Origin of the sequence: Pseudomonas sp. 10(2024) (genome assembly GCF_045164175.1) — a bacterium.
GTDB classification, from domain to species: Bacteria; Pseudomonadota; Gammaproteobacteria; order Pseudomonadales; family Pseudomonadaceae; genus Aquipseudomonas; species Aquipseudomonas alloputida.
Map to the genome: position 1 here is coordinate 452,406 of NZ_CP174006.1, position 56,680 is coordinate 509,085.

Annotated in this window: 48 protein-coding genes, 4 tRNA genes and 3 rRNA genes (2 of these 55 only partly in view); 33 read left to right on the plus strand and 22 right to left on the minus strand. The window is 60.3% G+C overall.

Annotation, left to right across the window (positions count from 1 at the left end; all coding sequences use genetic code 11):
• The 11 genes from ACI7M0_RS01925 to ACI7M0_RS01975 form a co-directional block, all read right to left on the minus strand.
• Positions 1-780: the 5' portion of a multifunctional CCA addition/repair protein gene (locus ACI7M0_RS01925; protein ID WP_129932917.1), read on the minus strand. The gene continues 327 nt to the left of window position 1, outside the view; the window shows 780 of its 1,107 coding nt (coding positions 1-780); the start codon lies at positions 778-780; its stop codon lies beyond the left edge, outside the window.
• A 55-nt stretch (positions 781-835) separates the two neighbouring features.
• Complete coding sequence (locus ACI7M0_RS01930; RefSeq protein ID WP_129932916.1) at positions 836-2,404, minus strand: SpoVR family protein; 1,569 nt, start codon at positions 2,402-2,404, stop codon at positions 836-838.
• A complete protein-coding gene (locus ACI7M0_RS01935) occupies positions 2,401-3,672 on the minus strand; it encodes a YeaH/YhbH family protein (RefSeq protein ID WP_003255564.1) in 1,272 nt (423 codons plus the stop codon). Before ACI7M0_RS01935 ends, ACI7M0_RS01930 begins: the two co-directional genes overlap by 4 nt.
• A 155-nt stretch (positions 3,673-3,827) precedes the next feature.
• Entirely contained in the window at positions 3,828-5,750 is a 1,923-nt protein-coding gene (locus ACI7M0_RS01940) for a PrkA family serine protein kinase (RefSeq protein WP_104960674.1), read from the minus strand.
• A 282-nt stretch (positions 5,751-6,032) separates the two neighbouring features.
• Positions 6,033-6,365 carry a thiosulfate sulfurtransferase GlpE gene (gene glpE / locus ACI7M0_RS01945; RefSeq protein ID WP_010951742.1) on the minus strand — a complete coding sequence of 111 codons (333 nt, stop codon included), beginning with the start codon at positions 6,363-6,365 and terminating at the stop codon, positions 6,033-6,035.
• 14 nt (positions 6,366-6,379) lie between these two features.
• The gene (locus ACI7M0_RS01950) at positions 6,380-7,246 is read right to left on the minus strand and encodes a symmetrical bis(5'-nucleosyl)-tetraphosphatase (RefSeq protein ID WP_004576191.1); all 867 of its coding nucleotides are present in this window, start codon (positions 7,244-7,246) and stop codon (positions 6,380-6,382) included.
• Positions 7,246-7,626, minus strand: a complete 381-nt coding sequence (gene apaG, locus ACI7M0_RS01955; protein WP_003255559.1) for a Co2+/Mg2+ efflux protein ApaG — start codon at positions 7,624-7,626, stop codon at positions 7,246-7,248. The genes ACI7M0_RS01950 and apaG overlap by 1 nt, the downstream gene beginning before the upstream one ends.
• A gap of 190 nt (positions 7,627-7,816) precedes the next feature.
• Positions 7,817-8,620, minus strand: a complete 804-nt coding sequence (gene rsmA / locus ACI7M0_RS01960; RefSeq protein WP_003255558.1) for a 16S rRNA (adenine(1518)-N(6)/adenine(1519)-N(6))-dimethyltransferase RsmA — start codon at positions 8,618-8,620, stop codon at positions 7,817-7,819.
• On the minus strand, positions 8,617-9,606 hold the full coding sequence (pdxA, locus tag ACI7M0_RS01965) for a 4-hydroxythreonine-4-phosphate dehydrogenase PdxA (RefSeq protein ID WP_129933050.1): 990 nt from the start codon (positions 9,604-9,606) through the stop codon (positions 8,617-8,619). The genes rsmA and pdxA overlap by 4 nt, the downstream gene beginning before the upstream one ends.
• On the minus strand, positions 9,603-10,928 hold the full coding sequence (gene surA / locus ACI7M0_RS01970) for a peptidylprolyl isomerase SurA (protein ID WP_177413609.1): 1,326 nt from the start codon (positions 10,926-10,928) through the stop codon (positions 9,603-9,605). Before surA ends, pdxA begins: the two co-directional genes overlap by 4 nt.
• Positions 10,903-13,710: an LPS-assembly protein LptD gene (locus tag ACI7M0_RS01975; protein ID WP_129933052.1), complete on the minus strand. Its 2,808-nt coding sequence runs from the start codon at positions 13,708-13,710 to the stop codon at positions 10,903-10,905. Before ACI7M0_RS01975 ends, surA begins: the two co-directional genes overlap by 26 nt.
• Positions 13,711-13,840: 130 nt before the next feature.
• Between ACI7M0_RS01975 and ACI7M0_RS01980 the strand changes: the two genes are divergently transcribed.
• Genes ACI7M0_RS01980 through ACI7M0_RS01990 form a run of 3 tightly spaced genes read left to right on the plus strand, consistent with a single transcriptional unit; the run spans position 13,841 to position 16,297 of the window.
• On the plus strand, positions 13,841-14,860 hold the full coding sequence (locus ACI7M0_RS01980) for an aminoglycoside phosphotransferase family protein (protein ID WP_010951744.1): 1,020 nt from the start codon (positions 13,841-13,843) through the stop codon (positions 14,858-14,860).
• Complete coding sequence (murU, locus tag ACI7M0_RS01985) at positions 14,857-15,528, plus strand: N-acetylmuramate alpha-1-phosphate uridylyltransferase MurU (RefSeq protein WP_010951745.1); 672 nt, start codon at positions 14,857-14,859, stop codon at positions 15,526-15,528. Before ACI7M0_RS01980 ends, murU begins: the two co-directional genes overlap by 4 nt.
• Before the next feature lies 1 nt (position 15,529).
• Positions 15,530-16,297 carry a TerB family tellurite resistance protein gene (locus tag ACI7M0_RS01990; protein ID WP_129933073.1) on the plus strand — a complete coding sequence of 256 codons (768 nt, stop codon included), beginning with the start codon at positions 15,530-15,532 and terminating at the stop codon, positions 16,295-16,297.
• A 27-nt stretch (positions 16,298-16,324) separates the two neighbouring features.
• Here ACI7M0_RS01990 and ACI7M0_RS01995 read toward each other — a convergent pair whose 3' ends face one another.
• Positions 16,325-17,323 carry an alpha/beta hydrolase family protein gene (locus ACI7M0_RS01995; RefSeq protein WP_129933054.1) on the minus strand — a complete coding sequence of 333 codons (999 nt, stop codon included), beginning with the start codon at positions 17,321-17,323 and terminating at the stop codon, positions 16,325-16,327.
• Positions 17,324-17,418: 95 nt separating this feature from the next.
• Here ACI7M0_RS01995 and ACI7M0_RS02000 point away from each other — a divergent pair, with 95 nt between their 5' ends.
• The 9 genes from ACI7M0_RS02000 (at position 17,419) to trpE (ending at position 28,279) form a co-directional block, all read left to right on the plus strand.
• Positions 17,419-19,806: a PAS domain S-box protein gene (locus ACI7M0_RS02000; RefSeq protein ID WP_129933056.1), complete on the plus strand. Its 2,388-nt coding sequence runs from the start codon at positions 17,419-17,421 to the stop codon at positions 19,804-19,806.
• A gap of 7 nt (positions 19,807-19,813) precedes the next feature.
• The gene (locus ACI7M0_RS02005) at positions 19,814-20,446 is read left to right on the plus strand and encodes a response regulator transcription factor (protein ID WP_172830947.1); all 633 of its coding nucleotides are present in this window, start codon (positions 19,814-19,816) and stop codon (positions 20,444-20,446) included.
• A gap of 295 nt (positions 20,447-20,741) precedes the next feature.
• The gene (locus tag ACI7M0_RS02010) at positions 20,742-21,866 is read left to right on the plus strand and encodes an ABC transporter ATP-binding protein (protein WP_003255547.1); all 1,125 of its coding nucleotides are present in this window, start codon (positions 20,742-20,744) and stop codon (positions 21,864-21,866) included.
• A 40-nt stretch (positions 21,867-21,906) separates the two neighbouring features.
• Positions 21,907-22,941 carry an ABC transporter substrate-binding protein gene (locus tag ACI7M0_RS02015; protein ID WP_129933057.1) on the plus strand — a complete coding sequence of 345 codons (1,035 nt, stop codon included), beginning with the start codon at positions 21,907-21,909 and terminating at the stop codon, positions 22,939-22,941.
• A 60-nt stretch (positions 22,942-23,001) separates the two neighbouring features.
• A complete protein-coding gene (locus ACI7M0_RS02020; protein WP_129933059.1) occupies positions 23,002-24,249 on the plus strand; it encodes an ABC transporter permease in 1,248 nt (415 codons plus the stop codon).
• A 10-nt stretch (positions 24,250-24,259) separates the two neighbouring features.
• Positions 24,260-25,087 carry an ABC transporter permease gene (locus ACI7M0_RS02025; protein ID WP_014589454.1) on the plus strand — a complete coding sequence of 276 codons (828 nt, stop codon included), beginning with the start codon at positions 24,260-24,262 and terminating at the stop codon, positions 25,085-25,087.
• Positions 25,088-25,238: 151 nt separating this feature from the next.
• Entirely contained in the window at positions 25,239-25,913 is a 675-nt protein-coding gene (gene rpe, locus ACI7M0_RS02030; protein ID WP_129933061.1) for a ribulose-phosphate 3-epimerase, read from the plus strand.
• The gene (locus ACI7M0_RS02035; protein ID WP_070383380.1) at positions 25,910-26,728 is read left to right on the plus strand and encodes a phosphoglycolate phosphatase; all 819 of its coding nucleotides are present in this window, start codon (positions 25,910-25,912) and stop codon (positions 26,726-26,728) included. Before rpe ends, ACI7M0_RS02035 begins: the two co-directional genes overlap by 4 nt.
• Positions 26,729-26,797: 69 nt before the next feature.
• Positions 26,798-28,279, plus strand: coding sequence for an anthranilate synthase component I (gene trpE / locus ACI7M0_RS02040; protein ID WP_129933063.1), 1,482 nt, complete (start codon positions 26,798-26,800; stop codon positions 28,277-28,279).
• A gap of 524 nt (positions 28,280-28,803) precedes the next feature.
• Here trpE and estP read toward each other — a convergent pair.
• The gene (estP, locus tag ACI7M0_RS02045; RefSeq protein ID WP_129933065.1) at positions 28,804-30,693 is read right to left on the minus strand and encodes an esterase EstP; all 1,890 of its coding nucleotides are present in this window, start codon (positions 30,691-30,693) and stop codon (positions 28,804-28,806) included.
• Between the two features lie 367 nt (positions 30,694-31,060).
• Here estP and ACI7M0_RS02050 point away from each other — a divergent pair, with 367 nt between their 5' ends.
• The 4 genes from ACI7M0_RS02050 (at position 31,061) to ACI7M0_RS02065 (ending at position 34,395) form a co-directional block, all read left to right on the plus strand.
• Positions 31,061-31,654: an aminodeoxychorismate/anthranilate synthase component II gene (locus ACI7M0_RS02050; RefSeq protein ID WP_003255531.1), complete on the plus strand. Its 594-nt coding sequence runs from the start codon at positions 31,061-31,063 to the stop codon at positions 31,652-31,654.
• 9 nt (positions 31,655-31,663) lie between these two features.
• Entirely contained in the window at positions 31,664-32,713 is a 1,050-nt protein-coding gene (gene trpD, locus ACI7M0_RS02055; protein ID WP_010951756.1) for an anthranilate phosphoribosyltransferase, read from the plus strand.
• A complete protein-coding gene (trpC, locus tag ACI7M0_RS02060) occupies positions 32,710-33,543 on the plus strand; it encodes an indole-3-glycerol phosphate synthase TrpC (RefSeq protein ID WP_003255528.1) in 834 nt (277 codons plus the stop codon). Before trpD ends, trpC begins: the two co-directional genes overlap by 4 nt.
• 147 nt (positions 33,544-33,690) lie before the next feature.
• Entirely contained in the window at positions 33,691-34,395 is a 705-nt protein-coding gene (locus ACI7M0_RS02065) for a lipoyl protein ligase domain-containing protein (protein WP_014589460.1), read from the plus strand.
• On the opposite strand, the gene crp is transcribed toward ACI7M0_RS02065, so the two are convergent.
• A complete protein-coding gene (gene crp, locus ACI7M0_RS02070) occupies positions 34,392-35,036 on the minus strand; it encodes a cAMP-activated global transcriptional regulator CRP (protein WP_010951759.1) in 645 nt (214 codons plus the stop codon). The two genes, ACI7M0_RS02065 and crp, sit on opposite strands and share 4 nt — an antisense overlap.
• 191 nt (positions 35,037-35,227) lie before the next feature.
• On the opposite strand from crp, the gene ACI7M0_RS02075 reads away from it, so the two are divergent.
• Positions 35,228-35,650, plus strand: a complete 423-nt coding sequence (locus ACI7M0_RS02075; RefSeq protein ID WP_004376171.1) for an OsmC family protein — start codon at positions 35,228-35,230, stop codon at positions 35,648-35,650.
• Between the two features lie 76 nt (positions 35,651-35,726).
• Here ACI7M0_RS02075 and ACI7M0_RS02080 read toward each other — a convergent pair whose 3' ends face one another.
• The 6 genes from ACI7M0_RS02080 to hemJ form a co-directional block, all read right to left on the minus strand.
• Positions 35,727-36,767: a DUF2157 domain-containing protein gene (locus ACI7M0_RS02080; RefSeq protein ID WP_129933067.1), complete on the minus strand. Its 1,041-nt coding sequence runs from the start codon at positions 36,765-36,767 to the stop codon at positions 35,727-35,729.
• 10 nt (positions 36,768-36,777) lie between these two features.
• The gene (gene coq7 / locus ACI7M0_RS02085; RefSeq protein ID WP_129933069.1) at positions 36,778-37,425 is read right to left on the minus strand and encodes a 2-polyprenyl-3-methyl-6-methoxy-1,4-benzoquinone monooxygenase; all 648 of its coding nucleotides are present in this window, start codon (positions 37,423-37,425) and stop codon (positions 36,778-36,780) included.
• Between the two features lie 65 nt (positions 37,426-37,490).
• The gene (locus tag ACI7M0_RS02090) at positions 37,491-37,829 is read right to left on the minus strand and encodes a histidine triad nucleotide-binding protein (protein WP_003255518.1); all 339 of its coding nucleotides are present in this window, start codon (positions 37,827-37,829) and stop codon (positions 37,491-37,493) included.
• Positions 37,830-37,892: 63 nt separating this feature from the next.
• On the minus strand, positions 37,893-38,675 hold the full coding sequence (locus ACI7M0_RS02095) for an SDR family oxidoreductase (protein ID WP_010951762.1): 783 nt from the start codon (positions 38,673-38,675) through the stop codon (positions 37,893-37,895).
• Positions 38,676-38,742: 67 nt separating this feature from the next.
• On the minus strand, positions 38,743-39,699 hold the full coding sequence (locus tag ACI7M0_RS02100; RefSeq protein WP_010951763.1) for a nitronate monooxygenase family protein: 957 nt from the start codon (positions 39,697-39,699) through the stop codon (positions 38,743-38,745).
• A 28-nt stretch (positions 39,700-39,727) separates the two neighbouring features.
• Positions 39,728-40,153, minus strand: a complete 426-nt coding sequence (hemJ, locus tag ACI7M0_RS02105) for a protoporphyrinogen oxidase HemJ (protein ID WP_010951764.1) — start codon at positions 40,151-40,153, stop codon at positions 39,728-39,730.
• Positions 40,154-40,295: 142 nt separating this feature from the next.
• Between hemJ and argC the strand changes: the two genes are divergently transcribed.
• Positions 40,296-41,330 carry an N-acetyl-gamma-glutamyl-phosphate reductase gene (argC, locus tag ACI7M0_RS02110; protein ID WP_019472953.1) on the plus strand — a complete coding sequence of 345 codons (1,035 nt, stop codon included), beginning with the start codon at positions 40,296-40,298 and terminating at the stop codon, positions 41,328-41,330.
• Positions 41,331-41,477: 147 nt separating this feature from the next.
• The gene (gene erpA / locus ACI7M0_RS02115; protein WP_003255511.1) at positions 41,478-41,828 is read left to right on the plus strand and encodes an iron-sulfur cluster insertion protein ErpA; all 351 of its coding nucleotides are present in this window, start codon (positions 41,478-41,480) and stop codon (positions 41,826-41,828) included.
• 59 nt (positions 41,829-41,887) lie between these two features.
• Here the strand turns inward: erpA and ACI7M0_RS02120 are convergent, their stop codons facing one another.
• Positions 41,888-42,979: an anhydro-N-acetylmuramic acid kinase gene (locus ACI7M0_RS02120; protein ID WP_129933071.1), complete on the minus strand. Its 1,092-nt coding sequence runs from the start codon at positions 42,977-42,979 to the stop codon at positions 41,888-41,890.
• A gap of 3 nt (positions 42,980-42,982) precedes the next feature.
• The gene (locus ACI7M0_RS02125; RefSeq protein WP_104960686.1) at positions 42,983-44,404 is read right to left on the minus strand and encodes a peptidoglycan DD-metalloendopeptidase family protein; all 1,422 of its coding nucleotides are present in this window, start codon (positions 44,402-44,404) and stop codon (positions 42,983-42,985) included.
• A 213-nt stretch (positions 44,405-44,617) separates the two neighbouring features.
• Between ACI7M0_RS02125 and tyrS the strand changes: the two genes are divergently transcribed.
• From tyrS to nusG, 14 genes are all read left to right on the plus strand, one after another.
• Positions 44,618-45,817, plus strand: coding sequence for a tyrosine--tRNA ligase (gene tyrS / locus ACI7M0_RS02130; protein ID WP_104960687.1), 1,200 nt, complete (start codon positions 44,618-44,620; stop codon positions 45,815-45,817).
• Positions 45,818-46,808: 991 nt separating this feature from the next.
• A 16S ribosomal RNA gene (locus ACI7M0_RS02135) occupies positions 46,809-48,345 on the plus strand.
• 292 nt (positions 48,346-48,637) lie between these two features.
• A 23S ribosomal RNA gene (locus tag ACI7M0_RS02140) occupies positions 48,638-51,530 on the plus strand.
• A gap of 131 nt (positions 51,531-51,661) precedes the next feature.
• Positions 51,662-51,777: ribosomal RNA gene (rrf, locus tag ACI7M0_RS02145) — 5S ribosomal RNA — on the plus strand.
• The 16S, 23S and 5S rRNA genes sit together here, the layout of an rRNA operon.
• Positions 51,778-51,962: 185 nt before the next feature.
• Positions 51,963-52,922 carry a bifunctional biotin--[acetyl-CoA-carboxylase] ligase/biotin operon repressor BirA gene (gene birA, locus ACI7M0_RS02150; RefSeq protein ID WP_129932185.1) on the plus strand — a complete coding sequence of 320 codons (960 nt, stop codon included), beginning with the start codon at positions 51,963-51,965 and terminating at the stop codon, positions 52,920-52,922.
• On the plus strand, positions 52,912-53,661 hold the full coding sequence (locus ACI7M0_RS02155) for a pantothenate kinase (protein WP_129932186.1): 750 nt from the start codon (positions 52,912-52,914) through the stop codon (positions 53,659-53,661). The genes birA and ACI7M0_RS02155 overlap by 11 nt, the downstream gene beginning before the upstream one ends.
• 7 nt (positions 53,662-53,668) lie before the next feature.
• Positions 53,669-54,094 carry a hypothetical protein gene (locus ACI7M0_RS02160; RefSeq protein WP_014589472.1) on the plus strand — a complete coding sequence of 142 codons (426 nt, stop codon included), beginning with the start codon at positions 53,669-53,671 and terminating at the stop codon, positions 54,092-54,094.
• A gap of 153 nt (positions 54,095-54,247) precedes the next feature.
• A tRNA-Tyr gene (locus ACI7M0_RS02165) sits at positions 54,248-54,331 on the plus strand.
• Between the two features lie 24 nt (positions 54,332-54,355).
• Positions 54,356-54,429, plus strand: a tRNA-Gly gene (locus ACI7M0_RS02170).
• A gap of 29 nt (positions 54,430-54,458) precedes the next feature.
• Positions 54,459-54,534, plus strand: a tRNA-Thr gene (locus ACI7M0_RS02175).
• Between the two features lie 78 nt (positions 54,535-54,612).
• Positions 54,613-55,806 carry an elongation factor Tu gene (gene tuf / locus ACI7M0_RS02180; protein ID WP_104960689.1) on the plus strand — a complete coding sequence of 398 codons (1,194 nt, stop codon included), beginning with the start codon at positions 54,613-54,615 and terminating at the stop codon, positions 55,804-55,806.
• A gap of 54 nt (positions 55,807-55,860) precedes the next feature.
• Positions 55,861-55,936: transfer RNA gene (locus ACI7M0_RS02185), tRNA-Trp, on the plus strand.
• A gap of 44 nt (positions 55,937-55,980) precedes the next feature.
• The gene (gene secE / locus ACI7M0_RS02190) at positions 55,981-56,349 is read left to right on the plus strand and encodes a preprotein translocase subunit SecE (RefSeq protein ID WP_010951773.1); all 369 of its coding nucleotides are present in this window, start codon (positions 55,981-55,983) and stop codon (positions 56,347-56,349) included.
• A gap of 9 nt (positions 56,350-56,358) precedes the next feature.
• Positions 56,359-56,680: the 5' portion of a transcription termination/antitermination protein NusG gene (gene nusG, locus ACI7M0_RS02195; protein WP_003255501.1), read on the plus strand. 212 nt of this gene lie beyond the right edge of the window; 322 of the gene's 534 nt are visible here — the first part of the coding sequence; the start codon lies at positions 56,359-56,361; its stop codon lies off the right edge, out of view.

A 56,680-nucleotide genomic window follows, 5' to 3' on the forward strand; every position in this document is an offset into this window, starting at 1 on the left:
CTGGCACTCTCGCGGTGCCTTCAGGCGCTGGTTGACGGCTTTGATCGATGTCGGTGGCAACCCTCGCAACAGGCAGGCCCAGCGCACGTGCAGCGGTTGTTCGTGCACCGCCGCCTGCTCCAGCGCCGCCAATGTCCGGGAGCCGTCATCGAGCTCAGGCAGCAGCTCTTGCAGGGCCCCACACGCGCTCAGCACCTTGAAGAATACCTGCGGTTGCACTTCCATCAGCGCGCGCTCGATTTCCTTCCAGCTGCGCTCGGCAGTGAGTGCCTGCAGTTCGCCCGAGGCACTGATCTGGCGCATCAGCGCCAAGGTTTCATCGGCAACCCGGAACCCCAGTGGTGCGTAACGGGCAGCAAAGCGTGCAACGCGCAGCACCCGCAAAGGATCTTCGGCGAATGCCGGGGAAACATGGCGTAGCAGGCGTTGATCCAGATCGCTCTTGCCTTGGTAGGGGTCGTAGACCGTGCCCGCCTCATCCTCGGCCATCGCATTGATGGTGAGGTCGCGGCGGATCAGGTCCTCTTCCAGGGTTACGTCGGGGCTGGCGTGAAAAGTGAACCCGCCGTAGCCTCGCCCACTCTTGCGCTCGGTGCGCGCCAGGGCGTATTCCTCACCGGTTTTCGGGTGCAGGAACACCGGGAAATCGGCTCCCACCGGCCGATAGCCCTTTGCTAGCATTTCTTCGACGGTGGCGCCCACCACCAGCCAGTCGATATCGCTGACAGGGCGGCCGAGCAAACGGTCGCGCACGGCGCCGCCAACTTTGTAGATGTGCATGTGCAGCTCTCCATAACTGCCGACAGGATAACCCGTCGGCGGTCATGGGGTCGCATCAGAGGTGGTGGATAACAGCCAGGTCCATGCGGCCGTAGTCGGCGCTTTCGCTATGCTCGCCGCGCGGCGGCATGTGGTGAGTACTCATCACTTGCTCGCCTTGCACGGTCTCCAGGTGGATATCGAAGCCCCACAGGCGATGCAGGTGCTTGAGCACTTCGTCGGTCGAGTCGCCCAGCGGTTTACGGTTGTGTTGCTGGTGTCGCAGGGTCAGCGAGCGGTCTCCGCGGCGGTCGACGCTCCAGATCTGTACGTTCGGTTCACGGTTGCCCAGGTTGTACTGCGCTGCCAGCTGCTCCCGAATCACCCGGTAGCCGGCCTCATCATGGATGGCGGGCACCAGCAGGTCGTCGCGCTGGTCGTCATCGAGGATGCTGAACAGCTTGAGGTCGCGCATCACCTTGGGCGACAGGTACTGCAGGATGAAGCTCTCGTCCTTGAAGCTGCTCATGGCGAACTTGACGGTAGAAAGCCAGTCGCTGCCGGCAATTTCGGGGAACCAGTGGCGATCTTCCTCGGTGGGGTTTTCGCACATGCGGCGGATGTCGGTGTACATCGCAAAACCCAGTGCGTAGGGGTTGATGCCGCTGTAGTACGGGCTGTCGAAGCCGGGCTGGAACACCACGCTGGTGTGCGACTGCAAGAACTCCATCATGAAGCCTTCGGTAATCAGCCCTTCGTCGTACAGGTCGTTCATCAGGGTGTAGTGCCAGAAGGTTGCCCAACCTTCGTTCATGACCTGGGTCTGGCGCTGCGGGTAGAAGTACTGGGCGATCTTGCGCACGATGCGCACTACTTCACGCTGCCAGGGTTCGAGCAGCGGGGCGTTCTTCTCGATGAAATACAGGATGTTTTCCTGCGGTTCGGCGGGGAAGCGCCCCTCATCGCGGTCGTTACCCTTTTCAGCGTTTTTCGGAATTGTCCGCCAAAGGTCGTTGATCTGACGCTGAAGATGCTCTTCGCGCTCCTGTTGCCGGCGCCGCTCTTCTTCCGCAGAAATAGGGTAAGGCCGCTTGTAGCGGTCGACACCGTAGTTCATCAGGGCATGGCAGGAGTCGATCAAGTCCTCCACAGCATCGATACCGTGGCGCTCTTCGCACTGGGCAATGTACTGCTTGGCGAACACCAGATAATCGATGATCGAACTGGCGTCAGTCCAGGTGCGGAACAGGTAATTGCCTTTGAAAAAACTGTTATGGCCGTAGCACGCGTGCGCAATCACCAGTGCCTGCATGCACATGGTGTTTTCTTCCATCAGGTAGGCGATACAAGGGTCGGAGTTGATCACGATCTCGTAGGCCAGGCCCATCTGGCCGCGGCTGTAAGACTTTTCCGTACTGAGAAACTGCTTGCCGTAGGACCAGTGGTGGTAGCCCAGCGGCATGCCGACCGAGGCGTAGGCGTCCATCATCTGTTCGGCAGTGATGACCTCGATCTGGTTGGGGTAGGTGTCCAGGGCGTAACGCTCGGCCAAGCGGCTGATTTCCCGGTCATAGGTCTGGATCAGCTCGAACGTCCACTCGGACCCAGTGGAAATGGGTTGGCGTCTCTGTGCTCTGGCGGTCATGTGGCTAACCTGCGCTGGAAGAGTTCACGGAAGACCGGGTAGATGTCGCCGGCCGATACCAACTGCTGCTGGGCGAACGTGTCGGGGAAAGCATCTCCGATACGCTCGTATTCATACCACAGCGCCTGGTGTTCACGGGGGGTGATCTCAACGTAAGTGTAGTACTGCACATGCGGCATGATCTGTTTGGAGAGGATGTCGCGGCAGATGGGCGAGTCGTCGTTCCAGTTGTCGCCATCAGAAGCCTGCGCGGCATAGATGTTCCAGTCGCTGGCCGGGTAACGCTCGGCCATGATCTCCTGCATCAGCTTGAGGGCACTGGAGACGATGGTGCCGCCGGTTTCCCGCGAGTAGAAGAACTCTTCTTCATCGACTTCCCGGGCACTGGTGTGGTGGCGAATGAATACGACTTCGATGCGCTCGTAGTTACGCTTGAGGAACAGGTACAGCAGGATGAAGAAGCGCTTTGCGATGTCCTTGGTGGCCTGGGTCATCGAACCGGATACGTCCATCAGGCAGAACATCACTGCCTTCGAGCTGGGGTTGGGTTGCTTGACCAGCAGGTTGTACTTGAGGTCGAAGGTGTCGAGGAAGGGCAGGCGGTTGATACGTGCCTTCAGGCGCTCGATTTCCTGTTCGACTTCCTGGATATCGGTGAAATTGTCCGGCTCTTCGACCCGCAGGCGATCGAGTTCCTTTTGTGCTTCGCGCAGCAGGGCGCGGCTGCTGCCGGTCAGGGCGATACGCCGGGCATGGGCCGAGCGCAGGGTGCGCACGATGTTGATGCGTGACGGGTTGCCTTCGTTGGCGATGCCGGCGCGAACAGTCTTGAAGGTGTCGGCGCCAGTCAGGTGACGTTTGACCAGGTTGGGTAGCTCAAGGTCTTCGAACATGAATTCGAGAAATTCTTCCTGGGTGATCTGGAAGACGAACTCGTCCATGCCCTCGCCGGAATTGCCGGCCTTGCCGCGACCGCCGCCACCTCCACCGCCTTGCGGCCGTGGGATGTGTTCACCGGCAGTGAATTCTTTGTTGCCAGGATGCACGATGGTCTGTTTGCCCCCGCGACCATGGTGCAAGACCGGTTCGTCGATGTCGCGCCCGGGAATACTGATCTGCTCGCCATGTTCCATATCCATGATGGAACGGCGGCTCACCGCCTCTTCGACGGCCTTCTTGATATGTTCGCGGTACCGCCGCAGGAAGCGCTGGCGGTTGACCGTGCTCTTGTTCTTGCCGTTCAGGCGTCGGTCTATAACGTAGCTCATGGTCCCTCCGGTGACTGGATGCAGCTGCAACCCACAAGCTGCAAGCCACAAGCTTCAAGCTGCAAGAAAGAGCAGCCACCGCCGCTGCAAGCTGTGACGCGGGCAGCAATGCCAACGCCAGGCAGCTTGCAGCTTGCGGCTCGTAGCTTGCCGCTTTATTGCGATTTCCTGACCCGCAGGTACCATTCCGACAGCAGGCGCACCTGTTTGTCGGTATAGCCACGCTCCACCATCCGGGTGACGAAGTCGTTGTGTTTCTTCTGGTCCTCTTTGCTGGCCTTGGCGTTGAAGCTGATGACCGGCAGCAGGTCTTCGGTGTTGGAGAACATTTTCTTCTCGATCACGACCCGCAGCTTTTCATAGCTCAGCCAGCTTGGATTCTTGCCATTGTTGTTGGCGCGTGCGCGCAGTACGAAGTTGACGATCTCGTTGCGGAAGTCTTTCGGGTTGCTGATGCCAGCCGGTTTCTCGATCTTCTCCAGTTCCTCGTTGAGCGCAATGCGGTTGAGAATTTCGCCGGTTTCCGGGTCGCGGTATTCCTGATCCTGGATCCAGAAATCTGCATACAGCACGTAGCGGTCGAAGATGTTCTGGCCGTATTCGCTGTAGGACTCCAGGTAGGCGGTCTGGATTTCCTTGCCGATAAACTCGATGTAGCGCGGAGCCAGGTATTCCTTCAGGTAGCGCAGATAGCGTTCACGCACTTCAGCCGGGAATTGCTCCTGTTCGATCTGCTGTTCGAGGACATACAGCAGGTGCACCGGGTTGGCGGCAATTTCGTGTGGGTCGAAGTTGAACACCTTGGACAGGATCTTGAAGGCGAAGCGAGTCGACAGGCCGTTCATGCCTTCGTCGACACCCGCAGAGTCCCGGTATTCCTGGATCGACTTGGCCTTTGGATCGGTGTCCTTGAGGTTTTCCCCATCGTAAACGCGCATCTTGGAATAGATATTGGAGTTCTCGGGCTCTTTCAGGCGCGAAAGCACAGTGAACTGAGCCAGCATCTTGAGCGTATCTGGCGCACAGTGGGCCTTGGATAGCGAGCTGTTGATCAGCAGTTTGTCGTAGATCTTGATTTCATCGCTGACCCGCAGGCAGTACGGCACCTTGACGATATAGATCCTGTCGATGAACGCTTCGTTGTTCTTGTTGTTACGGAAGGTGTGCCACTCCGATTCGTTGGAGTGCGCCAGCAGAATACCGGTATAGGGGATCGCTCCAAGGCCTTCGGTACTGTTGTAGTTGCCTTCCTGGGTGGCGGTGAGCAAGGGGTGCAGGACCTTGATCGGCGCCTTGAACATTTCGACGAATTCCATCAGGCCCTGGTTGGCCCGGCACAGCGCGCCCGAGTAGCTATAGGCGTCGGCGTCGTTCTGTGGGTATTCCTCAAGTTTGCGGATATCGACCTTGCCGACCAGGGCCGAGATGTCCTGGTTGTTTTCATCGCCGGGTTCGGTCTTGGCAATGGCGATCTGGTTAAGAATCGACGGGTACAGCTTCACCACCTTGAACTTGGAGATGTCACCGCCAAACTCCTGCAGGCGCTTGGTGGCCCAAGGCGACATGATGGTGTTGAGGTAGCGCCGTGGGATGCCGAACTCTTCCTCGAGGATGGCCCCATCTTCGGTGGCATTGAACAAGCCCAGAGGTGACTCGAATACCGGCGAGCCCTTGATCGCGTAGAAGGGCACCTTTTCCATCAGTTGCTTGAGTTTTTCCGCCAGCGAGGACTTGCCGCCGCCTACCGGGCCCAGCAGATAGAGGATCTGTTTCTTCTCTTCCAGGCCTTGGGCGGCGTGGCGGAAGTACGACACGATCTGGTCGATGCACTCTTCCATGCCATGGAAGTCGGCAAAGGCCGGATAGCGGCGGATAACCTTGTTGGAGAAGATGCGCGACAGCCTGGAGTTGGTAGAGGTGTCGATCAGCTCTGGCTCACCGATGGCCAGCAACAGCCGTTCGGCCGCCGATGCGTAGGCACTGCGATCCTCTTTGCACAGCTCGAGGTACTCCTGCAGCGAGAGTTCTTCCTGGCGCGTAGACTCGAAACGTTGTTGGAAGTGGCTAAAAATACTCATGACGTCACCTCGCTCGATACGTGGAGACGACGCCGGATCAGTCAGCTGATGCTGGCATGCAACCGGGTTGGCCGATTGCTGTATACCCCCCAGAACACCCTGTAACGCTACCGATGACCCGCACGCCGGTGTACCGGCTCTCCCCTTTTTGGATGGCCTGAGCTTAAGCGTAGTTGGTTATCTGCAAGGTAAAGGGGCGAGAAAGGCAGAAGTTACGAACGACCGTTCGTCAGATAAGCCGCAAGCCCGCGCGGCGCACGGGCTGCAGGGGAAAATAAAAAATTATTCAGCGTTGCCCTGGGCGGTCTCGGCCGGGTAGGTCGCGCGCCACAGTTCGAAGCCGCCGTCCACGCTGTACACGTCGGAGAAACCCTGGCCTACCAGGTAGGCGGCAGCACTTTGGCTGGAATTGCCGTGATAGCAGACCACCAGGGTTGGCGCGTCGAGGTCGGCGTTGCGGATGAAATCAGCGACCGAGTGGTTATCCAGGTGCCGGGCGCCGGTGATGTGGCCGGCGGCGAAGGCCTGCGGGTCGCGAATGTCGACGACGACCGCACCTTCTTTCTTGCGAAGCTCCAAGGCCTGCTCAGGAGGGATGCGCTTGAATTCGCTCATGGGTACTACTTCCTTCAGGTGTGGTCGTTGAGTGTAGTGGGTTGTGCCGGCTGGCGCAGGGTGCCGTCGTCGGCGCAGTCGCAGCGGTGGTATTCGCCGCTGTCGACGTTGTACAGGGTCATGGCGCCGCCCCATACGCAGCCAGTGTCCAGGGCGATGACGTCGGGCTCGGTGACCTCACCCTGCAGAGCGGCCCAATGGCCAAAGATGATCTTCACGTGGCGTGAGCGGCGGTCCTTGTGCGCGTACCAGGCTTTGTAGCCTTTGGGCGCGCTACCCAGGCCTTCCTTGCTCTTGAGGTCGAGTTTGCCATCGGCCGTGCAGAAGCGCATGCGGGTGAAGTAGTTGGTGATGACCCGCAGGCGTTCGACGCCGGCGAGGTTCTTGCTCCACTTGTTCGGCTCGTTGCCATACATGCCGTCCAGGTACAGCTGCAGGCGGGTGTCGTCACGCAGCACTTCCTCGACCTCGGCGGCGAGTTCCAGGGCTTTGCCAAGGGTCCATTGTGGCGGTATGCCGGCGTGAACCAGGGCGATGCCGCGAGGCTCGTCGTAATGCAGCAGCTTTTGCTGGCGCAGCCAGTCGAACAGCTGGTCGGCGTCCGGCGCTTCGATGATCTCGCGCAGTGTGTCGCTTTTCTTGAGGCGCTCGACGTTGTGCCAGGCGGCCAGCAGGTGCAGGTCATGGTTGCCCAGCACGCAGACCAGTGAATGACGGATCGAGTACAGGAAGCGCAGGGTTTCCAGTGACTCGGGGCCGCGGTTGACCAGGTCGCCGACCAGCCACAGGCGGTCGACGGCGGGGTTGAAACTGACGCGATCGAGCAGGCATTTGAGCGGCTGCAGGCAGCCCTGCAGGTCACCGACGGCGTAGGTGGCCATCAGTGCAGCGCTCCGGGCACTGCCAGCCGGAAGGGGGCAATCTCGGCGTCGAAGCGCTTACCGTCCTCGGCGAACATCTGGTAGCTGCCCTGCATGGTGCCAACGCGGGTGCTGATGACGGCACCACTGCTGTAAGTGTGGCTCTGGCCAGGGTCGATGTTGGGTTGCTGGCCGACCACGCCGGCGCCGCGGACTTCCTCTACCTCGCCGTCACCGTTGGTGATCAGCCAGTGGCGCGACAGCAACTTGGCACTGAGCGAGCCGTTGTTCTGCACGGTAATGGTGTAGGCGAAAGCGAAGCGACTGTTTTCGGGGTCGGATTGTTCTTTCAGGTAGCGGGTCACGACGCTGACGTCGATTTGATAGCGGGGGTCGGACATGCAAGGGCCTTGGGCGAACTGACGCAATAATGCAGTCTAGGCCATTGGGAGGGGGGAGGGCCAGCGGTGATCGGGCTTGGGGGGGCTGTGCCGGCCTCTTCGCGGGTAAACCCGCTCCTACAAGGGGTCGCACAGGATTTGAGGGTTGTGCGATCCCTTGTGGCCCGCGAAGAGGCCGGTACGGGCTAAATCAGGCTTGTTGCTGATCAGCCAGTTGGTCAGCCAGGCGCACGAAGGCTGCCAGGTCAAGCTGTTCAGGGCGCAGGCTGCCATCAACGCCAGCAGCCTCGATGGCGGCGCTGTCCAGCAGGCCTTTCATGGTGTTGCGCAGGGTCTTGCGGCGCTGGTTGAACGCTTCGCGAACGACACGCTCCAGCAGCAGGTGGTCCTTGGCCGGGAACGGCAGCACTTCGTGCGGCACCAGGCGGACGATCGCCGAATCCACTTTCGGGGGTGGGTTGAAGGCACCAGGGCCGACATTGAACAGGTGCTCCACGCGGCAGTGGTACTGCACCATGATCGACAAGCGCCCCCAGTCACCGCCGCCAGGGCCGGCGGCCATGCGCTCGACCACTTCCTTTTGCAGCATGAAATGCATGTCGCGGATCAGCCCGGCGTGGCTGAGCAGGTGGAAGATCAGCGGGGTGGAGATGTTGTAGGGCAGGTTGCCAACCACCTTGAGGCTGCGCGGCGGCACGCCCAACTGGTTGAAGTCGAACTTCAGGGCGTCGCCCTGGTGCAGGCGGAAGTTGCTGCGATCGGCGAACTTGTGCTGCAGGATCGGCACCAGATCTTTGTCCAGCTCCACCACGTCCAGCTGTGCGCCACTGCCCAGCAGGCCTTCGGTCAGGGCGCCCTGGCCCGGGCCGATTTCCAGCAGGTGTTCGCCGGCCTTGGCGTTGATGGCACGCAGGATGCGGTCGATGATACCGGCGTCGTGCAGGAAGTTCTGGCCGAAGCGCTTGCGCGCCCGGTGTTGGTATTGCTCGTTCATGGTCGGTTCTCGGCCATCTGGTAGGCGGTTTCCAGTGCGACGCGCAGGCTGCCAGTGTCGACTTTGCCAGTGCCGGCCAGGTCCAGGGCGGTGCCGTGGTCAACCGACGTGCGGATGATTGGCAGGCCCAAGGTCACGTTCACTGCTGCGCCGAAGCCTTTGTACTTGAGTACGGGAAGGCCCTGGTCGTGGTACATCGCCAGCACCGCATCGCAGTGCTCCAGATATTTGGGGGTAAACAGGGTATCGGCCGGCAGCGGCCCGCGCAGGTCCATGCCTTCGGTGCGCAGGCGGGCCAGGGTCGGCTCGATGATGTCGATTTCTTCGCGGCCCAGGTGGCCGCTCTCGCCCGCATGCGGGTTGAGGCCGCACACGAGGATACGCGGGTTGGCAATGCCAAACTTGTCGCGCATGTCGGCATGCAGGATACGGGTTACACGTTCGACGCGCTCTGCAGTGATAGCGTCGGCAACATCACGCAGTGGCAGGTGCGTGGTCACCAGGGCCACGCGCAGGCCGCGGGTGGCCAGCATCATTACCACTTGTGCGGTGCGGGTCAGTTCGGCAAGGAACTCGGTATGCCCGGAAAAGGCGATACCGCTTTCGTTGATCACACCCTTGTGCACCGGGGCCGTGATCATCCCGGCGAAGTGCCCGTCCAGGCAGCCTTGCCCGGCGCGGGTCAGGGTTTCCAGCACGAACGCTGCGTTGGCCTTGTCGAGCTGGCCTGGCACCACCGGGGCCGCCAAGGGGGTATCCCAGACGTACAGGCTACCTGCGGGTGCCGGGAGGTCAGGCCATTGGCCCGGGGCTACCGGCAGCAGGCTGACGGCCAGCCCCAGCTGCGTGGCCCGCTCGGCGAGCAGGTCACGGCTGGTGATGGCGATCAGGGGGTGAGGCTGGGCGTCTGCGGCGAGCAGCAGGCACAGGTCGGGACCTATGCCGGCCGGCTCGCCGGGGGTGACGGCGAAGCGCAGGGGCTTCACTGGGCGGCCTGGTCAGCGCCAGGCAGCTTGATTTCAACGTAGGCTTCGTCGCGGATCTGGCGCAGCCAGGTTTGCAGCTCTTCGTCGTACTTGCGGTTGCGCAGTACGCTCAGGGCCTGCTGTTCGCGAGCTTGCTCGGTGCTGTCGGTGGCGCGGCGGCCCAGCACTTCCAGAACGTGCCAGCCGTACTGGGTCTTGAACGGTTTGGTCACTACGCCTTGCTGGGCATTGGCCATCTGTTCACGGAACTCCGGTACCAGGCTGTTCGGATCGACCCAGTTGAGGTCGCCGCCGTTGAGTGCCGAACCCGGGTCTTCCGAGAAGCTCTTGGCCAGTTCGCCGAAGTCTTCGCCGTTCTTGATTCGATCGTACAGGCGCTCGGCCAGTTGCTGGGTGGCAGCTTCGCTGCGGATCTCGCTTGGCTTGATCAGGATGTGGCGCACATGCACTTCGTCACGCAGCACGTTCTCGCTGCCACCGCGCTTCTCCTCGAGCTTGAGGATGATGAAGCCGTTGGGGATGCGAATAGGCTGGGTAATTTCGCCCACTGGCATGCTGCTGAGCATCTTGGCGAAGTCGGGTGGCAGCTGACCGGCTTTACGCCAGCCCATCTCGCCGCCTTCCAGGGCGTTTTCGCTGGCCGAGTTGGCAATCGCCATCTGGCCGAAGTCAGCACCCTGGCGCAGTTGCTGGTACACGTCACCGACCTTGCGCGCAGCCTTCTGGATATCGTCCGAGTTGGCGGCTTCCGGGGTCGGGATGAGGATGTTGGCCAGGCGGTACTCTTCCGACATCTGCATCTTGCCCAGGTCCGAGGCCAGGAAGTTCTTCACTTCCTGCTCGGACACCTGAATGCGTTCGGCAACGCGGCGTTGGCGCACGCGGCTGATGATCATCTCGCGCTTGACCTGCTCGCGAGCGTCGTCGAACGACAGGCCGTCACGGGCCAGCGCCGCGCGGAACTGGTCCATTGACATGCCATTGCGCTGGGCAATGGTGCCAATGGCCTGGTTCAGCTCTTCGTCGGTGATGCGGATACCAGAGCGCTCGCCGATCTGCAGCTGCAGGTTCTCGACGATCAGGCGTTCCAGGACCTGCTGTTCCAGGGCGCTGGTCGGCGGCACGCCGCCGCCGCGCTTGGCGATGGTTTGCTGGACCTCATGGACACGCTGGTCCAGCTGGCTTTGCATGACCACGTCGTTGTCGACGATAGCCACCACGCGATCAAGAGGTTGCACCGCGGCATGCACCGCGCCACTCAGCAAAGCGACGCCCAGCAACACTGGGCGCAGACGATCAATAAGCTTGGTCTTCACGTTCACGGTAACCTTGAATGCCTTGGTCGAGGAAAGACTCGACCTTGTTGCCAACTACGCCGCCGAGGCCTTTCAGGACGATCTGAAGGAAGACACCGTGGTCGCCTTTTTCGTTCTGTGGAAGGGCCTGGCTGAAATCGTCGTAGTCGATCCAGTAACGGTTGATCAGGCGCAGCTTCCAGCAGCAGTTGTCGTATTCGAAACCACCCATGGCTTCCAGGGTACGGTTGCGGTTGTAGTCATGCTGCCAGCGGGCGATTACGTTCCACTGCGGCACGATCGGCCAGATGACCGAGAAGTCGTGCTGCTGGATCTTGTAGTAATCCTTGATGTAGTTCGGATCGCCCGGGGTGCCATAGTCACCGCCGCCCACTTTCCAGGTACCCGTGGTCGAGTCGTAGGCAATGGTGTCGTTACGGTAGCGATAACCGAGGTTGACGATCTTGTTCGGGTTGTCTTCAGGCTGGTAGTGGAACATCGCGCTGCCCGAGCGGGTGCTGCGGCTGTCCGGGTCCCAGTTGAAGTCCGAATTGAAGCGCCAGTCGCGGTTGAAGTAGTAGTTGTACACCAGAGCGTATGGCGATACATCGGACTGCGCGTCCTTGCGGGTGCGGTAGTCGATGCCTGGCAGCTGGACCTTGCGGTCCTTGAAGTAGTAGGCCTGGCCGATGCTGAAGTTCTGGCGCTCGAAGCCGTTGTCTTCGATCCAGCGTGTGGTCACGCCCAGCGACAGTTTGTTTTCGTCGCCGATACGGTCAGTGCCGCTGAAGCGGTTGTCGCGGAACAGCGAATCGTAGCTGAACAGGGTTTCGCCGGTATCGAACAGCGGGATGTCCTTCTGGTCCTTGTACGGAACATAGAGGTAGAACATGCGCGGTTCGAGGGTTTGACGGTAATTGTTGCCAAACAGCGAGGTGTTGCGGTCGAAGTACAGGCCGCTGTCGACGCTGAAGATTGGCACGTCGCGGCTAACAGAGCTGTCGTAGCTTCCGTACGCGCCTGGATCGGCGGCTTGCAAGGCGATTGCATCGGCTTTGCCTTTGCTGTCCAGATCAAGATCGTACTGGGTGTAGGCGTATTTCAGTTTGGGTGTGAGGAACCCATAGCTGGCTGTCATTGGATAGCTGACTGACGGCGCGACGTTCAGGCGCGTGCCGTTGGCCCGCTCGATACCTCGAATATTTTCGTCAAGCCGACGACCATCGTCCCCCGCTGTGAGGTCCAGGTTGCCGTCCTTGTCGAACACGGTGTCGTTCTTCAAGTCACGTTCGAAGCGCGCGGCCTCGGTTTCGTAAGCGAAGTTCAACCCCCCTGGCTGATAAGGCAGTACGCCATTGAGGGTAATCTGCGGCAGTCGATCATAAGGCGTGATCTGCGAAATGGTCGCCGCCTCATAGGCATGTACGTTCAGCCGCGCGGTGTAGCTATCGCCCCGGTAGGTCAATGCACCCTGCTGATTCAGGAAGTCGCGGCTTTCCACGCCAATCTGGTCGGATTCCAGGTCCTGGAAGTAGAACGGGTCGCTGATGTCGGTGTAGTCCACCTCGGTCATCAGGCGTTCGTCCAGGCCACCCTTGTGCTGCCAGTTGACCATCCAGCGCTGATCTTTGTAATCCGTCTGATCTTTGCGGTCGTCGTTCTTGTCGTTCAGGTAGGCGCCGCCGAATTGCCCTTCGCTGGAAGGTGTCAGGTAGCGGAACTCGCCTTCCATCAGCAGGCCGCGCTTGGCCATGTAACGCGGGTACAACGTGGCGTCGTAGTTGGGCGCCAGGTTGAAGTAGTACGGCGTGACCAGCATGAAGCCGGTGTCGCTGCTGGTGCTGAACGACGGCGGCAGGAAACCGGACTGGCGACGGTCGTCAATCGGGAAGTAGATGTACGGTGTATAGAACACCGGGAAATCCTTGACCCGAAGTGTAACGTTGGTCGCAGTACCGAAACCGGTGGCCGGGTTCAGGGTGATGTTGTTGCCTTTCAGCTGCCAGGCGTTGCTGCCCGGTTCGCAGGTGGTGTACGTACCGTCCTTGAGGCGGATGATGGCGTTTTCGCCACGCTTGGCGTACAGGGCACTGCCGCGGATGTGCGACTTGTGCATCACGTATTCGGCGTTGTCGACCTGGGCTTCGCCAGTGTCGAGCTGGATCTGGGCCTCGTCGCCGACCACCAGCGAACCGTTGTCACGGATCTTGACGTTGCCCTTGAGCTCGCCACGGTTTTCGGCCTGGTAGAGGTTGGCCTCGTCGGCTTCGGCCTGCATGCTGCCCTGGCGCATCACCACGTCACCGGCGAGGGTAGCGATCTGCTGCTCCTGCTGGTACTTGGATACCTTGGCATTGATGTAGGTCGGCGACTCGTCCTTCGGCGTGGTGTCGGCCATGCCCGGGCGGGTTGGCTCGATATACGCGCCACCGCAGTACGGGCCGGTTTCAGCCAGCTGCGCGGCGGTGAGCTTTTCACGCGGAACCCAGTCCAGGTGGCTGTAGTCTTCGCTGCGCGACTTCAGACCACGGCCCTTGGCCTCGGTAACCAGCACGGGCCGGTCCGCAGTTTCGGCTTCGCCCGCCGCTTCGGTGCCGGAGCTGACGGCTGCACCTTCGTGCACCGGACGCGGCGGCAAGTTGTTGACTGGGGTTTTGGGCTTGCAGTCCCAACCACCGGCGGCGGACACTTGGCAGTCGAACTGTTCGGCTGCCACTACGTATGAGGTGGCCAGAGGTTGCAGGGCCAGCAGACCGCCGGTTACCAGCAACGGAAACTTTCTACGAAACGCGGGGGATTTCAATGCCATCTTATTAGTCCGGGCTTCCTGCGTGCCATCTGCCCGCGTGTGGGGCCGCACGCCTCTCGATGGTCTGAAAAAGATGCTGGATAATAAAGCATGACCCGCTTGACGGCTAGGGCCGTCGGAGACCCTTGCAATGCCTGAACACGATGTACGCCTGCAACAACTGACGGTCTGGCTCGATGAGCAGCTCAATGATCTTTTCCGTGACAACGCCTGGGGCGAGGTGCCTGCAGGCAGCCTGACCGCTGCCAGCAGCGACGCCAGCTTCCGCCGCTATTTCCGCTGGCAGGGTGCTGGCCACAGTTTCGTGATCATGGATGCGCCCCCCCCGCAGGAGAACTGCCGACCGTTCGTCGCCATCGACCACCTGCTGGCCAGCGCTGACGTACATGTGCCGCTGATCCACGCCCAGGACCTGGAACGCGGCTTTTTGCTGCTTGGGGATCTGGGCACTCAGACATACCTTGACATCATCAATGCCGACAACGCCGATGGCCTGTTCGCCGACGCCATCGATGCCCTTCTGAAGTTCCAGCGTTTGCCAATGGACGCGCCGCTGCCCAGCTACGACGACGCCCTGCTGCGCCGTGAAGTGGAACTGTTCCCCGAATGGTACGTGGGGCGTGAGCTGGGCCTGACCTTCACCGATGCACAGAAGGCCACCTGGCAGCGCGTCAGCCAGTTGCTGATCGACAGCGCCCTGGCGCAGCCCAAGGTGCTGGTACACCGTGACTACATGCCGCGCAACCTGATGCAGAGCACCCCCAACCCTGGTGTGCTGGACTTTCAGGATGCGGTATACGGCCCGGTCACCTACGACATTACCTGCCTGTTCAAGGACGCCTTTGTCAGCTGGCCGCAGGCGCGGGTCGAAGGTTGGCTGGGCGACTACTGGCAGCAGGCGCAGGCGGCTGGCATCCCGGTGCACGCCGAGTTCGAAGCCTTCCACCGCGCCAGTGACCTGATGGGCGTGCAGCGGCACCTGAAGGTGATCGGCATCTTCGCCCGTATCTGCCACCGCGACGGCAAGCCGCGTTACCTGGGCGACGTGCCGCGTTTCTTCGCCTATATAAATGAAGTGATCGGTCGCCGGCCCGAATTGGCGGAGCTGGGTGAGCTGATTGCCGAGTTGCAGGCCGGAGCGCGTGCATGAAGGCCATGATCCTGGCTGCGGGGAAGGGCGAGCGCATGCGCCCGCTGACCCTGCACACCCCAAAACCGTTGGTCCCGGTCGCCGGCCAGCCGCTGATCGAGTACCACCTGCGCGCCCTGGCGGCAGCGGGCGTGACCGAAGTGGTGATCAACCATGCCTGGCTTGGCCAGCAGATCGAAGACCATCTGGGCGACGGTAGCCGCTTCGGCCTGAGCATTCGCTATTCACCTGAAGGTGAACCGCTGGAAACCGGCGGCGGCATCTTCAAGGCCCTGCCTTTGTTGGGTGATGCGCCGTTCCTGCTGGTGAATGGCGATGTGTGGACCGACTACGACTTCGCGCGTTTGCAGGCTCCCCTGCAAGGCCTGGCTCACCTGGTACTGGTCGACAACCCTGGCCATCACGGCCGTGGTGACTTCCGCCTGGTGGGCGAGCAGGTCGTTGACGGCGATGACGCGCCCGGCACGCTGACCTTCAGCGGCATTTCCGTGCTGCACCCGGCGCTGTTCGAAGGTTGCCAGGCGGGTGCCTTCAAGCTGGCACCGTTGCTGCGCCAGGCGATGGCGGCCGGCAAGGTATCTGGCGAACACTACCGTGGGCACTGGGTGGATGTTGGCACGCTTGAACGCCTGGCCGAGGCTGAGTCTCTGATTGGCGAGCGCGCCTGACATGTGGTGGCCAGGCACGGTGATAGGTGTGGGTGCCGGCTTTGCCGTTGCGAGCATACCGGGTGCCTTGCTCGGTGCGTTGCTTGGGCAGGCCATTGACCGCCGGCTGCGCTTGCAAGGCTGGGAAGACATGCGCGAACGCCTGGGTGGGCGCCCCGCATTACGCGACGACGAGTTGTTGTTCGTGATGCTCGGGCGCCTGGCCAAGTGCGATGGCCGGGTAGCCGAGCAGCATATCCAGCAGGCGCGTCAGGAGATGGTGCGCCTGGACCTGGCCGAGGCAGCCCGGTTGCGCGCCATCAATGCGTTCAACCGTGGCAAGGCGGGCAAGGACCGGCTTGGCAGTCACCTGCGGCGCATCAGTCAGCAGCCCCACGCGGCGGAAGGTACCTTGCGGGCCTGTTGGCGCATGGTCTGGGCTGACGGCAAGATGGGCAACAAGGAGCGTGAGTTGCTGCTGGACTGGGGGCAGAAGCTGGGCATGAGCCGGCGCCAGGTGCAGGCCATGTCCCTGGAGTACGAGCCGCGCAAGGCCACGGGGGCAGAAAGCGTGCCCATGACCTACGCGGCAGCGTTGCGCTTGCTGGCGGTGGGCGCAGACACCGACACCGATAAGGTCAAGCAGGCGTATCGTCGGCTTGTCAGCCGGCATCATCCGGACAAGCTGGCAGGTACCGGTGCCAGCGAGGCGCAGGTGCGTGAAGCAACCGCGCGTACCCGTGAGTTGCACCAGGCCTATGCCATGATCCGCAAGCGGCGCGGCCTTTGACGCCCCGCCACAAGGATCAAGCCTGACTCAGCCCTGAGGGCTCATCCACCCCCGCACCCGGCGGAACAATTGCTCTTGTTCCGCCGCTTTGTTTGCTGGCATGGCAATCAATGACAATTGTCGGTACTGGCTATCCTTCTGCCGCTTGCTGGCCTGCAGCCGTTGCTGGGCTGCGTTGCGGTCAGCGCTGCGGGTGGCGTAGTAGATATCGGCCGTGGGTACCTTCAAGGTTGGGGCCAGGCTTTCCAGGTCCTGCTCCACCCGTGCAGGGGTCTGCGCAGCGACCATCACCAGTTTTTGTACCTGTGGTGGCTGCTTCTCGCTCAGGTAGCGCGCCGCCCAATATGCACCGCTACCATGGCCGATCAGTACGATGCTGCGGGCATTGTGTTGTTGGGCGAACGCCACGGCGGCATCCAGGCGGGCGAAGATGCGTTCGGCATCTGCCGGGTCGGCCTGCTCGCTGGCTTGTTCGGCATCGGTGCTTTCTGCTGTGTCGGCATCGGCTGCGGTGGCTTGGGCCACGTTGGCGTTGGCATCGGCCGGAACGTCCTTGACCGGTGCGCTTTCGCCTTTGTCTGGCGCAGGCGCTGCCGGTGGTGTGGCTTCGACCCGCGCTTGCGGGCTGTCTGCGAGCAGGTCGGGCAGGCTGACGCTCAGGCTGTGCCAGCCAATATCAGGGAATTTTTGCCGCAGTGGGCCGACTGCATTTGGCCAGTCGGCCGTTTCGCCTGCACCAGGGACAATGATCACCGCCCCTTGCGGATCGTTGTCGTTGGCCGGCTTCCACAGGGCCAGGAAGCTGTCGGCACCGGCCTGCAGGGTCTGCTGCTCAGCCTTGGGCAGCAGCCGTTCCAGCGCCAGTGCATCCTCCTGGCTGCGTTCCAGCAAGGGTGGGCGTGGTGCCTCGGCAGCCGGTGCCGTGGCATTTGCAGGTGGTTTTTCGGCATCGGCGGCCAGGGCGCCGAGTGGAAGGACCGAGGCCAGGCAGCACATTGCCAGCGTCGTGCGATAAAGTGTGGACATGAGTCAACCCAAGGCCAGAATGAAACCGGCAGCCTAATAGTATTTGCCCGTGACGGCCATGCTGCATGGCCGTCTTTGCCAAGTCGAGCGTATAGATGAAGCGAGTGCGTCGCCTGTTGGTTATCGGCTGCTTGTGGCTGCCCTTGATTGCCTGGGCCAAGCCCGAGGCGCTGCCAACTGTGGTGCTGGAGCCTGACCAGCAGCAGTGGCTTGACACCCACCGCAGCCTGCGTGTCGGCCTGGTGTTGCAGGCGCCCTACGCCCAGTTCGACCGGCGTCTGCAGCAACTGTATGGGGCAAATGTGGAGCTGGTGAACAGCCTGGCGCAGACGCTGCAGCTGGACCTCACCTGGCGTAACTTCACTGACCAGGCCAGTTTGGAACATGCCCTGCAGAGCGGCGAAATCGACTTCGCCCCTGGCCTTACCCAGACGCCGGCCAGCCTGCGCCTGTGGCTATTCAGCGACCCGTACATGCGCGTGCCACAGCTGGTGGTGGGGCCGCGCACCGGGGCCATGGCCGTGGAACTGGAAAAGCTTGAAGCCGAGCAACGCGTCGCGGTGCGCATGCCCAGCCCGCTGGCGGATTACCTGCGCGGCAACTACGGCAACCTCAACCTGCAGGGGGTGCCCGACGATCGTGAGGCCTTGCAACTGGTGGTAGGTGGCCAGGCCAGTTTCGCCGTGCTGGATGAAGCGCAGCTCAGCCGCCTGTCGCGCGAGAGCGAGTTCGGTGAGCTGGCGGTGGTCGGCGATATTGGCCTGCCGCAACTGTTGCGTATCGGTTCGCGGCGCGACTGGCCGATGCTGGCCGATGTACTTGAACGTGGCTTGCAGGCCGTGCCGGCCAAGGAGCTGGAACAACTGCATCAGCGCTGGTTGCAGCCGAAGTACCCGCGCCTGAGCGAGTCGCCGGGCTTCTGGCAGAACATGGCCTTGCTGTTCGGTCTGTTGCTGTTGTGTGCCTTGGCCACGCTGGTGTGGCAACGCCGTCAGCAGCGCCAGTTGGAGCGCAGCCTGCTGGCCGCGCGAGAAAGCCTTGTTGAGCGCCAGGTGCGCGAAGAGGCGTTGCGCCTGAGCCAGTTCGCCATCGATCAGAGCACCGTGGGTATCCTCTGGGTCAACTGGGACAGCCATGTGCGTTACGCCAACCATGCCGCCGAGCGCATGTTGGGCTACAGCGAAGGGGCGTTGCTGGAGCGGCCGCTGAGCGACTTCGAGCCGAGCCTGAACATGGACCGTTGGCTAGAGCTGTGGAAGGGGGCGCGGAAAGGGGCGGGGGGTGTCGGTCAATTTGAGACGCAATGCCGGCGGGCTGATCAAAGCTTGCTACCCGTGGAGCTGTCGCTGAGCTTTCTGCGCTTTCGTGATTCCGAATATCTGGTGGTCTACCTCGCCGATGTCACCGAGCGCCACCGTGCCTTGGCGGCCCTTCGCGAAAGCGAGGCGCGGCTCAAGGGCATTGCTGGCAACGTACCAGGGTTGGTATTTCGCCTGGAGCGTGACCCGGCCGAGGGCGATCTGGAGTTCCCCTATATCAGTGAGGGTAGCGAGGCTTTGGTGGGTTATGCACCCAGCGAGATCCAGCACCCGCAGATGGGCCTGCGCAACCTGGTGCACCCCGAGGACCGTGCTGATTATCACAGGGTGCAGGACCTGGCCCTGGCCAGCGACCAGGACTGGTCCTGGCAGGGGCGCATCCTCACCCGGCAGGGCGAACAGCGCTGGGCCGATATCAAGGCCAGCGCCCGGCATCTGGGCAACGGCCAGGTGGTGTGGGACGGTGTAGTCTGGGACATCACACAGGGCAAGCGGGCCGAGCTGGCGCTGGCGAAGTCCCAGGAGCAGTTGCGCGAACTCTCGGCCCACCTGGAGAGCGTGCGTGAAGAAGAGAAAGCTCGTATCGCCCGGGAAGTGCATGATGAACTGGGGCAGATGCTGACCGTGCTCAAGCTGGAAGTGTCGATGTGCGAGCTGGCCTATGCCGAGCTGGACCCCGGCCTGAATGATCGCCTGGCGAGCATGAAACGCCTGATCGCCCAGTTGTTCCAGTTGGTGCGCGATGTCGCCACTGCCTTGCGTCCGCCGATCCTCGATGCCGGCATTGCCTCGGCCATCGAATGGCAGGCGCGGCGTTTCGAGGCACGTACGCAAATCCCCTGTCTGGTGCAAGTACCCGATAATCTGCCAGCATTGAGTGATGCCAAGGCCACCGGGCTGTTTCGTATCCTCCAGGAGGCGCTGACCAATGTGATGCGTCACGCTCAGGCGCACAGCGTAGAGATTGAGCTGGTACGTGAGGGCGGACAGTTGCGCATGACGGTCAGTGATGATGGCCAAGGCTTTTGCCGCGAGCAGACCCGGCCCACCTCGTTTGGCCTGGTGGGTGTGCGCGAGCGGGTGCTGATGCTGGGGGGGAGCATGACGCTGGAAAGCGAGCCGGGCGAAGGCACCAGCCTGAGCGTGGCCATTCCGTTGGAGTAGGAGAGCAATCGTGATTCGAGTACTGGTGGCCGAAGACCACACCATTGTCCGTGAAGGCATCAAGCAGTTGATTGGCCTGGCCAAGGACATGCAAGTGGCGGGGGAGGCCGGTAATGGCGAGCAGTTGCTCGAAACCCTGCGCCACACACCGTGCGAGGTGGTACTGCTGGACATCTCGATGCCGGGTGTGAACGGCCTGGAGGCGATCCCGCGTATCCGTGCGTTGCACGATGCTCCAGCGATCCTGATGTTGTCGATGCACGATGAGGCACAGATGGCGGCGCGGGCGCTGAAGGCCGGTGCGGCGGGCTATGCCACCAAAGACAGTGACCCCGCGCTGTTGTTGACGGCGATTCGTCGGGTGGCCGGTGGCGGGCGTTATATCGACCCGTCGCTGGCCGACCGCATGGTGTTCGAAGTAGGCCTCACCGAATCCCGGCCGTTGCACACACTGCTCTCGGAGCGGGAATTTTCGGTGTTCGAGCGCCTGGCCCAAGGCGCCAACGTCAACGACATTGCCCAGCAGTTGGCGCTGTCGAGCAAGACCATCAGCACCCACAAGGCACGCCTGATGCAGAAGTTGAAAGTGAACTCGCTGGCGGAGCTGGTGAAGTACGCCATGGAGCACAAGCTGATCTGATTGCGACATACGGGTGCCCGAAACTTGCCGAAGCCTCTGTGGGAGCGGGCATGCCCGCGAACGGGCCTGGCCTGCTGATCTCTATGGCTGAGCCGGCCTCTTCGCGGGCATGCCCGCTCCCACAGGTTTCGTGGTTGGCTCGCAAGGGCATTCCAATCCCGCCATCCTTGTAGGGCGATCCCTACAACAAATCTTCCATCCGGATGATGGCATTCTCTCAGTACCCCCGATTTTCGGGCGCTTGCGTCTCTTCTACTCTTTTGCCTACGCAGTCATCCAACAAGAAGGTGCAGGCATGAGCGAGGCGAAGTCGAACGCTGCAACCGGCGAAACGCTGGTCAGCTTCCGTGGTGTGCAGAAGAGCTACGACGGCGAGTCGCTGATCGTCAAAGACCTCAACCTGGATATCCGCAAGGGCGAGTTCCTCACCCTGCTTGGCCCGTCCGGCTCGGGCAAGACCACCAGCCTGATGATGCTGGCGGGCTTCGAAACGCCCACCGCCGGTGAAATCCAGCTTGGCGGGCGCTCGATCAACAACGTGCCGCCGCACAAGCGTGATATCGGCATGGTGTTCCAGAACTACGCGCTGTTTCCGCACATGACCGTGGCCGAGAACCTGGCCTTTCCGCTGACCGTGCGCAACCTGAGCAAGACCGACATCAGCGAGCGGGTCAAACGTGTGCTGAACATGGTGCAGCTCGACGCTTTCGCCAAACGCTACCCCGGCCAGTTGTCCGGTGGCCAGCAGCAGCGGGTGGCGCTGGCCCGGGCATTGGTGTTCGAGCCTCAGCTGGTGCTGATGGACGAGCCACTTGGCGCGCTGGACAAGCAGCTGCGCGAACACATGCAGATGGAGATCAAGCACATTCACCAACGTCTTGGTGTGACCGTGGTGTACGTGACCCACGACCAGGGCGAAGCGCTGACCATGTCCGACCGCGTGGCGGTGTTCCACCAGGGCGAAATCCAGCAGATCGCCGACCCGCGCACGCTGTACGAAGAGCCCTGCAACACCTTCGTCGCCAACTTCATCGGCGAGAACAACCGCATCAGCGGCACCCTGCTGGCCAGCGATGGCAAACGTTGCCAGGTGCAGTTGCCTCGCGGCGAGCGGGTCGAGGCGCTGGCGGTGAATGTCGGCCAGGCCGGCGAGCCGGTGACCCTGTCGATACGCCCGGAGCGCGTGCGCCTGAACGGCCACAGTGAAAGCTGCGTCAACCGGTTCTCTGGCCGGGTGGCCGAATTCATTTACCTGGGCGACCACGTGCGGGTGCGTCTGGAGGTTTGCGGCAAAGGCGACTTCTTCGTGAAACAGCCGATTGCCGAGCTCGACCCGGCGTTGGCCGTGGGCGATGTAGTACCGCTGGGCTGGGAGGTGGAGCACGCCCGCGCGCTCGATCCGATTGCCGAAGCCCATTGATGGATTGCTTCACCAACCCTGTACTGTGGAGAGAATAATAATGCGCAAGCAGTTGAAACTGACCGCCCTGGCTTTGGGGCTGTTCACCGCTGGCCAGGCCATGGCCGCAGACCTCACCGTGATCTCGTTCGGCGGCGCCAACAAGGCTGCCCAGGTCAAAGCGTTCTACGAACCCTGGGAAAAAGCGGGTAATGGCAAGATTGTCGCGGGTGAGTACAACGGCGAAATGGCCAAGGTCAAGGCAATGGTCGACACCAAGAGTGTGTCGTGGAACCTGGTAGAGGTTGAGTCGCCAGAGCTGGCGCGCGGTTGCGACGAGGGCATGTTCGAAGAGCTCGACCCAGCCCTGTTCGGCAATGAGGCCGACTACGTACCTGGTGCCATTCAGCCTTGCGGTGTGGGCTTCTTCGTCTGGTCCACGGTCATGGCCTACAACGCCGACAAGCTCAAGACCGCCCCCACCAGCTGGGCCGATTTCTGGGACACCAAGCAGTTCCCGGGCAAGCGCGGCCTGCGCAAGGGCGCCAAGTACACGATGGAATTTGCACTGATGGCCGACGGTGTTGCGCCCAAGGACGTCTACAAAGTGCTGGCAACCAAGGAAGGCCAGGACCGCGCCTTCAAGAAACTCGACGAACTCAAGCCCAGCATCCAGTGGTGGGAAGCGGGTGCACAGCCACCGCAGTTCCTGGCCTCTGGCGACGTGGTCATGAGCTCTGCCTACAACGGCCGTATCGCCGCTGTGCAGAAAGAGAGCAACCTCAAGGTGGTGTGGAACGGCGGCATCTACGACTTCGATGCATGGGCAATTCCCAAAGGCGCCAAAAACGTCGAAGAGGCGAAGAAGTTCATCGCCTACAGCGTCAAGCCCGAGCAGCAGAAGATCTACTCCGAAAACATCGCCTATGGCCCGGCCAACTCCAAGGCCGTGAGCCTGCTGTCGGACGAAGTGAAGAAAGACATGCCGACCACGCCTGAGAACATTGCCAACCAGGTGCAGATCGACGTGACGTTCTGGGCCGACAACAGCGAGCAGCTGGAGCAACGCTTCAACGCCTGGGCGGCGAAGAAGTAAACGTCCAGTGTGTGGGGCCGTAAAGCGGCCCCCAATTCAGCCTGTATTGCGGAGTTCGCCATGGCCATTGCAGTGCCCCTCAACGAAGGCGCAGGTCCAAGTCTCAAGCAGCGCCTCAAACACGCCGAGCGGGTCAACCGCTGGAAGGCGCAGGCGTTGATCGCGCCGCTGGCGCTGTTTCTTCTGCTGGTGTTCCTGGTGCCGATTGCGGCGCTGCTGTACAAGAGCGTCGGCAACCCTGAAGTAGTCGCCGGCCTGCCGCGCACGGTGGAAGTCATCAGCCAGTGGGATGGCAAGAGCCTGCCAGGCGAGGACGTTTACAAGGCGCTGAGCCAGGATTTGGCCGAGTCGCGCAAGAACCAGACCCTTGGTGACCTTTCCAAACGCTTGAACATGGAACTGGCCGGTTACCGCAGCTTGTTGACCAAGACTGCCCGTGCACTGCCCTTCAAGGCTGAGCCTGCCTCTTATAAAGAGGCATTGCAGGCTGTCGACGAGCGTTGGGGCGACCCGGCTTATTGGCAGGCGATACGCCGCAATACCAGTTCGGTGACTTCTTTCTACCTGCTGGCCTCGGTGGACCATCGCATCGATGACCTTGGTGAGCTGGCCAAGGCCACCCCGGACCAGGCCATTTACCTGGACATTTTTATCCGTACCCTGTGGATGGGCGTGGTGATTACCACTATCTGCCTGGTACTGGCCTACCCACTGGCCTACTTGTTGGCCAACCTGCCGACCCGGCAGAGCAACCTGCTGATGATTCTGGTGCTGTTGCCTTTCTGGACATCGATCCTGGTGCGGGTGGCGGCCTGGATCGTGCTGCTGCAGTCGGGTGGGCTGATCAATAGCGCGCTGATGGCCATGGGCATCATCGACCAGCCGCTGGAGCTGGTGTTCAACCGCACAGGCGTCTACATCTCGATGGTGCACATCCTGCTGCCGTTCATGATCCTGCCACTGTACAGCGTGATGAAGGGTATTTCCCCGGGGTACATGCGTGCGGCGATCTCGCTGGGCTGCCACCCGTTCGCCAGTTTCTGGCGGGTGTACTTCCCGCAGACTTACGCCGGTGTTGGCGCCGGTTGTCTGCTGGTGTTCATCCTGGCCATCGGTTACTACATCACCCCGGCGCTGCTGGGTAGCCCCAACGACCAGATGGTCAGCTACTTCGTCGCCTTCTATACCAACACCAGCATCAACTGGGGCATGGCCACCGCACTGGGCGGGCTGTTGCTGCTGGCGACCGTGCTGTTGTACCTGATCTATAGCTGGCTGGTCGGCGCCAGCCGTCTGCGCCTGAGCTGAGGAGCCTGTCATGCTGAGCCCATACATGTCGCCCGTGGAGCGGGTCTGGTTCTACAGCCTGCGCATTCTCTGTGGCTTGATCCTGCTGTTCCTGATCTTGCCAGTGCTGGTGATCGTGCCGCTGTCGTTCAACAGTGGCAGCTTCCTGGTGTACCCGCTGCAGGGCTTCTCGCTGCAGTGGTATCAGGACTTCTTCGGCTCGGCCGAATGGATGCGGGCATTGAAAAACAGCATCATCGTTGCCCCGGCGGCCACAGTGCTGGCCATGGTGTTCGGCACCTTGGCGGCCATCGGCCTGACCCGTGGCGATTTCCCCGGCAAGTCGCTGGTGATGGCGCTGGTAATCTCGCCCATGGTGGTGCCGGTAGTGATCATCGGGGTGGCCAGTTACCTGTTCTTCGCCCCTCTGGGCATGGGCAACAGTTTCACCTCGCTGATTCTGGTGCATGCGGTACTGGGTGTGCCGTTCGTCATCATCACCGTGTCGGCGACGCTGCAGGGGTTCAACTACAATCTGGTGCGTGCGGCGGCCAGCCTGGGAGCTTCGCCTCTGCTGGCTTTCCGCCGGGTGACCCTGCCGCTGATCGCACCCGGCGTCATCTCGGGCGCCCTGTTTGCCTTTGCCACCTCGTTTGACGAGGTGGTGGTGACGCTGTTCCTCGCCGGGCCGGAGCAGGCAACCCTGCCGCGGCAGATGTTCAGCGGTATTCGCGAGAACCTGAGCCCGACCATTGCCGCGGCGGCGACCTTGTTGATTGCGTTCTCGGTGGTGTTGCTGCTGACCCTGGAATGGTTGCGTGGGCGTAGTGAGAAGCTGAGGACCCAGCAGCCGGCCTGATGAGGGGTTGCCTGTGCGGGCCTCTTCGCGGCTAAAGCTGCGAAGAGGCCCGCACAGGTTGCGCTGGTCGACAGCAATTGATACCAATCAGCCTTCATCGCTTTCCCTGAGTTACAATGCGCGCCACCGTGACTCTGCCAACAGGTGCGCCATGCAGCCCTACGCTATTGCCCCCTCCATTCTCTCTGCCGATTTTGCCCGCCTGGGTGAAGAAGTCGACAAGGTATTGGCTGCGGGTGCAGACATCGTCCACTTCGATGTCATGGACAATCACTATGTCCCCAACCTGACCATCGGTCCGATGGTCTGTACCGCTCTGCGCAAGTACGGCGTTACTGCGCCGATCGACGTGCACCTGATGGTCAGCCCGGTTGACCGCATCATTGGCGACTTTATCGAAGCGGGCGCCACCTACATCACCTTCCACCCTGAAGCCACGCAGCACATCGACCGTTCGCTTCAGCTGATCAAGGATGGTGGCTGCAAGGCCGGCCTGGTATTCAACCCGGCCACCAGCCTGGACGCCCTGAAGTATGTGATGGACAAGATCGACATGGTGCTGCTGATGAGCGTCAACCCAGGCTTCGGCGGGCAGAAGTTCATCCCCGGCACCCTCGACAAGCTGCGCGAAGCGCGTGCGCTGATCGACGCCAGTGGCCGTGATATCCGTCTGGAGATCGATGGTGGCGTGAACGTCAACAACATCCGCGAGATCGCTGCCGCTGGCGCCGACACCTTCGTGGCCGGCTCGGCGATCTTCAACGCCCCGGACTATCAGGAAGTGATCGCCAAGATGCGCGCCGAACTGGCCCTGGCCCGCCCATGAGTGGCTTCGAGCAGCTGTTCCCGGGAACGCTGCCAAGGCTGGTGATGTTCGATCTGGACGGTACCCTGATCGATTCCGTGCCTGACCTGGCCGCCGCTGTGGACCGCATGCTGCTCGAACTGGGGCGCCCGCCTGCTGGCCTTGAGGCCGTGCGCCACTGGGTTGGCAATGGCGCTCAGGTGCTGGTGCGCCGCGCGTTGGCGGGCGGCATCGACCATGCCGACGTGGACGATGCGCTGGCAGATCAGGCGTTGGCGCTGTTCATGGACGCTTATGCCGAAAGCCATGAACTTACCGTGGTCTACCCCGGCGTGCGCGACACCCTGCGCTGGCTGCGCAAGCAGGGCGTGGAGATGGCGCTGATTACCAATAAGCCTGAGCGCTTTGTTGGCCCGCTGCTGGACCAGATGAAGATCGGTAATTTCTTCCGCTGGATCATTGGTGGCGACACCCTGCCGCAGAAAAAGCCCGACCCGGCGGCGTTGCTATTCGTCATGCAGATGGCCGGTGTTACCCCGCAGCAGTCCCTGTTTGTCGGTGATTCGCGCAGTGACGTGCAGGCGGCGAAGGCGGCTGGCGTGCAATGCGTGGGCCTGACCTACGGCTATAACCATGGCCGGCCGATCGACGACGAATCCCCCAGCCTGGTAATCGACGACCTGCGCGCATTGCTGCCCGGTTGCGCAGACCCGGCCACTGGGATAACGTTGGCGGACCTTCAAGCCTCACAAGACAGAGAGTCCACCGTGGCGGTTACTGGCAAATTCTGGATGAAAGTCATCAAGGCCTTGGCCCGTTGGCGTTGGCGCGCCTGACTTCAGCCTGCCGGCGTGTGCCGGCCCGTCCGTTTGCCTGACCTATTGCTGCTTGCCACGAGACTACTCATGAACCGCGAAGAATTCCTGCGCCTGGCCGCTGCCGGCTACAACCGTATTCCCTTGGCCTGTGAAACCTTGGCCGACTTCGACACGCCACTGTCGATCTACCTGAAACTGGCTGACCAGCCCAACTCGTACCTGCTCGAATCGGTGCAGGGCGGGGAGAAGTGGGGCCGTTACTCGATGATCGGCTTGCCATCGCGCACCGTGATGCGTGTGCATGGCTACCGTGTCAGCATCCTGCACGATGGCGTCGAGGTGGAAAGCTGCGAGGTCGGAGACCCGCTGGCATTCGTTGAAACCTTCAAGGACCGCTACAAAGTTGCCGATATCCCCGGCCTGCCGCGTTTCAATGGCGGCCTGGTCGGCTACTTTGGCTACGACTGCGTGCGTTATGTTGAAAAGCGCCTGGGGGCCAGCCCCAACCCAGACCCGCTGGGCGTACCGGATATCCTGCTGATGGTGTCCGACGCGGTGGTGGTGTTCGACAACCTGGCGGGCAAGATGCACGCCATCGTGTTGGTCGACCCAGCTGAAGATCAGGCCTTCGAACAGGGCCAGGCACGCCTGCAAGGCTTGCTGGAAACCTTGCGCCAGCCAATCACCCCGCGCCGCGGCCTGGACCTGAGTGGCCCGCAGGCAGCCGAGCCGGCGTTCCGCTCCAGCTACACCCGCGAGGATTACGAAAACGCCGTCGGTCGTATCAAGGAATATATCCTGGCCGGGGACTGTATGCAGGTGGTGCCGTCGCAGCGCATGTCGATCGACTTCAAGGCTGCGCCTATCGACCTGTATCGCGCGCTACGCTGCTTCAACCCGACGCCGTACATGTACTTCTTCAACTTCGGTGACTTCCATGTGGTCGGCAGCTCGCCCGAAGTGCTGGTACGTGTCGAGGACAACCTGGTCACCGTGCGCCCGATTGCCGGTACCCGCCCGCGTGGTGCGACCGAAGAGGCCGATCGTGCGCTGGAAGACGACCTGCTGTCGGACGACAAGGAAATTGCCGAGCACCTGATGCTGATCGATCTGGGTCGCAACGATGTCGGTCGTGTATCTTCGACCGGCAGTGTGCGCCTGACCGAGAAGATGGTGATCGAGCGTTACTCCAACGTGATGCACATTGTTTCCAACGTTACCGGCCAGCTGCGTGAAGGCCTGACGGCGATGGATGCACTGCGGGCGATTCTGCCGGCTGGCACCTTGTCGGGTGCGCCCAAGATCCGGGCGATGGAGATTATCGACGAGCTGGAGCCGGTCAAGCGTGGGGTTTACGGCGGTGCCGTCGGCTATTTTGCCTGGAACGGCAACATGGATACCGCAATTGCCATTCGTACCGCAGTGATCAAGGACGGCGAGCTGCATGTGCAGGCCGGTGGCGGCATCGTTGCCGACTCGGTGCCGGCGCTGGAATGGGAAGAAACCATCAACAAGCGCCGGGCGATGTTCCGTGCGGTGGCGTTGGCCGAGCAGACTTCCGCCAGATAAATTGATTGGGGCTGCTGCGCAGCTCATTCGCGGGTAAACCACGCTCCTACAAGGTTGTGTAGGAGCGGGTTTACCCGCGAAAGGGCCGGGCCTGCTGGCCAATTTCTACCTACCGTTCACCGTTGCCGCCGTCACCGTATTCGCGGGTAAACCCGCTCCTACATGGATTGCGCAAGCCTCAGGCATACGGGGCCGTCGTAGGAGCGGGTTCACCCGCGAATGGGCCGGGCCTGCTGGCCAATTTCTACCTACCGTTCACCGTTGCCGCCGCTATCGTATTCGCGGGTAAACCCGCTCCTACAAGGGTTGCGCAAGCCTCAGGCATACGAGGCCGTCGTAGGAGCGGGTTCACCCGCGAATGGGCCGGGCCTGCTGGCCAATTTCTACCTGCCGTTCACCGTTGTTGCCGCCACCGTATTCGCGGGTAAACCCGCTCCTACGAGGGTTGCGCAAGCCTCAGGCATACGAGGCCGTCGTAGGAGCGGGTTCACCCGCGAATGGGCCGCAAAGCGGCCCCCAGCAATTCAGAAGTCCACGCTAACCCCCACGCTAATGCCCTGCTGCGTCAACTCATCACTCTTGCGCCAGTTGTAGTTCCCGCGCAAATGCACCCCTGCCAGCAGTTCATGGCTCACACCCAGGCTCGCCCGGGTCAGGTCGCTGTGCGGCGTATACCCGGTCAGGGTGAAGTCATTCGCCGGCAAGCTGGTCAGGTGCATCGTCACATCCTGCTCGTCGTCCTCGAACTCATGCTCCTGCGCCACCTCGGCGAAAAGCCGGGTACTTGGCAGTACCTGCACACTGCCCAGCAGCCCCACGCCCAGGCGGCGTGACGTGCGCTCCTGGTCATCGAAGGCAAGCGCCGTCGAGCGCCCGCTTTTCTCGTCGTAGCCATCCACCTTCACCCGCGCATAGTCGGCACTGATGAAAGGTGCCAACTGCCAGTTGCTGGTGTCGGCCGCCAGGTTGTAGCCCAGCCGCCCGGACATTGCCCAGGCCTCGCCGTCGGTGTCGCCCTTCTCACTGCGGTCATTCACGCCCAGGGCGAAGGTACGCTTGAGGTCGCTGTAGTCCAGGTGCCCGGCGGTCAGCGCCGCGTCGGCCCACCAGCGGTCCTGGCGGTATTGGGCAAAGGCACTGGCCATATAGCTGTTCAGCTTGTAGTGCGAGTCCTGTTCACCAGCTTCCAGCTTCTGCCGGTACGCACCGCCGGCCAGGCCCAGGCGCCAGGCGTCGTTCAGGCGATAGCTGCCGCCCACGGTCAGGTTGTAGCCGCGGCCGTCACCGCTGGCCGCGCTGTGCTGGCCGTCGAAGTCCAGGTCCTGAGCGCCGCTGGCGACAAAGGCTTGCCATTGGCCAACTGCTTGCCAAGGCGTCTGCCACTGATTACGCAACTCATCCTGGTGAGCCCGCAGGCTGGCGTGGGCCATTTCCGGTAGCAGGGTCAGTTCCCAGGGGGCCGCGAGAATCGAGTAGGCGTAATCGGCAATCAGCTGCTGACCCGCGATGGTCGGGTGGACCGAGTCGTTGAACAGCAGTTTGGTCGGGTCTGGCGTTGTGCCGTTGATCCCGTACACCGGGTTTTCCACGCAGCTATCGCCGCTGTAGCAGGTGCCGACCAGGTTCTGGTCGCTGGCCAGGCCGAACTGACTGGGGCTGGCCAGCGCCTCGCTCAACAGCACAGGGATGTTCAGTGGAATGATCTGGGCATCGATCTGCCCTAGCTGGCTGATCAGTGACTGGTTGAACGCAGCGGAGAGCAGTGACAGTGGGTTTTGCTGTGGCGTGCCGCTGAAATTGGGCGTTTGGCCGAGGTCAGGTAGCAGCCAGACCATGATGTAGCGCGCGCCTCCTTGCTGAAGCGCTTGGGCGCTGGCAGCCAGGCGGGCGCCGGCGGCTACGGCGTCGGCCGGGCTATTCACCAGGCCCTGAAGGAAGTCGTTGCCGCCGCCTGTCAGGTAGTACAAGGCATTGGGGTCGGCGCGCAGGCCGTTGGCCAGGTAGCCGGGGCGCTCGCGCAGCACCTGCCCGGCATTGGGGTTTCCTGGTGGGATGACGGTCTCGGACGTTGTCGTGATCGAGTCCAGGATCTGCTGGGTGGTGTACCCGCCGACTGCCCAGTTATTACCATCGGGCTGGATGCCTACGGATGTCGACGGGTTAAGGTCGCCTGGCGCAACGCCCAGGCGGCCACCGAGGATCATCGGCGACACCGGGGCGAAGTTGCCGACGGCGTCACGGTTGGTGAAACGCGCGCCTGGGGTACCGCCAACAAGATCGGGAAACTGCCCGGCATCGGCGAGGCTGTCGCCAAACACGATCAGGGTTGAATAGGGCGAAGGGCCGGCCAACGCCTGGCTGCAGGCCAGGGCCAGTGAAGCGAGGGTAAAGCGCAATAACGGGGCTTTTCGCATCGGGGAACATCCTTTTCTTTGTTTTTATCAGGACAAGCCCATCGACCTTAGCAAATCGTCGTGCTTCGCTCCCAAGTCCATTCGTTTCCCCGTGTTTACAGGCATATTGCGCCCGTCGCCCCGGTAGGCTACTGTGCCGGGACGTATGAGCGAGACCTATCCTGTGTTGATCGTCAGCAAACTCTTGATGCGCGTAATCAAGGCCCACGCCCGTTGGCGTTGGCGCGCCTGACTTTATCTCCTGCCGGCCCGCCCGGCCCGTCCCCGTTTGCCTTCTCGTTTACCGCCCGTTGTGGCAAAGCCGCGCCTGTGGCTGGTGCCGGAAGGTTCGAATCATGAAGTCAGTAGATTCAAGAGGTTTAACACCATGTTACTGATGATCGACAATTACGACTCATTCACTTACAACGTTGTTCAGTACCTTGGCGAGCTGGGTGCCGAGGTCAAGGTCATTCGCAATGACGAAATGACCATCGCCCAGATTGAGGCCCTTAACCCTGAGCGCATCGTCGTATCTCCGGGCCCGTGCACCCCAAGCGAGGCAGGCGTGTCCATCGAGGCCATCCTGCATTTCGCCGGGAAGTTGCCAATCCTCGGCGTATGCCTGGGCCACCAGTCAATCGGGCAGGCCTTTGGCGGCGACGTTGTACGTGCACGCCAAGTCATGCACGGCAAGACCAGCCCGGTATATCACCGCGACCTGGGCGTGTTCGCCAGCCTTAACAACCCGCTGACCGTGACCCGTTACCATTCGCTGGTGGTAAAGCGTGAAACCTTGCCCGACTGCCTGGAAGTTACCGCCTGGACCTCCCATGCTGACGGCTCGGTCGATGAGATCATGGGCCTGCGCCACAAGACGCTGAATATCGAAGGGGTGCAATTCCACCCTGAGTCGATCCTGACCGAGCAGGGCCACGAACTGTTCGCCAACTTCCTCAAACAGACCGGCGGCCGCCGTTAAGGATCGAACATGGATATCAAGAGTGCGTTGAGCCGTATCGTCGGCCAGTTGGACCTGACTACCGAAGAAATGCGCGAGGTCATGCGCCAGATCATGACCGGTCAGTGCAGCGAGGCGCAGATAGGCGCTTTCCTGATGGGCATGCGCATGAAAAGCGAAAGCATCGACGAGATCGTCGGTGCGGTGTCGGTGATGCGCGAGCTGGCCGAAAAGGTCGAGCTGCAAAGCCTCGATGGTGTCGTCGATATTGTCGGTACCGGGGGTGATGGCGCCAACATCTTCAACGTGTCCACCGCTTCGTCCTTCGTCCTGGCGGCGGCGGGCTGCCCGGTGGCCAAGCATGGTAACCGCGCAGTCTCGGGCAAGAGCGGCAGTGCCGACCTGCTGGAAGCTGCCGGCATCTACCTGAACCTGACGCCAACTCAAGTGGCACGCTGCATCGACAGCCTGGGCATTGGCTTCATGTTCGCGCAAAGTCACCACTCGGCCATGAAACATGCCGCTGGCCCACGTCGAGAACTGGGGTTGCGCACCCTGTTCAATATGCTCGGCCCGCTTACGAATCCGGCCGGAGTGAAGCACCAGGTGGTCGGTGTGTTCGCGCAAACCCTTTGCCGCCCGCTGGCTGAGGTGCTGCAACGCCTGGGGAGCAAGCATGTGCTGGTCGTGCACTCGAAGGATGGTCTGGACGAGTTCAGCCTGGCTGCACCCACCTTCGTCGCCGAACTGAAAAATGACGAAATCACTGAATATTGGGTAGAGCCGGAAGACCTCGGCATGAAGAGCCAGAGCCTTCATGGCCTGGCTGTCGAGAGCCCGCAGGCTTCGCTGGAGTTGATCCGCGATGCGCTGGGCCGGCGCAAGACCGAGAACGGTCAGAAGGCCGCCGAGATGATCGTGCTTAATGCTGGCGCGGCACTGTACGCAGCCGACCATGCCATGAGCCTGAAAGCCGGTGTAGAACTGGCCCATGATGTACTGCACACCGGCCTGGCCTGGGAAAAGCTGCAGGAATTGGGTGCCTTTACTGCAGTATTCAAGGTGGAGAACGAAGCATGAGTGTGCCGACGGTGCTGGAAAGGATCATTGCCCGCAAGTTTCAGGAAGTGGCCGAGCGCAGTGCGCGCGTCAGCCTCGCCGAGCTGGAGGGCCTGGCCAAGGCCGCTGACGCCCCGCGAGGCTTCGCCAACGCGCTGATCGAGCAGGCCAAGCGCAAGCAGCCCGCGGTGATTGCCGAAATCAAGAAGGCTTCGCCAAGCAAGGGCGTGATCCGCGAGCACTTCGTGCCAGCGGAAATCGCGGTCAGCTACGAGAAGGGCGGGGCCACCTGCCTGTCGGTGTTGACCGATGTCGATTATTTCCAGGGTGCCGATGAGTACTTGCAGCAGGCCCGCGCGGCGGTTTCGCTGCCGGTGATCCGCAAGGACTTCATGGTCGACCCTTACCAGATCGTCGAAGCCCGGGCCCTGGGGGCAGATTGCGTACTGCTGATCGTGTCGGCGCTGGATGACGTGAAGATGGCTGAACTGGCCGCCACTGCCAAGGACGTCGGCCTCGACGTGCTGGTGGAAGTGCACGATGGCGATGAACTGGAGCGCGCGCTGAAAACCCTGGATACGCCGCTGGTTGGGGTGAACAACCGCAACCTGCACACCTTCGAGGTCAGCCTGGAAACCACCCTTGACCTGCTGCCGCGCATTCCGCGTGACCGTCTGGCGATTACCGAAAGCGGTATTCTCAACCGGGCCGATGTGGAGCTGATGGCAATCAACGAGGTTTACTCGTTCCTGGTGGGTGAGGCGTTCATGCGCGCCGAGCAGCCTGGCCTGGAATTACAGCGGCTGTTCTTCCCCGAGCAGGTGAAGAAGACTGTTCAGCAACTGGACTGATCAAATGAAGCCGGCGTTTTTGCCGGCTTTTTTGTACCTGTAATGGCCTCTTTGCGGGTAGGCCCGCCCCTACACGGGTACGCGCCCTTTCGTAGGAGCGGGTTTACCCGCGAAGAGGCCAGTGAAATCAACATCATAGGTGGATCAATGACCGATCAACCCCTGGCCCTGAGCGTCGAACAAGGCCTGCACGCCGAGCAGGAACTGCTGGCCGCCGTCTGCCGTGGCGAACGCGAAAGTGGCGTGCTGTTCTGGCGCCCCACCGACCACGCGCTGGTCATGCCTCGGCGCATGAGCCGGCTGGGCAACTTCGAGGTCGCCTGCGCGGAATTGGCTATTGCTGGCTGGCCGGTGCTGCTGCGAGAAACCGGCGGCGAGCCGGTGCCTCAGTCGCATTCGACGGTGAACGTTGCACTGGTCTACGCCGCACCGCGCAGTGAAGGCGACCACGGCCGTATCGAAAATGCCTACGAGCGCCTGTGTCTGCCGCTGTGTGATGTGCTGCGCGAGTGGGGCGGCGTAGCGTCAGTCGGGGAAATCGACGGGGCCTTCTGCGATGGCCGCTACAACGTCAACCTCAATGGCCGCAAATTGGTGGGTACCGCCCAGCGCTGGCGTCAGGGCCTGGGTGGCAAACGCCCTGTGGTGCTGGTGCACGGTGCGCTGCTGCTGGACAACGAGCGTGAGTCGATGGTGGCGGCGGTCAACCGCTTCAACGAGTGCTGTGAGCTGGAGCAACGCTGTCGCGCTGATGCGCACATCGCCTTGCACGAAGTGGCGCCGGCAGCGCCCTGGTTCGAGCGCCTTTCGCAGGCCTACGCCAAGGTGCTGGCCGAGTTGCCCAAGGACTAGCGGGTACCGTGGACCACCATGGTCTTGCCCTTGACCTGCACCAGGCTGCGTTCCTCGAGGTCCTTGAGAACGCGGCCGACCATTTCCCGAGAGCAACCGACGATTCGGCCGATTTCCTGACGGGTAATCTTGATTTGCATGCCATCGGGGTGGGTCATGGCGTCGGGCTGCTTGCACAGTTCCAGCAGGCAACGGGCAACTCGCCCGGTCACGTCGAAAAATGCCAAATCGCCAACCTTGCGCGTAGTGTTGCGCAGGCGCTGGGCCATCTGGCTACCCAGGGCATAAAGGATTTCCGGGTCCTGGCGCGCCAGCTCGCGAAACTTCTCGTAGCTGATTTCGGCCACTTCGCATTCGGTCTTGGCGCGTACCCAGGCACTGCGCTGCTGCTCGCCATCAACGGGCTCGAACAGGCCTAGCTCGCCAAAAAAATCGCCATGGTTGAGGTAGGCGATGATCATTTCATGGCCGTCGTCGTCCTCGATGAGGATGGTGACCGAACCCTTGATGATGAACGACAGTGTCTCGGCCCGGTCGCCGGCGCAGATGATATTGCTTTTGGCGGTGTAGCGGCGGCGCTGGCAGTGTACCAGCAGCTTGTCGATGTTCTTTATCTTGGCGGGTAGGGCGGAGGCAACCATCACGAAATCCTGTTCGATATGACGCATAGGCTTTTTTTAGAGGTTGGCTGACGGCGAGCGCCAGTCATTTGGCGCCAGCTTATCAGACACTACGAGATGTTTCGGTACTAAACCGACACATCTCGTGCTTTTCCCACAGCCGCACAAGGTCTAAGCTGACACCCTTTTCCGAAAATCAGGAGTCCGGGTAGATGAAGGCACGTATCCAGTGGGCCGGTGAGGCAATGTTCCTCGGCGAATCGGGGAGCGGCCATGTCGTCGTAATGGACGGCCCGCCCGAGGCTGGCGGCCGCAACCTGGGCGTGCGACCGATGGAAATGCTGTTGCTGGGCCTGGGTGGCTGCAGCAGCTTTGACGTGGTGAGCATTCTGAAGAAGTCGCGCCAGGCAGTGGAAAGCTGCGAGGCATTTCTGGAGGCGGAGCGCGCCAGCGAAGACCCGAAGGTGTTCACCAAGATTCACATGAACTTCGTGGTGAAGGGGCGTGGGCTGAAAGAAGCGCAGGTCAAGCGGGCGGTGGAGCTGTCGGCGGAAAAGTATTGCTCGGCTTCGATCATGCTCGAGCGTGCCGGGGTTGAGATTACCCATGGGTATGAAATCGTAGAGCTGGGTTAAGGCTGAGATTCCGGGGCCGCTTTGCAGCCCTTGTGGAAGCGGGTGAACCCGCTCCCACCCGCGGCCCGGGCGAGTTTCAGTTGCGCAGGGCCGGAAGGGCCATCCGCAACCATTGCGGAAGACTGCTTCTCAGCGCCTGGCTCAACCGCTCCCGGCGCTTCTGGTAAACCAGCCCAAGCCAGATAACCCCCAGCCCGATCATGGTCAGCACCACCGGGAACAGCAGCGACTGGGCAAACACCTCGTACGACAGATATCCCAGATAAGCCGCCACCCCCAGCGCACCAAACACCATGAACACCGGCCGACGCAGCAGCACCGCCATGCCCATCAGCGCAATGTTGATCAGGCAGTACATGGCCTTGCCCAACTCACTGCCGCTGTCCAGCAGCGTCAACCCGCCCCAGAATGCTGCCAGCCCGGCGAGGTAACCCCAACGGGCGTAGTCTTCACGCGTGCGGCCGTCTATCACGAGGAACACCACCAGCAAGCCCAGCCCAAACCACAGGGATACCTGGCGACGCTGCTCCCAACTGAACGGTGAGCCGAAGAACCACTCGCTAAGGTCCATCGACATGAACCACAAGGCTACGGCCATTGGCATGACGACGAACGGGTAGGGGATCAACCGCAGCATCAGCAGCCCGGCAAGCACCGTGGCTGCTTCCATCGCCAGCCAGCCACCCTGCACGTAGGTGTAGTACTGGTGGTAGTCGGCCTGCGCATCGTCCAGTGGCCACCAGCCGAGCATGCGTTCGATAGCGAATACCGCCAGCGGTACGATGCTGACTGCTACTGCTGCCAGCACGCCAGCGGCGACGGGCTGGGCGCGGCGTTGCAGATTGAGGGCGAACAAGGTGATCAACAGGATATAGAGGCTGGCGATGATCAACAGCGCGCCGTCACCGAGGCTCATCCAGGCCTCGGTGAGCAACCAGCCCAGGGCCGCCATGATCAGCATGGCGCCAAAGTAGAAGGCAACATGGGCCAGCTGAAAGCTGCCACGTGGTGCGGGTTGCTGGCGCAGGAATGCCAACAGGCTTTGGTCCTGGCCTGGTTGGAGAATGCCTGCTTGCACGGCGCGCGCCAGGTCCTTGGCGTCGAATCGATCCGTCATGGTGATGCCTTCAGATGCGGTATGTGCTCTTGGTCATGACCTTGGCCAGCAAGCTCATGCCAAAGCGGACGGGGGCCGGGAAGCGATAACCACCGGCTTCCAGTGCAGACTCGGCGTGCTGCTCTTCGTCGATGCGCATCTGCTCGAGAATGGCCCGGGATTTTTCATCTTCGTGCGGGAGCTGCTCCAGGTGCTCGTCGAGGTGCTTGCACACCTGATGTTCGGTAGCGGCGACGAAGCCCAGGCTGATCTTGTCGCTGACCAGCCCGGCCAGTGCGCCAATGCCGAACGACATGCCGTAGAACAGAGGGTTGAGCACGCTCGGGTGACTGTTCAGTTGGCGAATGCGCTGTTCGCACCAGGCCAGGTGGTCGATTTCTTCCTCAGCGGCATGCTCCATGGCCTTGCGCACTTCGGGCAGCTTGGCGGTCAGGGCCTGGCCTTGGTACAACGCCTGGGCGCAGACCTCACCGGTATGGTTGATGCGCATCAGCCCGGCAATATGACGGGCCTGCTGCTCGTCTAGGTCAGCGTCTGGCTGGACGATGGCCGGCGATGGCCGGGTGGGTTGGCCGCTGAAGGGCAGCAAGGTGCGCATGGCGGTATCGGCCTGCAGCAACAAGCGGTCGAGCGGCGAGTAGTGACGTTCGGTAGCCATCGGGCACCTCCGCAAGAATGTGCCCGACAGTTTACCGCAATAGCGGCGGGGTCGCTTGCCGTGGGTCAGCCCGGAGGCCAGTTCATCTGGCGCTGGCCAAGCACGTGCATATGGATGTGGTAGACGGTCTGGCCGCCTTTGGGGTTGCAGTTCATGACCACACGGAAACCTTCCTCGCAGCCTTGTTCGACAGCCAGGCGCTGGGCGGTGAACAGGATGTGGCCAGCCAGGGCCTTGTCTTCTTCGGTCAGGTCATTGAGGGTGCGAATGTGCTTTTTCGGGATGACCAGAAAATGTACCGGTGCCGCGGGTGCAATGTCCTTGAAGGCCAGGATCTGGTCGTCTTCATAGATGATATCTGCCGGGATTTCCCGGTTGATGATTTTGAGGAATAGATCGTCCACAGCACTTGCTCCATGGTGAGGGTCGGGCCGAGTGTACTCAGCCGTGAGCCGCTCGCCCAGTGGCTATTCCATGCCTGAGGGGCAATAGCGGCGGTGGATGGCCCCGGCCAGCTTGCGCACCAGCCAGCGCGGCAGCAGCCGCGGTGCGAACGCCAGCCAGCGGTTGCGCCGGCCGGGCATGATCAGTGCGCGGTTCTTGTCCAGTGCCCGCACGGTGTACAGCGCCACTTCCTCGGGGCTGAGGCAGCGCGGCTTGCCATCGAGCCGCGCAATGCGCCGGCGTGCGGAACGTACCGGGCCAGGGCACAGTACCGAGACCTTGATGCCGGTGCGCTTGAGTTCTTCGCGCAGGGCCTGGGAAAAGCTCAACACGTAGGCCTTGCTGGCGGCATAGGCGGCCATCCATGGGCCAGGCGCCACCCCGGCCAGGCCGGCGACGTTGAGAATCTGCCCGCCACCCTGTACAGCCATCAGGTTACCGATGGCATGGCACAGGCGGCTCAGGGCCAGCACGTTGACTTCCAGCAGATCCTGTTCGTCGGCCCATTCATGGGCCAGGAACGGCCCATAGGTGCGCAAGCCCGCGCAGTTGACCAGCAAGTCGATACGCCGCTCGCCTTCTTCCAGCTCTAGCACGAAGCCTGAAAGGCGCAGCGGCTGGCTGAGGTCGCAGGCGCGGAACAGCACCTCGACGCCGAAACGCTGAGTCAGCTCGATGGCAACAGGCTCCAGCGTTTCTCGTTGGCGTGCCACCAGGATCAGATTGCGCCCGCGCCGTGCCAGCGCTTCCGCCAAGGCCAGGCCCAGGCCGCTGGAAGCACCAGTGATCATGGCGTAACGGGTCATGCAAGGCTCCTGGGGGCGGAAGAGGGCGCCTAGTGTACAACTTGCCCGTGCAAGGTGTTGCCTTTTGCTACAAGGCGCGGGCGCGCAGAACCTGGCAGTGCTCCAGGGCTTGCCGGTACTCGCCATGCAGGCGCTCGATCAATGCGCTGGCGCTGGGCAGGTCATGGATGGCACCGACGCCCTGGCCCGCTGACCATACGGTCTTCCAGGCCTTGGCTTCGTCATCGATCGGCTTGAGCTTGCCTTGCACCTGCCCCGCTTTGAGGGCGTTCATGTCGTAGCCGGCCTGCTCCAGGCTCTGGCGCAGGAAGCTGGCGGGGATGCCGGACACCACGGGTGTGTGGATGATGTCGGCGGCATGGGCATCCAGCAGCATCTGTTTGTAGGCGCCCTGAGCCTGGCTTTCTGTGGTGGCGATGAAGCGCGTGCCCATGTACGCCAGGTCCGCCCCCAGCAGTTGTGCGGCCAGGATCTCGTGGCCGTGGTTAATGCAACCAGCCAGCAGCAGGGTCTTGTCGAAGAACTGGCGAATTTCTGCGGCCAGGGCGAACGGGCTCCAGGTGCCGGCATGGCCGCCCGCGCCTGCGGCGACGGCGATAAGGCCATCGACACCGGCTTCGGCGGCCTTTTCGGCATGCCGGCGGGTGGTGACATCGTGGAGCACCAGGCCGCCGTAGCCGTGTACGGCATCGACCACTTCCTTCACCGCGCCCAGGCTGGTGATGACGATCGGCACCCGGTGCTCCACGCACAAGGCTAGGTCGGCCTGCAGGCGCGGGTTGGTCGGGTGGACGATCAGGTTGACGGCGTAGGGCGCTGGCGCCTGCAGTTGAGCCAGGCCAGCCTCGATCTCTTCCAGCCAGGCCTTGAAGCCAGCGCTGTCGCGTTGGTTCAGGGCCGGGAAACTGCCAACCACGCCGCTGGCGCAGCAGGCCAGCACCAGTTGGGGGTTGGAGATGAGGAACATCGGCGCGGCAACCACGGGCAGCCGCAGGCGTTGTTCGAGCGAGGCAGGTAGCGACATGGCAAGGCTCCTTGAGCGGGTGGCTATGTCAGAACGGTTTCACCACCACCAGAATGACGATAGCCAGCAGGATCAGCACGGGCACTTCGTTGAACCAGCGATAGTAAACGTGGCTGCGGGTGTTGGTGCCGTTGGCGAAGCGTTTGCGCTGGGCACCGCACACGTGATGGTAGCCGGTCAGCAGGATGACCAGGGTGAGCTTGGCATGCAGCCACCCCTGGCTCAGCCAGCCGGGGGTGAGGTACAGCATCCAGGCGCCAAACACGTAGGTGGCGATCATCGCCGGGTTCATGATGCCGCGGTACAGCTTGCGCTCCATGGTCACGAAGCGTTCCTGGCTGATGCTGTCCTGGCTCTGGGCGTGGTAGACGAACAGCCTGGGCAGGTAGAACAGGCCGGCGAACCAGCAGACCACGCTGACGATATGCAGCGCTTTGATCCATAGGTAAAGCATGGAGGGAGTTCCTTCAGATAGTCACGGTCGTCAGATAGTAGTGGTCAGGCGCCCGAAGGGTCACCCGAAGAGTTGTTACAGGCGCCCTGCGCCCCTATTATCGTGCGCTTTCCAGACGGCTCGTTGATAAGGGGCAAGCGTTATGATCAAGGTCGGTATCGTCGGCGGCACGGGTTACACCGGCGTCGAACTGTTGCGTCTGCTGGCACAGCATCCACAGGCCGAAGTGGCGGTCATCACTTCGCGCTCCGAGGCGGGCGTGGCGGTGGCGGACATGTACCCGAACCTGCGCGGCCACTATGACGGTTTGGCGTTCAGCGTGCCGGACAGCAAGGCTCTGGCCGCCTGCGATGTGGTGTTCTTCGCCACGCCGCATGGTGTTGCCCACGCCCTGGCCGGTGAGCTGCTGGCGGCTGGCACCAAGGTGATCGACCTGTCGGCCGACTTCCGTCTGCAGGATGCCACTGAGTGGGGCAAGTGGTACGGTCAGCCCCATGGCGCGCCAGAGCTGCTCAAGGACGCAGTCTATGGCCTGCCCGAAGTCAACCGCGAGAAGATCCGCCAGGCACGCCTCATCGCTGTGCCGGGTTGCTACCCGACTGCAACCCAGCTGGGCTTCCTTCCGCTGCTGGAGGCGGGCTTGGCTGACCCGTCGCGCCTGATAGCCGACTGCAAGTCGGGTGTCAGCGGCGCTGGTCGTGGTGCGGCAGTGGGCTCGCTGTTCTGCGAGGCCGGCGAAAGCATGAAAGCCTACGCGGTAAAGGGCCATCGCCACTTGCCGGAGATCAGCCAGGGCCTGCGCCTGGCCGCGGGCAAGGACATCGGCCTGACTTTCGTGCCGCACCTGACGCCGATGATCCGTGGCATCCACGCCACCCTGTACGCGAACGTGGTCGATACCTCGGTCGACCTGCAGGCGCTGTTCGAGAAACGCTACGCCGATGAACCGTTCGTCGACGTGATGCCAGCAGGCAGCCATCCGGAAACCCGTAGCGTGCGTGGTGCCAACGTCTGCCGCATTGCCGTTCATCGTCCGCAGGGTGGTGATCTGGTGGTGGTGCTTTCGGTGATCGACAACCTGGTCAAGGGTGCCTCCGGCCAGGCGGTGCAGAACCTCAACATTCTGTTCGGTCTGGATGAGCGCATGGGCCTGTCCCATGCCGGCTTGCTGCCGTAAGTCCGCCAGCATTGGAAAAGGCCCGCGTCGTGCGGGCCTTTTTGCAGGTCGCGACTAAAGCCGCACAATTCTTGACCGATTTTCTCGGGAAAGCGGATAATGCGCGTCATCGAGTTTTATGGCGGCTACCGCGCCGGGAGAATCAACATGAGCGTCGAAACCTTCACCCCTACCGGTCTGGAGTTCACCCATGGGGCAGCCCAGAAGGTGAAAAACCTGGTCAATGAGGAAGGCAATGAACGTCTGAAACTGCGGGTGTTCGTGACCGGTGGTGGTTGCTCGGGCTTCCAGTATGGCTTCACCTTCGATGAAGACGTGGCCGAAGATGACACCATTGTCGAGCGCGAGGGCGTTTCCCTGGTGGTCGACCCGATGAGCTTCCAGTACCTGGCGGGTGCCGAAGTGGACTATCAGGAAGGCCTGGAAGGTTCGCGTTTCGTGATCAAGAACCCGAATGCCGCGACCACCTGCGGTTGCGGGTCGTCGTTTTCGATCTAAGGGTTGGGCATACGAAAACGCCGCGCAATTGCGCGGCGTTTTGCTTTCTGGCGTATCGGCTATGCCGGGTAGATTGCGCCCAGTACGCGCAGGCCCTTGGCGGCAGTGACGCTGGGGCGGTTGGCGGCGATGCCCTCCAGGCAGCAGTGAGCCAGCCAGGCGAAGGCCATGGCTTCGACCCAGTCCGGGTCTACGCCATAGGCGCCAGTGCTTGCGACACGGGCCGCAGGTAGCAGCTGGCCAAGACGGGCCATCAGCGCGCCGTTGCGGGCGCCTCCACCACAGACCAACAGCGCCTCGGTGCCTTGCTGGGCTTTGCCAAGCGAATCGATGATGCTGCGTGCGGTCAGCTCCAGCAGTGTCGCCTGCACGTCCTGGGCCCGGTATGCCGGCAGGGTGGCCAGGTGGCGATCCAGCCAAGGCAGGTTGAACACCTCGCGGCCGGTACTCTTCGGGCCGCTGCCGGCAAAGAACGGGTCAGCCATCAGTGCGCTGAGCAACCCGGGCTGAACCACACCCGAGGCAGCCCAGGCGCCATCTGCATCGTAGGCGTGGCCGTGCTCGCGCTCGATCCAGGCATCCAGCAGCACGTTCCCCGGGCCGCAATCGAACCCATGAACCGGCTTGTCCTGCTCGATCAGGCTGAGGTTGCTGAAACCGCCTACGTTAAGGATTGCCAGGCGTCGGCCAAGCTGGCTGAACAGGGTTTCGTGGAAGGCCGGTACCAGTGGCGCGCCTTGGCCGCCGGCAGCCACATCGCGACGGCGGAAGTCGGCGACCACGCTGATGCCGGTCAGTTCGGCGAGCAGTGCGGGGTTACCGATCTGCACAGTAAAGCCGCGGGCCGGTTCATGGCGAATGGTCTGGCCGTGGCTGCCGATGGCGCGAACGGCTTCGGGCTTCAGTCCCTGGCGAGCCAGCAGTTGGCAGATACCTTCGCCGGCCAGGCTGGCCCAGCGGTTTTCCGCCAGTGCTGCACGGGCAATCTCGTCAGGGCCGCTGCTGCACAGGGCCAGTAGGTCCTGGCGCAGGTCCGGGGGCATGGGCAGGTAGTGGGTGGCGAGCAGTTCAAGCTGCTCGCCTTGTTCGACCAGGGCGATATCCAGGCCATCGAGGCTGGTGCCGGACATCACCCCCAGGTAGAGCGCCATGGCTTAGCGCTTGTTCGCTGCGAGCAGGGTGGCCTTTTCCTGATCCATGCGGGCAATCAGCGGCTGGCTCTGCTGCAGGAAGCGCTGACGCTCGTTCTTGGCAATCGGGTCAGCCATAGGCACCTTCTGGCTCAGCGGGTCGACGTGCACGCCGTTGACCTGGAACTCGTAGTGCAGGTGTGGGCCGGTGGACAGGCCGGTAGTGCCGATGTAGCCAATGATCTGGCCCTGCTTGACCGTACTGCCGGTCTTGATGCCTTTGGCAAAGCCCTGCATGTGGCCATACAGCGTCTTGTAGCGGTTGCCATGCTGAATGATCACCGTATTGCCGTAGCCACCACGGCGCCCGGCCAGTTCAATGCGACCGTCACCCGCTGCCTTGATTGGTGTACCGCGGGGGGCCGCGTAGTCGACGCCTTTGTGGGCGCGGATCTTGTTCAGGATGGGGTGCTTGCGACCGGCGGAAAAGCGCGAGCTGATGCGGGCGAAGTCGACGGGCGTACGGATGAAGGCCTTGCGCAGGCTGTTGCCGTCGGCGGTGTAGTAGGCAGTGTTGCCCTGCTTATTGGTATATCGCACGGCGGTGTAGGTCTTGCCGCGATTGGTGAAGCGGGCGGACAGGATATTGCCGGTGCCGACGACCTTGCCGTCCATCACTTTCTGCTCATAGACCACGTCGAATTCGTCACCCGGACGAATGTCCTGAGCGAAGTCGATGTCATAACCCAGCACGCGGGCCAGGCTCATGGTCATGCTGTGGGACAGACCGGCGCGCTGGGCCGATGCCGACAGCGAGCTCTTGATCACGCCGTGGGCATAGGCGGTACGCACCACCGGCTTGCTGATTTCACGATTGAAGGTGTAGCCCTTGGCGGTCTTAGTCAGTTGAATGGTTTCGAGGTTGCTGACCTTGCTGTGCAGGCTGGCCAATTGGCCATCCTTGTCGAGTTCGAACTGCAGCACCTGGCCGTGCTTTAGCTGGCTGAACTGCTTGGCCTGCTTGTTACTTGCCAGCAGGTCATGCACTGCATTGGCTGGCAGGCCAACCTTGGCGAACAGGGTTGACAGTGTATCGCCACGGGCCACGGTAACTTCGCGGTGACCAGGCTCCTTGGCGGCCTCGGCAACCGGTTCAGCGGCCGGGGCCTGCTGATCGGCCTTCTGGGTTTCGGGGGTAGCCCCTTCGATCTGGGCGAAAGGCGAGCCTTGCTCACCTTCACTTTGCACCAGTGGCGCGGCGCGGGATTCGTCTTTCAGCTGCTCGGCAGGGCTTTCGAGCTCGAGGTTGAGGGTAGTTTTCTTGGCTTCCACTTCGCTGGAAGGAAATACCAGCAAAGCCAGGCTGAGCAGGGCGGCGATGCCGCTGGCGGCCAACAGATGGCTCTTCGGATAAAGCGGGGGCGCTTTAGGCGGTTCGTTGGTCATGGGCAAGGTGACTTTGAAAAAAGTGAAATGGAAAAGATGAATGACATGATGAAGATGAAATAACTGTATAAAATATAACCAAATCCATTTTCACGCAAGGGCGCGTAGACGCCGCAAGCCTGTGTTCGGGTCACATTCCTTTGCGAAACTTGTATTTGACGGCCGATCTTGTATGGTTGGCTCCCCCTGAATCTGAGCCTTGCGGGTTTGTCTATGAAGTCGGTTGAAGAGCAGCTGGCGCTTATCAAGCGCGGTGCGGAAGAAGTACTGGTCGAGTCGGAACTGGTGGAGAAGCTCAAGCGCGGCCAACCTCTGCGCATCAAGGCTGGCTTTGACCCGACCGCACCTGACCTGCACCTGGGTCACACGGTGCTGATCAACAAGCTGCGTCAGTTCCAGGAGCTGGGTCACCAGGTCATCTTCCTGATTGGTGACTTCACCGGCATGATTGGCGACCCGAGCGGCAAGAGCGCCACGCGCCCGCCGCTGACCCGCGAGCAGGTGCTGGAGAACGCCGAGACGTACAAGCAGCAGGTTTTCAAGATTCTTGACCCGGCCAAGACTGAAGTCGCGTTCAACTCCACGTGGATGGACAAGCTGACCCCTGCCGACTTCATTCGCCTGGCTTCGCAGTACACCGTCGCGCGCATGCTGGAGCGTGATGACTTCGACAAGCGTTACACCACCAACCAGCCGATTGCCATTCACGAGTTCCTCTATCCGCTGGTGCAGGGGTACGACTCGGTAGCGCTGAAGGCGGACGTTGAGCTGGGTGGTACCGACCAGAAGTTCAACCTGCTGATGGGGCGCGAACTGCAGCGGTCTTATGGCCAGGAAGCGCAGAACATCGTGACCATGCCACTGCTCGAAGGGCTCGACGGCGTGAAGAAGATGTCGAAGTCGCTGGGCAACTATGTCGGCATCCAGGAAGCGCCAGGGGTGATGTACAGCAAGCTTGTGTCTATCCCGGATACCCTGATGTGGCGTTACTTCGAGTTGCTGAGCTTCCGTTCGATGGAAGAAATCGAGCAATTCCGTGCCGACGTCGCCAACGGTGCTAACCCGCGTGACATCAAGATCAAGTTGGCAGAAGAGATCGTCGCGCGCTTCCATGGAGAAGAGGCTGCGGCCAATGCTCACCGTGCTGCCGGTAACCGTATGAAGGAAGGCGAGCTGCCGGAAGACTTGCCGGAGATCGAAGTGGCTGCGGCGGAAGACCTGCCAATTGCTGCGGTGCTGAACCGGGCTGGTCTGGTCAAGAACTCGGCACAGGCGCGAGACTTGCTGAATAGCGGCGCGGTGAAAGTTGATGGTGCAGTGGTCGACAAGGACTTCATGTTTGTCCTTGGTGCTACCCATGTGTGCCAGGCTGGCAAGAAGTCGTTTGGCCGGGTTACCCTCAAGGCTGAGTGATTGCCTGGATGGTGTAGCTATATAGATGCGGGGAGGCCGGTAGGCCTCCCCGCTTTGTTTTTGGGGGTTGGTGGTTGCTGTTGTAGGGGGAGGGGGCTGTTTTGAGAGGGTGTTGGCGGTGAGATGTGTCCGCCACAACCCTTGCAGTGCCTGTGAGATCGAGCGCCGCGCGCGTCCGGCTTGAGACATTCACCGCCTATGAGACCGAGCGCCGCCCGCGCGGCGCTTCGCGGGTAAACCCGCTCCTACGTTTGTTTCTGGCCAGTCTCTCCTGTGCCTGGCGCGCGCGACCGCCTTGTTGGTACGACGCGATATCGAGACAGGCACCAAGGCGTTCGCGCGCGAATCCCCCAGGCATAATTGGCCCGAAACAAACGTAGGAGCGGGTTTACCCGCGAAGCGCCGCGCGGGCGGCGCTCGATCTCAAAGGCGCTGAAACTGTCGTGGCGAACACTTGGCAGCCCCGATACGGTCTTTCCCCCTTATATTTCACTTTCTTGAAATTAAAGGTTGACGCCCTCTCGAATCCCCTTATAATGCGCCCCACTTCCAGCGACATCGGAACGAAAAACTCCTTGATATTCAATGAGTTAAGTAGTGAAAGCAAAAGCTGGAAGGGCTACGATCAAATGATCGAAAGCGGTTGAAATGGTGGTTGACAGCGCTTCCAAGTGCTGTATGATTCGCCTCCCGCTACGAGAGATCGCAGCGAGCCAAGTGTTTGAAGCTAAACGAGTTTCTCGCAAAAAACTTCAAAATAAACGCTTGACAGGCTCTGAGGAAAGCGTAGAATGCGCGCCTCGGTTGAGACGAAAAGCTCTTAACCAAACGCTCTTTAACAAATCGAATCAAGCAATTCGTGTGGGTGCTTGTGAGTACGGACTGATAGTCAAAAAGATTATCAGCATCACAAGTGGCCATGCGAGAAATCACATAGTCATTTGAGATTGCTGAGCCAAGTTTAGGGTTTCTTAAAAACCCAAGCAGTATTGAACTGAAGAGTTTGATCATGGCTCAGATTGAACGCTGGCGGCAGGCCTAACACATGCAAGTCGAGCGGATGACGGGAGCTTGCTCCTTGATTCAGCGGCGGACGGGTGAGTAATGCCTAGGAATCTGCCTGGTAGTGGGGGACAACGTTTCGAAAGGAACGCTAATACCGCATACGTCCTACGGGAGAAAGCAGGGGACCTTCGGGCCTTGCGCTATCAGATGAGCCTAGGTCGGATTAGCTAGTTGGTGGGGTAATGGCTCACCAAGGCGACGATCCGTAACTGGTCTGAGAGGATGATCAGTCACACTGGAACTGAGACACGGTCCAGACTCCTACGGGAGGCAGCAGTGGGGAATATTGGACAATGGGCGAAAGCCTGATCCAGCCATGCCGCGTGTGTGAAGAAGGTCTTCGGATTGTAAAGCACTTTAAGTTGGGAGGAAGGGCAGTAAGCTAATACCTTGCTGTTTTGACGTTACCGACAGAATAAGCACCGGCTAACTCTGTGCCAGCAGCCGCGGTAATACAGAGGGTGCAAGCGTTAATCGGAATTACTGGGCGTAAAGCGCGCGTAGGTGGTTTGTTAAGTTGGATGTGAAAGCCCCGGGCTCAACCTGGGAACTGCATCCAAAACTGGCAAGCTAGAGTACGGTAGAGGGTGGTGGAATTTCCTGTGTAGCGGTGAAATGCGTAGATATAGGAAGGAACACCAGTGGCGAAGGCGACCACCTGGACTGATACTGACACTGAGGTGCGAAAGCGTGGGGAGCAAACAGGATTAGATACCCTGGTAGTCCACGCCGTAAACGATGTCAACTAGCCGTTGGAATCCTTGAGATTTTAGTGGCGCAGCTAACGCATTAAGTTGACCGCCTGGGGAGTACGGCCGCAAGGTTAAAACTCAAATGAATTGACGGGGGCCCGCACAAGCGGTGGAGCATGTGGTTTAATTCGAAGCAACGCGAAGAACCTTACCAGGCCTTGACATGCAGAGAACTTTCCAGAGATGGATTGGTGCCTTCGGGAACTCTGACACAGGTGCTGCATGGCTGTCGTCAGCTCGTGTCGTGAGATGTTGGGTTAAGTCCCGTAACGAGCGCAACCCTTGTCCTTAGTTACCAGCACGTTATGGTGGGCACTCTAAGGAGACTGCCGGTGACAAACCGGAGGAAGGTGGGGATGACGTCAAGTCATCATGGCCCTTACGGCCTGGGCTACACACGTGCTACAATGGTCGGTACAGAGGGTTGCCAAGCCGCGAGGTGGAGCTAATCTCACAAAACCGATCGTAGTCCGGATCGCAGTCTGCAACTCGACTGCGTGAAGTCGGAATCGCTAGTAATCGCGAATCAGAATGTCGCGGTGAATACGTTCCCGGGCCTTGTACACACCGCCCGTCACACCATGGGAGTGGGTTGCACCAGAAGTAGCTAGTCTAACCTTCGGGGGGACGGTTACCACGGTGTGATTCATGACTGGGGTGAAGTCGTAACAAGGTAGCCGTAGGGGAACCTGCGGCTGGATCACCTCCTTAATCGACGACATCAGCCTGCTGATGAGCTCCCACACGAATTGCTTGATTCATTGTCGAAGACGTTTTTCCTGGTCAGAACCTGGAAATGAGCATTCGCTTCGAATGTTGATTTCTGGCTTTTGTCAGATCGTTCTTTAAAAATTCGGATATGTGATAGATATAGACTGAACACCAGTTTCACTGCTGGTGGATCAGGCTAAGGTAAAATTTGTGAGTTCTGCTCGAAAGAGCAACGTACGAATTTTCGGCGAATGTCGTCTTCACAGTATAACCAGATTGCTTGGGGTTATATGGTCAAGTGAAGAAGCGCATACGGTGGATGCCTTGGCAGTCAGAGGCGATGAAAGACGTGGTAGCCTGCGATAAGCTTTGGGGAGTCGGCAAACAGACTGTGATCCAGAGATCTCTGAATGGGGGAACCCAGCCAGCACAAGCTGGTTATCTTGTACTGAATACATAGGTGCAAGAGGCGAACCAGGGGAACTGAAACATCTAAGTACCCTGAGGAAAAGAAATCAACCGAGATTCCCTTAGTAGTGGCGAGCGAACGGGGACCAGCCCTTAAGTTGATTTGAGATTAGTGGAACGCTCTGGAAAGTGCGGCCATAGTGGGTGATAGCCCCGTACACGAAAATCTCTTATCAATGAAATCGAGTAGGACGGAGCACGAGAAACTTTGTCTGAATATGGGGGGACCATCCTCCAAGGCTAAATACTACTGACTGACCGATAGTGAACCAGTACCGTGAGGGAAAGGCGAAAAGAACCCCGGAGAGGGGAGTGAAATAGAACCTGAAACCGTATGCGTACAAGCAGTGGGAGCCTACTTTGTTAGGTGACTGCGTACCTTTTGTATAATGGGTCAGCGACTTATATTCAGTGGCGAGCTTAACCGAATAGGGGAGGCGTAGCGAAAGCGAGTCTTAATAGGGCGTTTAGTCGCTGGGTATAGACCCGAAACCGGGCGATCTATCCATGGGCAGGTTGAAGGTTAGGTAACACTGACTGGAGGACCGAACCGACTACCGTTGAAAAGTTAGCGGATGACCTGTGGATCGGAGTGAAAGGCTAATCAAGCTCGGAGATAGCTGGTTCTCCTCGAAAGCTATTTAGGTAGCGCCTCATGTATCACTGTAGGGGGTAGAGCACTGTTTCGGCTAGGGGGTCATCCCGACTTACCAAACCGATGCAAACTCCGAATACCTACAAGTGCCGAGCATGGGAGACACACGGCGGGTGCTAACGTCCGTCGTGAAAAGGGAAACAACCCAGACCGTCAGCTAAGGTCCCAAAGTCATGGTTAAGTGGGAAACGATGTGGGAAGGCTTAGACAGCTAGGAGGTTGGCTTAGAAGCAGCCACCCTTTAAAGAAAGCGTAATAGCTCACTAGTCGAGTCGGCCTGCGCGGAAGATGTAACGGGGCTCAAACCATGCACCGAAGCTACGGGTATCATCTTATGATGATGCGGTAGAGGAGCGTTCTGTAAGCCTGTGAAGGTGAGTTGAGAAGCTTGCTGGAGGTATCAGAAGTGCGAATGCTGACATGAGTAACGACAATGCGAGTGAAAAACTCGCACGCCGAAAGACCAAGGTTTCCTGCGCAACGTTAATCGACGCAGGGTTAGTCGGTCCCTAAGGCGAGGCTGAAAAGCGTAGTCGATGGAAAACAGGTTAATATTCCTGTACTTCCAGTTATTGCGATGGAGGGACGGAGAAGGTTAGGCCAGCCTGGCGTTGGTTGTCCAGGTTTAAGGTGGTAGGCTGAAATCTTAGGCAAATCCGGGATTTCAAGGCCGAGAGCTGATGACGAGTTGCCTTCAGGCGACGAAGTGGTTGATACCATGCTTCCAAGAAAAGCTCCTAAGCTTCAGATAACTGGGAACCGTACCCCAAACCGACACAGGTGGTTAGGTAGAGAATACCAAGGCGCTTGAGAGAACTCGGGTGAAGGAACTAGGCAAAATGGCACCGTAACTTCGGGAGAAGGTGCGCCGGCGAGGGTGAAGGACTTGCTCCGTAAGCCCATGCCGGTCGAAGATACCAGGCCGCTGCGACTGTTTATTAAAAACACAGCACTCTGCAAACACGAAAGTGGACGTATAGGGTGTGACGCCTGCCCGGTGCCGGAAGGTTAATTGATGGGGTTAGCGCAAGCGAAGCTCTTGATCGAAGCCCCGGTAAACGGCGGCCGTAACTATAACGGTCCTAAGGTAGCGAAATTCCTTGTCGGGTAAGTTCCGACCTGCACGAATGGCGTAACGATGGCGGCGCTGTCTCCACCCGAGACTCAGTGAAATTGAAATCGCTGTGAAGATGCAGTGTATCCGCGGCTAGACGGAAAGACCCCGTGAACCTTTACTATAGCTTTGCACTGGACTTTGAATTTGCTTGTGTAGGATAGGTGGGAGGCTTTGAAGTGGGGACGCCAGTTCTCATGGAGCCATCCTTGAAATACCACCCTGGCAACTTTGAGGTTCTAACTCAGGTCCGTTATCCGGATCGAGGACAGTGTATGGTGGGTAGTTTGACTGGGGCGGTCTCCTCCCAAAGAGTAACGGAGGAGTACGAAGGTGCGCTCAGACCGGTCGGAAATCGGTCGTAGAGTATAAAGGCAAAAGCGCGCTTGACTGCGAGACAAACACGTCGAGCAGGTACGAAAGTAGGTCTTAGTGATCCGGTGGTTCTGTATGGAAGGGCCATCGCTCAACGGATAAAAGGTACTCCGGGGATAACAGGCTGATACCGCCCAAGAGTTCATATCGACGGCGGTGTTTGGCACCTCGATGTCGGCTCATCACATCCTGGGGCTGAAGCCGGTCCCAAGGGTATGGCTGTTCGCCATTTAAAGTGGTACGCGAGCTGGGTTTAGAACGTCGTGAGACAGTTCGGTCCCTATCTGCCGTGGACGTTTGAGATTTGAGAGGGGCTGCTCCTAGTACGAGAGGACCGGAGTGGACGAACCTCTGGTGTTCCGGTTGTCACGCCAGTGGCATTGCCGGGTAGCTATGTTCGGAAGAGATAACCGCTGAAAGCATCTAAGCGGGAAACTTGCCTCAAGATGAGATCTCACTGGGATCTTGAATCCCCTAAAGGGCCGTCGAAGACTACGACGTTGATAGGTTGGGTGTGTAAGCGCTGTGAGGCGTTGAGCTAACCAATACTAATTGCCCGTGAGGCTTGACCATATAACACCCAAGCAATTTGCTGACGCAGATTGCGGTGGTGAAGACGAAAGACCCGAAAATTCGTAAGACCACAAATATCGCATATCCGAATTCGCTGGGCTGTCCATCTGGACATTCTGGCAACAGAATTTCTTGACGACCATAGAGCATTGGAACCACCTGATCCCATCCCGAACTCAGTAGTGAAACGATGCATCGCCGATGGTAGTGTGGGGTTTCCCCATGTGAGAGTAGGTCATCGTCAAGATTCATTTCGCAAAACCCCTATCTGCGCATGCAGGTAGGGGTTTTGTCTTTGTGGGCTTAAAAATCCTGGCCTTGCCAATGCTCCTCCCTGTGATTGCGATACGCGGCCTCTCCTGCAGGCCCTTTTCCTATGCAAGCCAACAGCCCATGGCTATCATGCCTGCCTTATTCCAAGTCGAGACTGGCATGCTGAAGTTGTTGAATCTCCTCAAGGACGGTCGGTTCCATTCCGGAGAAGCTCTGGGGGCAGCCCTAGGGGTGAGTCGCAGCGCAGTTTGGAAACAGCTGCAGCATCTGGAAAGTGAGCTGAACCTCACCATTCACAAAGTTCGTGGGCGCGGTTACCAGTTGGCCGCGCCACTGGCGTTGCTTGAGGCGCAGGCAATCGCCGGATTCGCCGTGGGCGAACAGTGGCCGGTCTTCATCCACGAAACCATCGATTCGACCAATGCCGAAGGCTTGCGCCTTGCCAGTGAAGGGCAGGCGGCTCCATTCCTGGTTCTGGCTGAGCGCCAGAGCGCCGGACGCGGTCGGCGCGGCCGGCAGTGGGTCAGCCCATTTGCTGAAAATCTCTATTACAGCCTGGTGCTGCGCGTTGATGGAGGTATGCGTCAGCTCGAGGGGTTGAGCTTGGTAGTGGGGTTGGCGGTAATGCGCACCTTACAGGCATTCGGTGTAAAGGATGTCGGGCTCAAATGGCCTAACGATGTGTTGGTAGGTGGGCAGAAGATCACCGGGATCCTCTTGGAGTTGGTGGGCGATCCTGCAGATGTCTGTCATGTGGTGCTAGGCATTGGTATCAATGTAAACATGCAGGTAAACGAACAGGTCGATCAGCAGTGGACTTCTATGCGACGTGAGGTTGGTGCAGCCATAGATCGCAATCACTTGGTCGCGCTGCTCAGTCAGCAGCTACAGCACGAATTGGCGCGCCATCGCCGCTACGGCTTTGCCGCATTCCAGGAGGAGTGGGAGCAGGCGCACTTGTGGCAGGGGCGCAATGTATCGCTGGTTGCTGGTAGTACACGTATTGATGGCGTGGTTCTTGGCGTCGACGGGCAGGGTGGTTTGCGCCTTGAGGTGGACGGGATGGAAAAGAGCTTCAGTGGTGGTGAGCTCAGTTTGAGGTTGCGTGATGATTCTTGAGCTCGATTGCGGTAACAGCTTCATCAAGTGGCGGGTGATCCATGTCGCCGATGCTGTGATTGAAGGTGGTGGGATCGTCGATTCCGATCAGGCGCTGGTGGCGGAAGTGGCTGCGCTCGCTTCAGTGCGTCTCACGGGTTGCCGTATTGTCAGTGTGCGCAGCGAAGAAGAGACCGATGCGCTTTGCGCGTTGATTGCTCAGGCATTTGCCGTGCAGGCGAAGGTTGCCCACCCTGTCCGTGAAATGGCAGGTGTGCGCAATGGCTATGACGACTATGAGCGCCTGGGTATGGATCGTTGGCTGGCGGCGTTGGGGGCATTTCACCTGGCCAAGGGCGCGTGCCTGGTGATTGACCTGGGTACCGCGGCAAAAGCGGACTTCGTTTCTGCAGATGGCGAGCATCTTGGGGGCTACATCTGCCCAGGTATGCCATTGATGCGTAGCCAGCTGCGCACTCACACCCGTCGTATCCGCTATGACGATGCCTCCGCGGAGCGCGCATTGAGCAGCTTGTCACCAGGTCGCTCGACTGTCGAAGCGGTAGAGCGCGGTTGCGTATTGATGCTCCAGGGCTTTGCCTACACCCAGCTTGAGCAGGCTCGTGTGCTATGGGGTGAGGAGTTCACCGTGTTCCTCACTGGCGGTGATGCGCCACTGGTGAGGGCGGCCCTGCCACAGGCGCGGGTCGTGCCTGACCTGGTTTTCGTTGGCCTGGCAATGGCCTGCCCATTGGATTGAGGTGCCTATGCGCTGGTTGTTTCTGCTGTTACTGGTGCTCAACGTCTTTTATTACGTATGGCATCAGCAGGAAGCCCCGCTGAAGGTCAAGGAAGTCGCCCCGTTGTCACTGTACAAGGGGAATCAGCAAGAAATCCGTCTGTTGCGTGAAACAGGTGTGTCGGCGCCGCCCAAGCGTCGTGATGAATGCCTGGTGGTCGGTGGCGTGAAGGGGCAGGAGCAGTTGGATGCGCTGCGTCAACGCCTGCTGAGTCTGGATATTGCCACCTTGCCGGTGTCAGGACAGCTGCCTGGGGCGGATGGTCGCTGGCTCAAGGTTGCTCCGGAAAGCGAGCGTTTGCTGGACCAAACGGTGCTCTTGGCTCTTTCCAATGATTTCAAAGACTTAAAACATAAAATTATTTTCTGCCAGGGTATTGCAACTGACGAATAGCTTGATAGAATGGCGCCCGCTTCACAGGGAACACCACTCATGTGGTAGAACTGGAAGCGGTGTCAAAGCAGCTAAGTTTCAGATTTGATTGAAAAAAATTTGAAAAAACGCTTGACACTAGGGCGGCAGACAAATAGAATGCCGGCCACATCTGGAGGGATTCCCGAGCGGTCAAAGGGGACGGACTGTAAATCCGTTGCGAGAGCTTCGAAGGTTCGAATCCTTCTCCCTCCACCAGTTTTAGCGAGAGCCGCAAGCTCCGCGGGTATAGTTTAGTGGTAGAACCTCAGCCTTCCAAGCTGATGATGCGGGTTCGATTCCCGCTACCCGCTCCAAGTTTGCCGGATTTTGCACAAAGTGTTTCGCTCTTGTAGCTCAGTTGGTAGAGCACACCCTTGGTAAGGGTGAGGTCAGCGGTTCAAGTCCGCTCAAGAGCTCCATATAAACAAGGCAGATATGAAAATATCTGCCTTTGTTTTATCAGCGCAAGACTATTTCTTCTGCGGAGGATTGTATCGATGGCTAAGGAAAAGTTTGATCGTTCCCTTCCCCACGTTAACGTCGGCACTATCGGCCACGTTGACCACGGTAAGACCACTCTGACCGCAGCTCTGACTCGCGTTTGCTCCGAAGTTTTCGGTTCGGCAATCGTTGAGTTCGACAAGATCGACTCGGCTCCGGAAGAAAAAGCGCGCGGTATCACCATCAACACCGCTCACGTCGAGTACAACTCGACCATTCGTCACTACGCTCACGTTGACTGCCCAGGTCACGCTGACTACGTGAAGAACATGATCACCGGTGCTGCCCAGATGGACGGCGCGATCCTGGTTTGCTCGGCCGCCGATGGTCCGATGCCACAAACCCGTGAGCACATCCTGCTGTCCCGTCAGGTAGGCGTTCCGTACATCGTGGTCTTCCTGAACAAGGCTGACCTGGTAGACGACGCTGAGCTGCTGGAACTGGTCGAGATGGAAGTTCGCGACCTGCTGTCCACCTATGACTTCCCAGGCGACGACACTCCGATCATCATCGGTTCCGCTCGTATGGCCCTGGAAGGCAAAGACGACAACGAAATGGGCACTACCGCTGTCAAGAAGCTGGTAGAGACTCTGGATAGCTACATTCCTGAGCCAGTTCGTGCCATCGACCAGCCGTTCCTGATGCCGATCGAAGACGTATTCTCGATCTCGGGTCGTGGTACCGTTGTTACCGGTCGTATCGAGCGTGGTATCGTCCGCGTTCAGGATCCGCTGGAAATCGTTGGTCTGCGTGACACCGCCACCACCACCTGCACCGGTGTTGAGATGTTCCGCAAGCTGCTGGACGAAGGTCGTGCTGGCGAGAACTGCGGCGTTCTGCTGCGTGGTACCAAGCGTGATGACGTTGAGCGTGGCCAGGTTCTGGTCAAGCCAGGTTCGGTCAAGCCGCACACCAAGTTCACCGCAGAAGTCTACGTCCTGTCGAAGGAAGAAGGCGGCCGTCACACTCCGTTCTTCAAAGGCTACCGTCCACAGTTCTACTTCCGTACCACTGACGTGACCGGTAACTGCGAACTGCCGGAAGGCGTTGAAATGGTAATGCCAGGTGACAACATTCAGATGACTGTTACCCTGATCAAGACCATCGCAATGGAAGACGGTCTGCGCTTCGCTATCCGTGAAGGCGGTCGTACCGTCGGCGCCGGCGTCGTAGCAAAAATTATTGAATAAGTAGTTGATTTACTTGATCAGGCCGGTATAATGGCCGGCCTGATACAGCGTTACAGGTCAGTAGCTCAATTGGCAGAGCGACGGTCTCCAAAACCGTAGGTTGGGGGTTCGATTCCCTCCTGACCTGCCATTTCACCTCGGTGTGATGGCTTTCTTCTTACAGGATCCTCCTCGATGACCCCCAAAACTGAAGCCCAAGAATCGCGTTTTGATCTGTTCAAGTGGCTGGCTGTAGTGGCTTTGGTGGTTGTTGGTGTTGTGGGTAATCAATATTACTCCGGCTCTCCAATCCTGTATCGCGTTCTTGTGCTTCTCGTCCTTGCTGCTGTCGCGGGCTTTGTAGCTCTGCAGACTGCGAAGGGCAAGTCGTTCTTTGCGCTGGCGAAGGAAGCTCGTACCGAGATTCGTAAAGTCGTGTGGCCGACCCGCCAGGAAACCACCCAGACCACGCTGATTGTCGTGGCTGTCGTGCTGGTTATGGCACTGCTGCTGTGGGGGCTCGACTCCCTGCTCGGCTGGGCGGTCTCCTTGATCGTTGGCTAAAGGTGTCCCGTGGCTAAGCGTTGGTATGTTGTGCATGCTTACTCGGGTTACGAGAAGCATGTAATGCGCTCCCTCATCGAGCGCGTCAAGCTGGCTGGCATGGAAGACGGTTTCGGCGAGATCTTGGTCCCGACCGAAGAAGTCGTCGAAATGCGCAACGGCCAGAAGCGCAAGAGTGAGCGTAAATTCTTCCCTGGCTATGTACTGGTCCAGATGGAGATGAATGAAGGGACTTGGCACTTGGTCAAGGACACCCCTCGCGTGATGGGCTTTATTGGCGGTACTGCTGACAAGCCTGCGCCGATTACCGATAAAGAAGCTGAGGCCATCC

Excerpts from the sequence above, each read along its gene's own strand:
- ACI7M0_RS02080 (WP_129933067.1), bottom strand. The coding sequence starts at position 36,767 with ATGACGGATCGATTCGACGCCAAGGACCTGGCGCGCGCCGTGCAAGCA.
- ACI7M0_RS02075 (WP_004376171.1), top strand. The coding sequence starts at position 35,228 with ATGAAGGCACGTATCCAGTGGGCCGGTGAGGCAATGTTCCTCGGCGAA.
- ACI7M0_RS01990 (WP_129933073.1), top strand. The coding sequence starts at position 15,530 with ATGTGGTGGCCAGGCACGGTGATAGGTGTGGGTGCCGGCTTTGCCGTT.
- ACI7M0_RS02025 (WP_014589454.1), top strand. The coding sequence starts at position 24,260 with ATGCTGAGCCCATACATGTCGCCCGTGGAGCGGGTCTGGTTCTACAGC.
- ACI7M0_RS01930 (WP_129932916.1), bottom strand. The coding sequence starts at position 2,404 with ATGACCGCCAGAGCACAGAGACGCCAACCCATTTCCACTGGGTCCGAG.
- ACI7M0_RS01980 (WP_010951744.1), top strand. The coding sequence starts at position 13,841 with ATGCCTGAACACGATGTACGCCTGCAACAACTGACGGTCTGGCTCGAT.
- rsmA (WP_003255558.1), bottom strand. The coding sequence starts at position 8,620 with ATGAACGAGCAATACCAACACCGGGCGCGCAAGCGCTTCGGCCAGAAC.
- secE (WP_010951773.1), top strand. The coding sequence starts at position 55,981 with ATGACCCCCAAAACTGAAGCCCAAGAATCGCGTTTTGATCTGTTCAAG.
- apaG (WP_003255559.1), bottom strand. The coding sequence starts at position 7,626 with ATGTCCGACCCCCGCTATCAAATCGACGTCAGCGTCGTGACCCGCTAC.
- ACI7M0_RS02095 (WP_010951762.1), bottom strand. The coding sequence starts at position 38,675 with ATGACCCGTTACGCCATGATCACTGGTGCTTCCAGCGGCCTGGGCCTG.
- ACI7M0_RS01995 (WP_129933054.1), bottom strand. The coding sequence starts at position 17,323 with ATGTCCACACTTTATCGCACGACGCTGGCAATGTGCTGCCTGGCCTCG.
- ACI7M0_RS02155 (WP_129932186.1), top strand. The coding sequence starts at position 52,912 with ATGATTCTTGAGCTCGATTGCGGTAACAGCTTCATCAAGTGGCGGGTG.
- rpe (WP_129933061.1), top strand. The coding sequence starts at position 25,239 with ATGCAGCCCTACGCTATTGCCCCCTCCATTCTCTCTGCCGATTTTGCC.
- estP (WP_129933065.1), bottom strand. The coding sequence starts at position 30,693 with ATGCGAAAAGCCCCGTTATTGCGCTTTACCCTCGCTTCACTGGCCCTG.
- ACI7M0_RS02015 (WP_129933057.1), top strand. The coding sequence starts at position 21,907 with ATGCGCAAGCAGTTGAAACTGACCGCCCTGGCTTTGGGGCTGTTCACC.
- ACI7M0_RS01940 (WP_104960674.1), bottom strand. The coding sequence starts at position 5,750 with ATGAGTATTTTTAGCCACTTCCAACAACGTTTCGAGTCTACGCGCCAG.
- argC (WP_019472953.1), top strand. The coding sequence starts at position 40,296 with ATGATCAAGGTCGGTATCGTCGGCGGCACGGGTTACACCGGCGTCGAA.
- ACI7M0_RS02065 (WP_014589460.1), top strand. The coding sequence starts at position 33,691 with ATGACCGATCAACCCCTGGCCCTGAGCGTCGAACAAGGCCTGCACGCC.
- ACI7M0_RS01975 (WP_129933052.1), bottom strand. The coding sequence starts at position 13,710 with ATGGCATTGAAATCCCCCGCGTTTCGTAGAAAGTTTCCGTTGCTGGTA.
- ACI7M0_RS02020 (WP_129933059.1), top strand. The coding sequence starts at position 23,002 with ATGGCCATTGCAGTGCCCCTCAACGAAGGCGCAGGTCCAAGTCTCAAG.
- murU (WP_010951745.1), top strand. The coding sequence starts at position 14,857 with ATGAAGGCCATGATCCTGGCTGCGGGGAAGGGCGAGCGCATGCGCCCG.
- erpA (WP_003255511.1), top strand. The coding sequence starts at position 41,478 with ATGAGCGTCGAAACCTTCACCCCTACCGGTCTGGAGTTCACCCATGGG.
- ACI7M0_RS02120 (WP_129933071.1), bottom strand. The coding sequence starts at position 42,979 with ATGGCGCTCTACCTGGGGGTGATGTCCGGCACCAGCCTCGATGGCCTG.
- ACI7M0_RS02000 (WP_129933056.1), top strand. The coding sequence starts at position 17,419 with ATGAAGCGAGTGCGTCGCCTGTTGGTTATCGGCTGCTTGTGGCTGCCC.
- trpD (WP_010951756.1), top strand. The coding sequence starts at position 31,664 with ATGGATATCAAGAGTGCGTTGAGCCGTATCGTCGGCCAGTTGGACCTG.
- ACI7M0_RS02160 (WP_014589472.1), top strand. The coding sequence starts at position 53,669 with ATGCGCTGGTTGTTTCTGCTGTTACTGGTGCTCAACGTCTTTTATTAC.
- ACI7M0_RS02125 (WP_104960686.1), bottom strand. The coding sequence starts at position 44,404 with ATGACCAACGAACCGCCTAAAGCGCCCCCGCTTTATCCGAAGAGCCAT.
- birA (WP_129932185.1), top strand. The coding sequence starts at position 51,963 with ATGCTGAAGTTGTTGAATCTCCTCAAGGACGGTCGGTTCCATTCCGGA.
- ACI7M0_RS02035 (WP_070383380.1), top strand. The coding sequence starts at position 25,910 with ATGAGTGGCTTCGAGCAGCTGTTCCCGGGAACGCTGCCAAGGCTGGTG.
- tyrS (WP_104960687.1), top strand. The coding sequence starts at position 44,618 with ATGAAGTCGGTTGAAGAGCAGCTGGCGCTTATCAAGCGCGGTGCGGAA.
- ACI7M0_RS02010 (WP_003255547.1), top strand. The coding sequence starts at position 20,742 with ATGAGCGAGGCGAAGTCGAACGCTGCAACCGGCGAAACGCTGGTCAGC.
- trpC (WP_003255528.1), top strand. The coding sequence starts at position 32,710 with ATGAGTGTGCCGACGGTGCTGGAAAGGATCATTGCCCGCAAGTTTCAG.
- tuf (WP_104960689.1), top strand. The coding sequence starts at position 54,613 with ATGGCTAAGGAAAAGTTTGATCGTTCCCTTCCCCACGTTAACGTCGGC.
- coq7 (WP_129933069.1), bottom strand. The coding sequence starts at position 37,425 with ATGGCTACCGAACGTCACTACTCGCCGCTCGACCGCTTGTTGCTGCAG.
- ACI7M0_RS01950 (WP_004576191.1), bottom strand. The coding sequence starts at position 7,246 with ATGGCCACCTACGCCGTCGGTGACCTGCAGGGCTGCCTGCAGCCGCTC.
- hemJ (WP_010951764.1), bottom strand. The coding sequence starts at position 40,153 with ATGCTTTACCTATGGATCAAAGCGCTGCATATCGTCAGCGTGGTCTGC.
- ACI7M0_RS02050 (WP_003255531.1), top strand. The coding sequence starts at position 31,061 with ATGTTACTGATGATCGACAATTACGACTCATTCACTTACAACGTTGTT.
- trpE (WP_129933063.1), top strand. The coding sequence starts at position 26,798 with ATGAACCGCGAAGAATTCCTGCGCCTGGCCGCTGCCGGCTACAACCGT.
- ACI7M0_RS02100 (WP_010951763.1), bottom strand. The coding sequence starts at position 39,699 with ATGTCGCTACCTGCCTCGCTCGAACAACGCCTGCGGCTGCCCGTGGTT.
- ACI7M0_RS01935 (WP_003255564.1), bottom strand. The coding sequence starts at position 3,672 with ATGAGCTACGTTATAGACCGACGCCTGAACGGCAAGAACAAGAGCACG.
- glpE (WP_010951742.1), bottom strand. The coding sequence starts at position 6,365 with ATGAGCGAATTCAAGCGCATCCCTCCTGAGCAGGCCTTGGAGCTTCGC.
- crp (WP_010951759.1), bottom strand. The coding sequence starts at position 35,036 with ATGGTTGCCTCCGCCCTACCCGCCAAGATAAAGAACATCGACAAGCTG.